Below are 57,365 nucleotides of genomic sequence, written 5' to 3'. Positions count from 1 at the left end.
GCATCGGGTCCTCGTTTATCGTAGAAAGTTTCTTCCCAAGAGTGAAACGTTCATTTACGAGCAATTGCTTGGACATCAAGTGGTCAAACCCGTGGTGTTGACCCGACAGCGAGCCTTTAACCGCAAACAATTTCCTTATTCGCCGGTCTATGTGCGCAAGCATATGGCCGGCCTCTCCGCTTGGCTGCGACGAAAAAAAATTAAATGCCTGCATGCCCGTTTTGGCCCTGCTGGATTAGAATTGCTTCCTTATGCACAAAAAAGCAAGCTCCCCCTGATCACTTCCTTTCACGGTTTTGATGCCACCAAGCGCGTCAAAGAAAATCCATTATACAGACGGTCCCTTGCGCGTCTTTTTCGAAAGGGCCATGCGTTTACAGTCGTGAGCAATCACATGAGAAAGCGATTGATTCATCTCGGCTGTCCCCCATCCAAAATTACCCTTATACGCTCAGGAATTGATTTGCGCAAATTCCCCATGCTGCCGCCACCACCTGTGGAAAATGGGGAGTATCGATTGCTAAGCGTAGGGAGACTGACTGAAAAAAAGGGGATGGATACGTTAATCAAGGCGTTTACCCACGTGCATAAAAAACATCCCAAGGCGAAGCTAATCATCGTCGGTGATGGAGAAGAAAAAAAGAAGCTCAAACGACTGATCAAGAAAAACAGGTTAGGCACACAAGTCGTGCTCAAAGGAGCTCTGCCACATCGTGAAGTCCAGCGTGAACTGGCCAAATGCCATTTGTTCATTATCGCATGCAAGACAGCGAGAAATGGCAACCAAGAGGGGATTCCCAATGTCATCATGGAAGCAATGGCTAGCGGACGCCCTGTCATTTCCACCTATCATGCGGGGATTCCGGAGCTGGTCGAAAACAAAGTGACCGGATATCTGGTGCCGGAAAAATCACCGACTGCACTCGGGAAAATGATAAATCGTGTACTAACAGATAGTCACGAGTGGGCACAGATCACGACGGAGGCTCGACTGAAAGTAGAAAAAAACCACGATATCCATAAGCAACGGATGAGGCTAGAAGAGCTCTATTTGCGTGTGTCGAAAAAATGATGAGGTGAAGGAATGAAAGTTGCCGTTATTGGGACCGGCTACGTAGGTTTGACGACTGCTGTCTCCCTTGCTATGAACGGTCATCAGGTGATCGGTATTGACCTCGTAGCGTCCAAGGTAGAAAAGTTGCGCCAAGGGATCTCGCCGATTTACGAGCCGGGCTTAGAAGAGGCATTAAAAAAAGTATTGGATGATGACGCGCTTGCTTTTTATACGGATCTGACAGAGACGAAGGACGCAGAGATTTTTTTCATTTGTGTGGGGACACCTGAAGCAGCAGACGGCACAGCCGATTTAACGTATTTACTCGGGGCTGTTTCTGACATGGAAAAGGTCCATTCGCTCGCACCGCAAGAACGCATCGTGGTAATCAAAAGTACCGTACCAGTCGGAACTGGCGAAAAAGTAGCGGGGATGCTGGCTGGCTGCCAAGGAGTATCGGTTGCATCCAACCCGGAGTTTTTACGGGAAGGGAGTGCATTATTGGACGCATTGGAGCCTTCGCGTATCGTCATTGGCGTAGATAATCCTCAAGCAGCTGCTCGCATGGAGGAGCTGTACAATGGCGTGAAGGCACCGCGAGTAATCACCACCAGAGCAAACGCAGAGTTGATCAAATACGCTTCGAATGCATTTTTGGCAACGCGAATCTCCTTCATGAATGAGCTAGCCCGGTTAAGTACCGCCCTCGGGACGGATATTGTGACGATCGCACGAGGAATGGGATTGGACAGCCGAATTGGTCCGCAATTTTTACGGGCAGGAGTAGGCTATGGCGGCTCCTGTTTTCCGAAGGATACGATTGCGTTATTGCAGCTCGCAGCAGAGCACAATGTTCACTTAAGCATTTTGGATAAAGTGCGAGAGGTGAATGCTACGCAGCCTGGATGGTTTTTGGAGCAGTTGTGCTTGCAACTCCCTGATCTGAAAGGCAAACAAATTGCCGTGTTGGGATTGACGTTTAAACCGGATACGGATGACATCCGCGAAGCGCCTTCGCTCAAATTGATAGGAGCACTCCTGCAAAAAGGGGCATCCGTGAAGGCGTTCGATCCGATTGGAGCACCTGGTGTCAGCAAGCAGTTTCCACAGATCACGTACACACAATCCGCGACTGAAGCATTCGAGGGAGCACACGCCGCATTATTGGTCACAGAATGGGAACAATGTGTCCAACTGGATTGGAAACAGGTTCATCAAAGCATGGCGCAGCCACTCTTGGTAGACGGACGAAATGCCTGGCCGAACCAGGAAGTAAAGGAAGCAGGCTTTCACTATATTGGAGTAGGGAGAAGCTGACTTTTCCATTAGGGGAAAGCTCGGCTTTTTTTCTGTGGAAAACGTGAAAGCGTCTGATTGATTTGAACCTGTAGGCATAATACGATAGGATACACATATGGATGATTTGACCATTTCATCTTACATGAATAACGAGGGAGTGATCACGGTGAATAAAAGCAAAACACTGCCGAAACGCAGTGACGTCCCCGCTGAATACAAATGGCGTCTTGAGGACATGTATCCCACTGATAATGATTGGGAAGCGGACGTACAAAAAGTAAAACAGCTCACAGAAAAAATCGCAGCAATGAAAGGCTCTCTGGCTACTTCCGGTAAACAGTTGCTGGCCGTGTTGACTCTGCAAGATGAATTATTGAAGACGCTTGATCAAGTGTACGTCTATGCACGTATGCGTCGAGACGAAGACAATGCGAACAGCAAGTATCAAGGGCTGACTGACAGGGCGACCAGCCTCAGCACGCAAGTATACGGTTCCATTTCGTACATACAGCCAGAGATTTTGGCGATTCCCACGGAGGACTTACAAACGTGGATCAAAGAAGTAGAAGGTCTTGAGCACTATCGCATTTTGTTGGAAGAGATAACTCGCTTCAAGCCACATACGCTATCCGCCGAGGAAGAAGCATTGCTGGCAAATATGAGCGAGTTAGCGTCCTCTCCTTCCAAAATTTTTGGGATGCTCAACAACGCTGACATGAAATTTCCGATGATCACAGATGAAAACGGCGAAGAAGTCGAGTTGACCAAGGGACGCTATACGCAGTTCATGGAAAGCAAAGACCGACGCGTGCGCAAAGACGCATTCGAGACGTTGTACAGTACGTATGGCAAGTTCCGCAATACGATTGCAGCCTCGCTGACATCTGCCATTAAAGGGGATGTTTTCAACGCACGGACGAGAAAATATCCGTCTGCCCTGTACGCAGCCTTGTTTGCCGATAATGTGGAGCTTCCTGTTTACGATAACCTGATTGCAACGATCCATGAGCATCTTCCGCTCATGCACCGATACATTGCTTTGCGCAAAAAGTTATTGGGCGTAGATGAATTGCACATGTACGATTTGTACGTGCCGATCGTACCTGAGACGGACATGAAAATCCCGTATGATCAGGCTGTTTCAACAATTAAAGAAGCACTTCATCCTCTGGGTGAGGAGTATGGTCGCATCCTGGAAGAAGGCTTTTCCAACGGTTGGATCGATGTGCATGAAAATGAAGGGAAGACAAGCGGAGCCTATTCATGGGGCGCCTTTACGTCACATCCATTTGTGCTCATGAACTATCAGGACAATGTCAACAACATGTTTACGCTGGCGCATGAGATGGGTCATGCCTTGCATAGCTACTATTCCAATCACGCACAGCCTTACACGTATGCCGATTACAAGATTTTCGTAGCAGAAGTAGCTTCTACACTGAACGAAGCACTTCTGATGAATCATTTGCTCGAGACGACGACTGACAAGAAACAGCGCATGTACTTGATTAATCATTACCTAGAGCAGTTCCGTGGAACGGTATTCCGTCAAACTATGTTTGCTGAATTTGAGAAAGTTGTGCACGCAAAAGAAGAGCAGGGAGAGCCGCTGACAGCCGAATCTCTCAGTACCATTTACCGTGAGCTCAATGTTGCCTATCACGGCCCGGACATGGTCGTAGACAGCGAGGTTGATTTGGAATGGGCGCGGATTCCTCATTTCTATCGCGGCTTCTATGTGTATAAGTACGCAACTGGCTTCTCTGCCGCGACGTCTCTTTCCAAGCAGATATTGGAGGAAGGCCAGCCAGCCGTGGATCGTTATTTGCAGTTCCTCAAGGGCGGTAGCTCAGATTATCCGCTCAATCTGCTTAAGGGCGCAGGCGTAGACATGACGTCGCCCACACCGATTGCAGAAGCATTGAGTGTCTTCAAGGAATTGCTCGAAGAACTGGAACAACTAATCGAACAATAATCTGGATCATATCCAAAAGGCAGTTCAAGTCTTTGACTTGGCTGCTTTTTTTGTAAATTTTTCTTCAAGATTGTCCAATAAAGGGTAACTTTCCCAGTTATTTTGCGTATCTATTTATGCGCTGAAAGGTGCTGGTCTCCGTCTCGGGGCGGATATGAATTTCCACCCGCTGACTGTTTTACAGCAGAGGTAAAAACTGGCACAATTACGCCATGAGGAATGATTGTGAAAATTTGGAGGAATTCTTGTGAAAAAACGGGCATCGATTATTCTGGCTTCGATAATGCTGGTTGCAGCAGGTTGTTCAGCACCAGCACCAGAGGCACCGCAGCAGACAGAGGCAAAGGCGAAGGTAGTAGAGGTTGTAAAGGTACAAAAAGCAACAAAGCCAGTGATGCTCTCAGTCACAGGGATGGTGGAAGCCAAGCGTGACGCGGTACTGTCGTTTGGCACAGGCGGAACGATCTCGGCAATCTCCGCGAACAAAGGAGCAAAAATCGCGCAAGGTCAGTTATTGGCCACATTGGATACCCGTTACCAGCAAAAAGAAATTACAGCGGCACAGGGGCAGGTGGATGAAGCAGCAGCGCGTAAAATCAAGGCGTTAAAGGGAGCGACAGCAGAAGCACTCGAGCAGAAGCGCTTGCAGGTAAAAAGCGCGCAAGACAGTCTGGATAAAGCAAAGCAGGATCTCGCAACAAGTGAAAAGTTATTTGCTGGCGGAGCCATTTCGCAGAACGAAATAAATACGAGCAAACGGGCCGTTACGCAAGCAGAGATTACACTGCGTGACGCTCAGCTGTCTCTGAATGAACTGCAAAAAGGAGCAGAACCAGAAGATGTCATGGTTGCCAACGCATCGATTAAAGCTGCTGCCGGCGGTGTAGACCGTGCGAAGAAGAGCTTGGATGATTCGAAAATTCAGGCACCATTCGCAGGAACAGTCGTGGATGTGAAATGGCAAATTGGTGAGCAGGTGTCTCCTGGTCAGGAAATCATCCGCCTCGTTGACCTGTCTGAAATGAAGGTAACCTTGGATGTTTCCAATGACTTGATCGGTCAATTCCGAGAGAAAACGAAGGTGCAGGCTTTGTCGGACGATGGTAAGAAAAGTGAAGGAACCATTGCATTTATTTCTCCAGTTGTGAACAAGGATACAGGGAAGTACCGCATTGAGATCACGATACCAAATGCAGAGGGTTACTGGCGTGGAGGAATGGCCGCGACAGTTGAGGTGCCGCGCCAAGTTAATGGCTTCCTCGTGCCACTGGAAAGTGTGGGCGTGAGTCAAACTGACCATTACGTGATGGCAGTAGAAAATGGCCTGACTGTAAGAAAACCAGTGAAAACCGGTCAAATGGTCGGAGACTCCATCGAAATCGTTTCTGGCGTGAAAGAAGGAGACCAGCTGTTGCGCAGCGGAATTACATTCTACGTCGAAGGGCAAAAAGTAGAGGCGAAGGGAGAATAGTTGCATGAACAAGATGATTCTCTTTTTGCTAAAAAGACAGCTAATCGTCTACTTATTTACATTTTTGCTCGTCATTGCAGGTTTAGGGTCCTTATTTAGCTTTAATGTCGAACTTGTTCCAAAGACGAATTTCCCTGATATTAACGTAAGAATTTCCGGTGGTGCACTGCCACCAGAAGAGATGGAAGAAAAAGTAACGAAAAAAGTAGAACAAGAACTAAAATCGATTAGTGATATTAAAAAATATTCTTCTTCAACAAGTGCTGGTTCTGTCAGAATCAATGTTTCTGCAAATGAAGGTAAAGGCGAGCAGGTTAAGCAAGATGTACAAAATGCTGTTAACCGTCTCCGAAACGGTTTTCCGAAAGCCGTTAACTCCGTAGATATCTTCCAGAGCAATATGGGTAGCGATCAAATGATTGATTTTGCCGTCGTAGGAGCAGAGCCGAAGACCATGCTGAGTTTGGCAAAAACCTCGATCAAGGACCGCATTGAAGAAGTCGAGGGAGTCAAGGAAGTAATCGTAGAAGAGAAAAGCTTCGAGAATAAAATTACCATATCCTTTTTGCCACAGCGATTGAATGCCTATCAAACAACTCCAGCGGCTATCATTTCACAGCTTCAGGATACAAACTGGAAGCAAGGGATTGGTACACTGGAGAACACGGGATTTGATACGGTTGTCATGATTGACAATACTTATCAGACCCCACAGGAAATAGAGGCACTGCCAATTGATACACCGAGAGGAACCGTTTCTCTGAATCAACTGGCACAAATTGAAGATTTGCGTGGTAAAGTGAAAGACTTTGTCGCCCTAACAAACGGTTCCGTGTTTATTCAAATCAGTGTGACGCGGGCAGACGGCTATGACTTGATCACGACACAAAAGAATGTAGAAGAAGTCGTTCGCAAAATGAACACAGAAGCAAATGGCAAATACAACATCAAAGTCATGTTCGAAGGAGCCTCCTTTGTTGAGCATGCCGTGAGCAACCTCAGCCGGGATGTCATGATTGGTGGGGCGCTTGCGATTATCATCTTGTTCGTCTTCCTTCGCAACTGGAGGGTTACGCTCGTCATCGCTACGACGCTGCCGCTCTCTGCGTTCATGACGTTCATCGCGATGAAACTCGCAGGCTACAACATTGATATGATCAGCTTGCTGTCGCTTAGCTTGTCAGTCGGCTTGATCGTCGATGCAGCCATCGTCGTATTGGAAAGTATCTATCACTACCGAGAAAAGGGCGAAGAGCTGAAGCAGGCTATTATTAAAGGAACGAGAGAAGTTTTGACACCTGTGTTCACCTCACAGCTCACGATCATCATCGTCTTTTTGCCACTTGTCTTTGCGGATTTTGAAGATTGGCTGAAACCGGTTTTGGCTACAATCGCCTTTACGGTATCCGCTGCCATTATTGCATCGACGATCGCTGCTTTCTTCTTCGTTCCCGTGTTTTCCAATCGCTTCTTGCAGAAGGATAAGCATGTTTCGCTAGAAGGAGAAGGCAAGGAACACTTTATCATTCGTGTATTCAGCGGCATTTTACATGTAGCGATTAGACATCGGATAAAAACGGTTTTACTCGCAGTAGCATTGCTGGTTTGTTCCGCTTTCCTCACACCTTTTATGAAAATGGGTCAAGGAATTAACGCCAATGAAAATATCGTCTTTGTCAATATGAAAATGCCAATCGGTAGTACGTTGGAAAGAGCTCAAAAAGCAGCCGTCACCGCGGAAACATCGCTGCGGGAGATCCCGGAAATCAAGGATGTATTCTTCTTTACTTCCAAGGAAGAAGCAACATTGTTCATTTCCTTAATTCCGAAGGGGGAAAGAACACGTGATAAGGACGCTTTGAACGAGGATATTAACAAGCGTCTGAATGCGACCCCAGGAATCGACTCCGTCTCCATGTCATTCGGACAACAAGGCGGAAGCGGCCCGATCCAACTGGATGTTTACGGGGATGACATGGAAGTCATGCGGAAGATCGCAACCGATATGGAAGCGATGCTTGGAACAATCGACGGGCTCACCAACATTCGCAACGATTTTAAAGAAGGAAAAGAAAAAGTTACGTTGCTGCCAAAACAAGATGCGCTTACCAGACTGAATGTAGATCACCGTTCACTTTTGCAACAATTGAGCGTGTTAATCGGCAGTCAACAAATTGCGTCCATCACACAGGATGGAATCGAAGTAGACGTCGTTGCCAAAATGCCGGACAACTGGCTGAAGCATCCGGATCAGCTCAAAACGATTATGGTGACATCGAAAGACGGAGCAGCAGTGCCTTTGGCAGACCTGGTAGATATGGAGTACAGTAAGTCTCCGATCACGATTGAGCGAAAAGAAGGCGAACGCATCGTAACGATTTCTGCCGAGATGCTGGGAAGTGATTTAGGGCCAGTAGGCCGTGAGATTAATGAAAAATTGCCATCCGTACCTGTACCAGCAGGTTATAAAGTGGAAATCGCCGGTAAGCTGAAAGAGCAAAGCACGAACATAAGCCAAGGGATCTTCGTATTCTTAGGTGTTCTGGCTCTGATTTACGTCATCATGGTTGCCCAGTTCGGGCGGATGTCCCAACCGTTCATCATCATGCTGACGATTCCAATGGCCTTGGTCGGTGTCGTGTTAGGATTCGTCCTTACACAGCGGACATTCGGTGAAATGGCGATGATCGGGATTATCATGCTTGTCGGTATCGTCGTATCCAATGCGATCCTCTTGATCGACAGGATCAACCTGCTGCGCAAACGTGGAATGGAAACCGCAGAGGCGATTATCCAAGGAACGAAGGAACGTATTCGTCCCGTTATCATGACGAAGCTGACGGCGATTCTCGGGATGCTACCGATGGGTCTTGCAATGGCAGAAGGCTCTGATTTGGAAGCGCCACTCGCAACTGCCGTTATCTCCGGCTTGATTTTCCACACGATCGTGACATTGGTGCTCGTTCCAGTTCTGTACTCCCTGTTTGAGGGGGCGAAGGCAAGAAGACTGGAGCGCAAAGCGGCTCGCCAGGCGAAACGAGAAGCAAAACAAAACAAAGATAAGAACGTACCTCCGACAGAGGTATAGTAATTCGCAAGAGAAGGGGAGCATGTGCTGTACCCCTTCTCTTTTGCTTTTCCTTCGTCAGAAAGTTCTGTAGAATAAAGAGATCAAGATACATCCATGAGTGAACTATGAAAGGAGCATGCATATGGATCTATTTTTGCAAGGAAAAACGGCTCTGATACTCGCCTCATCAAAAGGATTGGGGAAGGCAACAGCGCAGTGCCTCGCCCAAGAAGGAGCGAATGTTACGATATGCGGTAGAGATGAGGCTGCTCTGGAAATCGTTCGTGCTGATATCGAACAAGCTACTGGAAAATCACCTCTTGTCGTAACAGTGGATGTCACGAAAGAAGAAGACATAAAGCGAGTTGTCGAAGAAACGGTCAAGCATTTTGGCAGCGTCGATATTTTAATCAACAATTCTGGTGGACCTGCAATAGGCAGATTCGATCAGCTCACCGACGAACAGTGGATGCAAGCCTTCCAGCTAAATTTGCTCAGCTATGTACGTGCCATTCGTGCTGTATTGCCGCATATGCGAGCGAACCAATTTGGAAGAATCATCAACTTCGCTTCCTCGTCCTTTAAACAGCCAATTGAGAATTTGCTTCTGTCCAATACGTTTCGTACGGGGGTATTGGGCCTCTCCAAGACGCTTTCTTCAGAACTCGGACCAGATGGGATTTTGATTAACACCATCGGGCCTGGCAGAATTGCGACGGATCGGGTGGCACAATTGGATGGGCTTACCGCTGAGGCGAAGAGCATCAGTGCAGATGAAGTAAGAGAAAATTGGGAGAAGCAAATCCCATTGGGCAGATATGGTCAGCCTGACGAGTTTGCTCGCATGGTGACGTTCTTGGCTTCGCCAGCAAACAGCTACGTGACAGGTCAATCCTTCCTGATCGATGGTGGCTTGATCCGTGCGATCTAATAATAGAAAGGAGAATTCCTTTGAGTAAAGAGAGTTCATTTGATATCGTGTCCAAAGTAGAGTTATCCGAAGTGAACAATGCGATTCAGACCGCATTAAAAGAAATAGAAAATCGCTTTGACTTCAAAGGGAGCAAGAGCAGCATCTCCTTGGAAAAGGAAGAGCTCGTTCTCGTCTCCGATGACGACTTTAAGCTCAGTCAGGTAAAAGACATTTTACTTGGGAAGCTTGTCAAACGGGATGTCCCGATCAAAAACCTCGACTACGGCAAAGTTGAACCGGCAGCGGGCGGTACTGTCCGTCAGCGTGTCAAGCTAGTGCAGGGGATCGACAAAGACAATGCGAAAAAGATCAACAGCATCATTAAAGATACAGGGGTCAAAGTAAAAACACAGATTCAAGACGATCAAATTCGCGTGACGGGAAAAAGCAAAGATGAATTACAGCAAATCATCAACGCGATTCGCAAGGCTGATCTGCCATTGGAAGTACAATTTATTAACTATCGTTAACTACGGGGTGTTCAAAAAGTCGGCTTTTGATCACGAAGTAGTTCAGGAAGCGAATTCGACATCGAATATGGCGTTTACCTCCGAAGTCCGGTGCTCATGTAGATTGCCTACACTCCGCTCCTCCTTCGTTGGGTTCTCGCCATCTTCCCGGCGCTGAAAAGCCAACTGTTTGAACTGGTATTACTAGAAAAGTTTTTGCTTCTAACTCTCTTCACTCTCGCATATGCATGTACAAATAAGTGACAAGCACTTGCGAAAGGGAGAGTAGAGACATGAAGGTCTTTATTATCAGTATGCGCAATCTCATTTTGGGCGGAATCGTTTTTCTTGTAGTACTGGTGGCGGGAATCGTACTTCTGGTCAAAGACCCTTTGAGCGTCTCAGACTCTTATCGACCGTCAGATCCAACCGCTTCTGTTACAACGACGGCATCCATGAACCAGCCAGCTGGGTCAGAAAAGCCAGCGCTGAATATGGAGGTCAAGTTGGATGGGACGACGGCAGAAGTATCCTTGCTTACAGAGCACTTCACGTTTGTTCAGGAAAATGGAGAATTGGCAGATGCCCCAGTCTTTGGTGAGGGACACGCACATTTATACCTGAATGGCGAACCAAAAGGGATGATTTATCAACCAGAATTTTTACTGAAAAAGTTGCCCAAGGGAGAGCATGAAATTCGGGTCGAGCTCAACTACAGCAACCACCTGCCATACAAGGTAGAGGCTACGAAAAAAATCGTCGTGAAGTAAAGTAGATGGCGTTCCACAACAGGGACGCTTTCTTTTTTCGTCAAAAGAAAGGGGCGTTCATGTATGTCAAAATCGTCATCGACGAAGGAAGAATTATTAGCGGGCGGAAACGTAACGAATGTATACCGTTCTGGCAATACCGTTAGAAGGGAAGTAAAGCCAGGAAGCAAGCACATCCATGCATTATTGAAGCACTTGGAAGGAATATATGCATGCAAACGAAGCGTTACAAGAAATTGCGAAAATGCTTCGGCTTTATCATGATTCAGTGAGTGATTTTCCTTTCGATGATCAGTGGCATTTGTTGGATCACACTCCTGGCCCGCGTGAGGTCATCTGTCATAACGATTTTGCTATGTATAATATCATTTTCCATCAACGAGTACCGATTGGCATTATCGATTTTGATTTAGCGGCTCCGGGACCAAGACTTTGGGATATTGCCTATACGCTCTATACCTGCGTGCCTTTGAGTAGATTTTCTTTAACGGAATCCGGAGAAAAAATCCATTACCAACCACTGCTGCATGCCAATCAGCGAAAACAGCGAGTGGCCATGTTTTTTGAATCGTACGGGTTGGAAATAAAGGAAGGTACGCTAGAAATGGTCTTGCTTCGTTTAGAAGGACTATGCAAAACCATTGCGAGAAAAGCCAGTGAAGGCGATGCTGCTTTTCAAAAGATGGTCGAAGAAGGTCATATTCTTCACTATCAAGAAGACATCGCATTTATCAAGGAACACAAGAACGAATGGATATAGGACGATAATGGAAAAAGAAGGATTGTGGCGTAAAAGGAAGAATCCTACAGAATAGTCTGAATGTTTTGGGGGTGCTTGTATGATTCATATGACCACAATCGGCAACATGTTAGACGACACAACCAGTAAGTATCAGGAAAAGGAAGCGCTGGTTTATCACGAACGAGGGCTACGTTATACGTTTGGTGAATTTCAAGCGATATGCAATCAGGCCGCGCGGGGATTTATGTCTCTTGGCATTCAAAAAGGGGACAATATCGCGATTTGGGCAACCAATCTGCCAGAATGGGTGATTTCCCAATTTTCCACGGCGAAAATGGGTGGTGTACTGGTAACGGTCAATACGAGCTACCGGGTACATGAGCTGGAATATTTGTTGCGTCAATCCGAGTCGACGACACTTCTCTTAATGGATTCTTATCGCGATGCGAATTATCTCGCCATGATTCAAGAGATTTGCCCAGAGCTACAGACATGTGAACCTGGAGAGCTACAATCCAAAAGGCTTCCGCATTTAAAAAATGTGATCTATCTAGGGGATGAGCGACAACCCGGAATGTTTTTGTGGGGTGATTTGCTCGAACGTGCTGCATTGGTCACGGAAGAAGAGCGGATCGCGCGTCAGGCGACGCTCTTACCTGATGATGTCATCAATATGCAGTACACATCCGGGACGACTGGTTTTCCAAAGGGAGTCATGCTGTCACATGTCAATATCGTCAACAATGCCGTCAAAGTAGCGGAATGTCAGCGGCTCGGGTTAGCGGATAAGGTGTGCATTCCTGTTCCGTTTTTCCACTGCTTTGGCTGTGTGATGGGGACCTTGGCATGTGTGGCAACCGGTGCGACGATGGTTCCTGTTATTGCCTTTGATCCCGGGGTGGTACTTGCGGTTGTGGAGGCTGAACGCTGCACAGCTCTGTACGGTGTACCTACCATGTTTATTGCCGAGCTGAACCATTCGACGTTTGCCGAGCGCGACCTGAGCTCGCTGCGAACAGGCATCATGGCTGGTTCTTTATGCCCGATTGAGGTTATGAAGAAGGTCGTCGATCAAATGGGAATCCGTGATATTACGATTGCGTACGGACAAACCGAAGCTTCTCCCGTCATCACACAGACCGTGCCAGAGGATTCCCTCGAGCGAAAGGTATCCACTGTCGGTCGCCTGCATGCAGAAGTAGAAGCGAAAATCATCGATCCGGCGACAGGTGACATTTTGCAGCCAGGTGTTCAAGGTGAGCTGTGCACCCGAGGATATTTGGTCATGAAAGGCTATTACAACATGCCAGAGGAGACAGTGAAAGCGATCGATCATGATGGCTGGCTACATACCGGAGACTTAGCAACCGTCGATGAAGAAGGCTACTATCGGATTACTGGCAGGCTTAAAGACATGATCATTCGCGGAGGGGAAAATATTTATCCTCGTGAAGTGGAAGAATTCCTCTATACACATCCAAAAGTGTTGGACGTCCAGATTGTAGGTGTACCTGATGCTAAGTACGGCGAGCAGGTATTGGCGTGCATTCGGGTAAAGCCTCGCGAAACGCTAACGGAGGATGAGATACGGGCCTATTGCGAAGGGAAGATCGCTCATTACAAAATCCCTCGCTACATACAGTTTGTAGACGAATATCCGATGACCGCATCTGGTAAAATTCAAAAGTTCAAGCTGCGGGAGCAAGCACTGGAGCTGTTTGGGCAAAGCAACCCCAATCAGACGGGAACTGCATAGGAAGAGGTTCATAGGCCAGGGAGATGCTCCTGGCTATTTTTTTTAGATCGTTCTTTACTTTCTAGCAACTCTTGACTAAGATAAGTGGAAATTAAAAATGGGAGAGGTGCAGCTTAGAATGGAAGTTCGCTTTCTGGGACCAGGCGATGTAGATGAGCTTATTAAAATTAGACTGGAAGGGCTGCAAACTGATCCAGATGCATTCGGCTCTACCTATGAAGAGGAAATCCAAATGCCTGGGGAAGAGTGGCTCAGAAGACTTTCGCAAGGAGAGGCGGGGGATAGCGGCTATTTTGGAGCTTTTGTGGAAGGGCATCTGGCTGGCATCATCGGTTTTTTCCGCCACAGAGGGATGAAAGCAAGACACAAAGCTTCTATCGTCTCCATGTACGTGCGTGAAGCGTATCGCGGGACGGGTGTCGCACAAGCGCTCATGCAGACTGAGCTCGCGTATTTGAAGAAGCGGGGAGATATTGATACGGTACAGCTCGCTGTCGTCACGACCAATCCGACTGCCATTCGTCTCTATGAAAAAATGGGCTTTCTCCCATACGGTTTAGAGAAGCGGGCACTGAAAATCGGCGATCAATACTTTGATGAGAGTCACATGTATATCCTTCTTTAGGACAAATAGGGAAAAAGCGAAGGGACACAATAGTGGATGCCTTCGCTTTTTCTATGCGCTACGCTATGGATCTATGGATGGAAAATTAACGACTTGCTTCGTATGCAGTGATCTTATCTTCATACTGCAACGTAATTCCAATATCGTCGAGGCCATTTAGCAGGCAGTAACGACGATAGGAGTCTACCTCGAACGGGTAGGAGAGACCTTCACTATCCCGAACGACTTGTTCTTGCAGATCGATGGTCAGCTGGTAGTTCGGCTTGTTTTGAGCACGATTGAACAGCTCATCGACTTGTTCTTCACTCAACTTGATCGGCAGGATGCCGTTTTTGAAGCAGTTGTTGTAAAAAATGTCCGCAAAGGATGGAGCAATCACACAGCGGAAGCCATAATCAAGGAGAGCCCATGGCGCATGCTCACGAGAGGAGCCGCAGCCAAAATTGTTGCGGGCAAGAAGGACAGTAGACTCCTTGTACGCAGGCGTATTCAGAATGAACGTATCGATTGGTGCACCATCTACAGTAAAGCGCCATTCGTAGAACAGGAATTGACCAAAACCGCTGCGCTCAATGCGCTTCAAGAACTGCTTAGGGATAATTGCGTCCGTATCTACGTTTACACGATCGAGTGGGGCTACCGCTCCAGTGTGGATGACAAATGGATTCATTGGAATACCTCCTTACTAGCGTTCTCGTTTTTCCATTCACGTACGTCGACGAAGTGACCTGCGATAGCTGCTGCTGCTGCCATTTCTGGGCTAACCAGATGCGTCCTTCCGCCGCGTCCTTGACGTCCTTCGAAGTTCCGGTTGGAGGTAGAAGCACAACGCTCACCCTCGGAAAGGATATCTGGATTCATAGCCAGACACATAGAGCAACCAGATTCGCGCCAGTCAAAGCCAGCTTCTTGGAAAATGAGGTGCAAGCCTTCTTGCTCAGCGAGCTGCTTAACTGCCTGAGAGCCAGGAACGACCATCGCGTGAACGGAAGGGGAGACCGTGCGTCCTTTTGCCACTTCGGCTGCTTTGCGCAAGTCCTCGATCCGACCGTTTGTACAGGAGCCGATAAACACGCGATCGATTTTGATTTCGCTCATAGGAGTGCCAGGTGCAAGGTCCATGTACGCCAGAGCATCTTGTGCCGCTTTGCGCTGTGCGACTGTCTCGAATGACTCAGGGTTTGGAACGGTGCTCGTAATGTTCGTACCCATACCAGGGCTCGTTCCCCAGGTAACTTGTGGTGCGATCTCGGCTGCCTCGATTTCTACACAGGCATCAAATGAAGCGCCTTCGTCCGTGCACAGCTCTTTCCAAGCCGTGACAGCTGATAGGAAGTCTTCCCCTTGTGGAACGTAGCGCTTGCCTTTCAAGTACTCAAAAGTAGTCTCGTCAGGAGCGATTAAGCCAGCACGAGCGCCACCCTCAATCGTCATGTTGCACACCGTCATGCGTTCTTCCATGGTCAGGTTGCGGATCGCAGCGCCTGTGTATTCTACGACGTAGCCAGTTGCAAAATCAGTTCCGTATTTTGCGATAATCGCCAAAATTAAATCTTTTGCACTGACACCGAATGGCAGGTCGCCATTTACGCGTACTTCCATCGTTTTCGGTTTGGATTGCTGCAAGCATTGCGTTGCGAGTACATGCTCCACTTCACTGGTACCAATACCGAAGGCGAGGGCACCGAATGCTCCATGAGTGGAGGTGTGGCTGTCACCGCAGACGATTGTTTTGCCTGGATGCGTGAGCCCGAGCTCAGGACCAATGACGTGGACGATCCCTTGATCTGGGCTGTTCAGATCAGCGAGTGTAATCCCGAACTCCTCACAGTTTGTCGTCAAGGTTTCCATTTGTTGACGAGAAATCGGATCTTTGACATTAAAACGGTCAGCAGTCGGTACGTTGTGGTCCATGGTTGCGAAGGTAAGCTCTGGACGGCGTACTTTGCGGCCAGCCAAGCGGAGTCCTTCAAAAGCTTGCGGTGAAGTCACCTCGTGAACTAGGTGCAAGTCGATATACAAAAGGCTCGGCTTGCCTGCCTCTTCGTGAATAACGTGATTGTCCCAAATCTTTTCAAACATCGTACGGGCTGTCATTATGTTTCCTCCTTCGATCAAAATCTCTTAACAAGGTTGTAACATGGCAAAGAGAATAGTTCAAAGATATAATAATTATAAGAAGGATAGTTTTTACCTATCGGGAGGTTTATATGGAGTTACGACAAATTCGTTATGTACTTGCTGTTGCGGAAGAACGGAGTTTCTCTCGGGCAGCCAATCGATTGCATTTGGCCCAACCTTCGTTGAGCCAGCAAATTGCGAAGCTGGAGAAAATACTCGGTGTCAGCTTGTTCCATCGCTTGCCTCAGCACGTAGAACTGACTGATGCGGGCCAGCGCTTCATACAGGTGGCACAAACGCTCGTCGACATGTCAGAGGGGCTAGAGAGGGAAATGCGAGCTTATGCCGTAGGAGAAAGCGGCAAATTGCTAGTAGGAAGTCTACCGATTACAGGGGCGTATGTACTGCCAAGGGTATTGCCTACGTTTACAAAGAATTTTCCTGGTGTCGAGCTGCAATTAATGGAGGAAACGTCGAGTCATTTGGAGCAGCTACTTGTGCGGGGGAAAATTGATGTAAGCCTTTTGACAATGCCCATCAGTGATCCGTCTCTGGAAATCATCCCCGCGATCAACGAAGAGATCTTTTTAGCGGTACCAGCCAATCATCCGCTCGCGAAACGAAAAGAAGTCGATCTCGCAGAGGTAGCCGATCAGCCTTTTATCCTGTTAAAAGAAGGACAAGGTTTCCGCACGATTTCGCTCCGGCTCTGTGAGCAGGCGGGATTCCGACCGCGAATCGTGTTTGAGAGCTCGAACATCCAGACGGCTCAATCACTTGTTGCAGCAGGCATGGGGCTGTCGTTTGCGCCGAAAATGATTACGCTCGCACCTGGAACAATTGAACCGCCAACTTATGTGCGCATAAAAACCAAGCCATCACGGACTCTTGTGGTGGCATATCGAAAAGACAAGCCTTTGTCTCGTCCGGCAGAGGCATTTGTTCAATGTCTTATCGAGCAGGGTGGGAAAATATAAAGGCAAACAAGAAACCCAGTCGCCGCAATCATTTGCGAACACTGGGTTTTTCATCTTGCGGCTTTGTATCTTGAACAAGTTCGGAAAAGACGACGAGCCTTCGAGCATGCTCCTGTGTTTTCTTGTTAAATTTGCCGGAGCAGGTAATCAAATTCAGATGTGAGCCCTCTGCATTCCCAAAAATCTGATCGATGGGGGCTTCGGCTGTCTGGAAGCTTTCTACTCTGCGAACCTGGAAGGTTAACGTCCTTCCTTTTGTTTCACGCACCATGATTTTGTCGCCGGGCTTTAGTTTTTTCAGATGGTAAAAAACAGCTGGACCCGTATAATGATCAAAATGACCGGCGATCACTGCATTCCCTTTCATCCCGGGCTTCGTCCATGGAGCCAAAATACCCACGCGATCAAAAGCCTTTGGGACGTCCATTTGCCCATTCGGTAAAACGCCGACCGGTTCTACACGAGCTTGTAGGTTCAGTTTTGGAATATGTAGAAGTGCCGGCATGATTCCGTTTGGAAGCGGAGGGGCAGGAAGGAACGTTGGTTGGGGTGGCAGTGAAGGACCATAAACGGTAACCGTTTGTTTGATAAGGATGGGTCCTGCTGGTTTTTGCATAGTATTTACGATTTTGGGCGCCTCGACAGGTTGTTTAGCTGTATGGCCACAACCGATTGTAACCAAACTAATGAATAGAAGGGACCCGAGCAGTTTTTTCATAAGTCGCAAAGAAAAGGGGGAAGATCCCCCTTTAATTGCTTGCCCCACCCATACCGGTTTTCGGCATAGCCTTGATATGTGCTTTGCCTTTATGTGCTTTGGTTTTCATATGGTGAGCTTTGGTCTTCATATGATGCGCTTTTGTTTGTACCTTGTGGTGTTTTTTGTGACCGTCATGTGTTGCAGCGGATACAGGAATTGCAGTAGTTACCAAGCATGCAACCATCAACAGAGCAGCGAATTTCTTCATGAGTAGCACCTACCTTAAAGTTTTTGGGGTACAACAGATAGGATTTCCGATTGTTGCTTTGTTAGTGATGGCAATTGTTTCTCCTAAACGTCCCAAACAGCCCGTGCCTGTGGTACACTATTTCCAAATCATTCTGGGAGGAAGATAACATGAGAGAAATTAAGACAGAAGCTGAGTTCGAGCAAGTAATCACAGCAACCAAGCCAGTCATTGTCAAGTTCTTCACGGATTGGTGCCCAGATTGCCATCGCATTGATCCATTTATGCCTGCCGTGGAAGAAAAATACAAAGAACAGCTGGACATGATTGAAGTCAACCGTGACACGCTCCCGGACTTGTCCCAAAAGTACGATGTCTTCGGAATTCCGAGCTTTATTGCGTTCCATAATGGAAAAGAACTGGTTCGCTTTGTTAGCAAGCTTGGAAAAAATCGTGAGGAGATCGAGCATTTTCTGGATCGTGCTATTCAAGTCAGTAAAGGAACCGAGCAAGCGTAATTGCATGAACATAGAACAGGGAGATAGACAGAAATGTTATTCATGAAAAAAGAAGGGGAATGGCTCGTTGCTTATTTACGAGACAAAGACGATGCTATCCCGATTGGGAACCTGCTGCGCGAAGAGTGGAAGCTGCCTCGCAAGCAGGTCCATCTTTTATTCCAATACAAAGAAGTCCTACTGGATGGCGCACCTGTTGCTCAGCATGTTGCAGGACAAGCAGGGCAGGAAATTCGCCTGCGGATGTGCAAGGCTGAGCCATTGGGGCTTGATCCGGCTAGTGAAGTTCCCGAGATCTTGTACGAGGATGATCATTTGCTCATCGTGAACAAGCCAGTTGGCCTTCTGCTACATCCGACCGAACGATATCATCATGTGACGTTGGATCATCTCGTGTCGGGGCACTTTTTCCGTACAGGTTTGGAAGCAAAAGTCCGTCATGTCCATCGGCTGGATCAGGATACGTCAGGCGTCGTTCTATACGCGAAGCATGCGTGGGCTTCTGCACTGTTAGATGAAATGCTGCGTGAGCGCACAATCAAGCGTACCTATGTCGCGTATGTTTCGGGACAAATGCCCAAAGAGCGCGGGAAAATCAATGAGCCTATTGGTAAAGACCGGAATCATGGAACGCGCAGAAGGGTCACACCTAACGGAGATTCGGCGATTACCCATTATCAGGTGAAGGAACGTTTTCAAACCGCTACGAAAGTAGAATGTCAATTGGAGACGGGGAGAACCCATCAAATTCGCGTTCACTTCAGTCATATTGGGCACCCGCTTTTAGGTGATGAACTGTATGGTGGCAAGCGCGAACTCATTAAGCGACAAGCGCTGCACGCAGCAGTGCTCAAATTTGTGCATCCATTCGGGGGAGAAGTCATCGAAGTCACGGCTCCGTTGCCCCTCGATCTGTTTCACTTGGAAAAGAAGCTGAGATAATCGCCATTTGACTACGGGATGAATAAACTGCCAAGGAGGAAACGAGAGAGGGTGGTCTTTTGAAACGACCCATAATCGGTATCTTGACTTGGCGGGAAGGCAAACGCTTTGCAGAGCCAACCTATTTTCGGCGACTACTCAAGGCTGGACAAGAACTAGGCTGTACCGTTTTCTTGTTTTCACCAAACGATGTGCTTGGAGCCGGCAAGCAGGTGAGAGGGTATGTCCCGGGGAGCAATGGCGGTTGGCAAGCGAGGATTTTTGACCGTCCAGACGCTGTTTTCGACCGGTACCGCTATACACCGTCACAAGCGTTTAAGAACTATGTGGCTTTTCGGCGAACGAGTAATTTTTTATACGCAAACAATCGCTTGGCAAACAAATGGCGTGTACATGAGGTGCTGCATCGGGACCCCAGAATGCATCGCTGGCTTCCGGAGACCCAGCTCTACAACCGACAAAGCCTAGTTAACATGCTAGGCAAGCATCCATTGCTTTACGTAAAGCCGCTTAATGGAACAGGGGGACGAAACATCTTGTCCATTGAAAAACGTGGCAACGAACTTCGACTGCTCGGACGGAACAAGCAAAGGGCGAAAGTATCCACAGTAGTAAGCGACAAAGCTGCTGCCCAGAGATGGGTAGATCGTTGGACGAGACAGGAGAAATACATCGTTCAGCAAGGACTTCGTTTGCAGCTGGTTCCTTCACGTGCAGTAGACATGCGCCTCTTGATTCAAAAGAATGGGCAGGGTGAATGGAGCATTACAGGTCATGGAATTCGCGTGGGACCAGAACGCAGTGCCACCTCTAATCTGCATGGTGGCGGAAAAGCTATTCCAGTTTCGGTATTTCTCCGACCGAAGTTTGGGGAGGAACGCACTTCGCAGATCGTGCGTGATTGCGAACAGCTTGCTTTTCAAACAGCGGAAACACTCGAGGATCATTTTGGACGGATGGTTGAATTTGGACTGGATATTGGCATCGATGTCGATGGTCGTGCTTGGCTGATCGAAGTAAATCCCAAACCAGCTCGGGAAATTTTCCGGGAGATGGGGGCAATGGGACAGTACAAGAATGCTATTACTCGTCCGCTCGAATACGCCATCTACCTTGCGAAAACACAAGGACGCGAAGGTCGCGAGCCACTTTTGAAGAGAAAGGTCGCTAGAGGATAGCGTGAAAGCAGAACAGCGGCAGTCAAGGACAATGTCTGAAGTCCTTGTCTACCGCTGTATTTGCTAGGTGGAGATAGAAAGCGGTAATTGCAATTTGCTTGGGATGTCAGGGGCGTAATCGGGTGTATGGATAACAGAAAAAGAGAATCCTTCCCGGACGAACGTAAGCTCATGAGCATCCGAATGGAAGAGGACATTACTTTTTTCAAAGCGTCTCCGCACTTTTTGCAGGAACGCTTGGTCAGGTGTTCCAAAAGTAACGTGCATTTTTGGTGGCAACGCTTTCATGGCAATGGGAATCCAAGGTCTATTTTTCCATGTGGCTACAATATGTGCCGTACCCCCGATGACGAAGTTAAAAATTTCGCCATCCTCATATGTTTTCATGCTTATATTCGATTTTAGCCATTGCGTAAAAACAGGCACACTATCGACAGGACAGCCCACTTCTCGTAAATACAGAATGTGCAGGGGAGTGGATGGCAGGAAGACCTCTTCTGACACATACTCGTGGGCAATAATCTCAAGAAGATTCCCGTCTCCATCGCGGAAATACAGGTTCATCCGTCCTTTTTCCTGATCAATGTCATGCCCATCCTCCCAGCGAACAAGCAAAAGACCAGATTCTTTGATCTTTTTCGCTGATTCATGAAATAGGGAGTAAGGCACTTGAAAAGCGATATGGGCTGGGGAAATCGGCTCATACACTTCTTCAAAGGTTAAATGAAAATCAGGTGTGACTTGAAACGTAATCTGTTTGTCTGATTGAGTTGAGATCGGAAAGCCGAGACGGTCTGCGTAAACCTGGTGTACCCCTTGGATGGACACAGTTTGTAAGGTTAATTTAGAAAAATGCGTGATCACCTGGCATCACCTTCTCCTATAAAAAGATAAGGTACAAAAAGATAACATAATATAAATTATGTATACTCATTCGATTCACACTGTTTCTAGACAATCTTCTCAAATATCTTGAGAGAGGCGAATCATATCTACCACTTGAATCCCGTTTTCGTAAATCTCTTCCTCATAATGCCGCAAGAAAAAGTCCCGATCGATCCAATTCATCCGAAATCCACACTTTTGATAAAGGGCGAGCTGACCCACGCTAGAATTCCCTGTTCCGACCTCGATCGTCTTATAACCGAGAGATTTGGCCACTTCAATGGAATGAAGAACGAGTTTTTTGCCAATGCCCTGGCCTTGCTGGGCCTCATCAACGGCGACATTCACGAGTTCAATCGTATCCGGTCTGGTTGGAATCAAGACGTAGACACCTACGATGCTATCCTCCAGAACAGCGACATAGCATTGACCTCTTTGTACATAATCTTTCACCAATCTGACAGAAGGGTCAGCCAATAAGAGTAAATCCATTGGTGGTTGTTCCTGTGCGGCAAGCTTGCGAATTTCCATCCGTGTTTCTCCTCCGATTTAAGTTGTTACCGGCTTTGGCAATGGAGCTGATTCATAGTTGACAACCTGGTTATTTTCGTACGTAAAGAAATGCTGACAAGGGTCAGTTTCTTCCAACATGTATGGTAAAAACATGGGAAGGTTTTCTGGGACGCCAGCATTGTCGGGGTCCAAGATCCACGCTAGCTCTTTCCAGTCAAGTATGCCTTCTTCCACTACCTGTGGGGTTTGAGAGCGCTCGTAGTCTTCTGGAAGATGAGCGAGAAATGCATACATACCGCCCGTTTCCATTCCATCGACTAGCCAAGAGACAATTCCTTTGTAACAAGCGGTTTCTAGCAAAATGCCCGTCTCTTCCCGAACCTCGCGAAGAACACTGTCCAATGGAGTCTCTCCGTGCTCTAGCTTACCGCCTACGCCATTCCATAGCCCCATCAACGGTGATTTGTTGCGATTCAGCATGAGTATTCCATTTCTATGTTTGAGAAAGCATATGGTATAGCGATACATGTTATCACTTTCCTTTTAGTTACAGTCGACTTCTTTAACGACCATTGTATCAAATGAGTGGATTCATCAGTAATTTTTATTTAGTTTTCCAAAAGAAGTTTCGTAATATTTCGTTATAATAACAAAGAAGAGTGGAAGGAAGAATAGGGGGCTCGTTCAAGATGGTGAACAATGAAAAGGTGGAAGGGCTAACAATGGAGGAGTGGAAAACGAAATATCCGCTCCTTCCTAACATGATGGAGACGGATCAAGTTTTCTGGACGAACCCTAGCTATAATGAGATCGCAAAAGCAACTCTCTCCGTTACACCAGAGGAAGTCCAGGATGCAGAAGAGCGCTTGCGGCGCTTTGGCGCGTTCATTCAAGTGGCTTTTCCCGAGACGAGAGAAGCTGGTGGACTGATCGAGTCTCCACTCGTTCCGATAAAAGAGATGCAAAAGCACCTAGAGTCTCGCTTTGCGTCGGATATACAGGGGAATCTCTGGTTAAAATGCGACAGCCATTTGCCTATTGCTGGTTCCATTAAGGCGCGTGGTGGCATCTACGAGGTGCTGGCACATGCAGAAGAATTGGCTCAAAAGCATCAGATGCTGCAACCGGACAATGATTATGCTATTTTGGCTTCGGATGCGTTCCGGGAATTGTTTTCCCGTTATTCCATTGCGGTAGGCTCGACAGGAAATCTCGGTTTGAGCATCGGGATTATCAGCGCGAAGCTCGGTTTTCAAGTCACCGTACATATGTCAGCGGACGCCAAAGCATGGAAAAAGGAATTGCTGCGGGTAAAAGGAGTCCAGGTTGTGGAGTACGCATCGGATTATGGAAAAGCGGTGGAAGAGGGCAGGAAGCAGGCTGAAGCCGATCCGAACTGCTATTTCATCGATGATGAGAACTCCAAGCGATTATTCCTTGGCTATGCAGTAGCAGCAAAACGATTGAAAAGGCAGCTAGAGGAACAACAAATAAAAGTAGATCGTGATCACCCCCTGTTCGTCTACCTTCCGTGTGGAGTTGGTGGTGGCCCTGGTGGTGTAGCGTACGGGTTAAAGTTGGTTTATGGTGATCATGTTCATTGCTTTTTTGCGGAACCAACTCATTCTCCCTGCATGCTGCTAGGGTTAATGACAGGCTTGCATGACAAAGTTTCCGTTCAAGATTTCGGGATAGACAACAAGACAGAGGCGGATGGTCTGGCAGTTGGTCGACCTTCCCGTTTTGTAGGAAAAATGATGGGGGGCCTACTGAGTGGCGTGTTTACAGTGGACGACGAGGAGCTATACGACTTGTTGCGTGCCTTGCGCGATCACGAATCCATTCGATTGGAGCCGTCTGCATTGGCTGGTATGCCTGGACCTGCAAGAATGTTTCAGCAGGAGACAGGGCGTCACTATTTGACGAAGCAAGGTCTAACAGAAAAAATGAAAAAGGCGACCCATATCGTGTGGGCGACGGGTGGGAGTATGGTGCCGGAGAATATCCAGGACGAGTACTATGCGAAAGGTCTAGAAGAAAATGGAATCGGATAAGAAAACCAGAATGTTTATGCTACAAGCCCGGATTACTCTCCGGGCTTTTGTTCATTCATTTCAAAGTCTTTTGTGTTTTGAAAATAATAAACGTCGGTCTTCTTACTTCGGAAATCTGATGCGGCTGTAAGCGGAGTCCTTCTGGCGTGCAGGTTGGCTCGATGATCTCTTGCAGGGTAAGCCCCGCTTGGATTAACGTATTGACAGCAGTGGACATGGAGCGGTGGTAAAAAAGGGCCTTTCTGCCGTTCATCATGTGCATTTCACGTTCTCCATCTTCCAGGTAGTTGTCCAAAGGCCAAAAATGCTTCTGTCCTTCTTCGTTGCGCACCCAGCCCTCGACTTTTTTGCGAGCGGTAATATGCGGATGGAGTGTAGAGTAAACGAAATGTCCTCCATTGCACAAGGCGCGGCTTACTTTGTTGATCACGTGCTCATAGTCACGAACATAGTCCATGACGAGAGAGCTCGTAATGAGATCGTAGTCATGATCGGCAAGCTCAATGTCCTCTAGGGAGCCATGTAGATATTGAATGTTCTCGTGACTGTTATTCGTCCGGGCATACTTCAGCATGTTGTGAGAGAGATCAACACCGATTACTTCACTTGCTCCTTGCTCCACACAGTACTTGGCAAACTGTCCGCCCCCACATCCGAGGTCGAGTACACGCAATCCTTTGAGGGAGGGGAGGCAACTACGAAAAGCAGGCTGTTCGATCATATCATTCTCCGATTCACCGGATAGACGGAGTTTTTGATAGTCCTGATAAAAATCCTGTTGATCATACAGATTTTGTTTCATCCCATATCACCCGTTTCCATTTTTTCTCGGATTCCTATTATGGATAAAAAATGAATAGGATGTCAATTATTCGTTTAAAACGATTGAAAATGAGAGCAGGAGTTTGCTTTTTTTACGAGAATTAGTGAGAGACAACCCATTTTTGCGATTCCGTCCGCTTTGCTGAGACGGTTTTTTTCTGTAAGAAGATTTGGTTTCGATATTTTTTGGCGAGACTGAAATCGAAGGAGGGATAAACGTGGACCAAATACTTCAATTGATCAAAGATTACTGGCCGATTGCGCTAGGTATCATAATCATCATCATGGCTGCCCAATGGGTGGTACGAAGTATCATTCGAATTATTTCGCTCGCTGCTATTATTGGTGTTGTGCTCGTGTTGTTTTTCCAATTCAGTCCTGAAGAAGTGATCCAAATGGGACGTCAAGCAGCTGTAGCTACACAAGAAGTCGTCGATAAGACGATTACACCCGTCTTGGACAAAGAGCTTAAGGATGCCGATATTTCCTTCAAGGAAGATGGCACTTATGAAGTGAAGACAACGAGTATTCGTATCGTAGGTAAAAAAGGCGAATCCAAAGCGACTGTTTATTACAAGGATGAGGAATGGGAAGTAAATATCGGTCAATTGAGCAAGCTGTTCCAGGATCGACTTGGTAAGGCAGAGCAAGAAAGCAAGACGATGTAGAAAGCAAAAAACGCATGGGCCCAAAAAGGTCTCATGCGTTTTTTGCTGGTTAAGCGAGTAATTCCTTTACACAGTCGTCATATTCGGAGCAACACGCAGTCGAGTTGCTTGTTCATAAGCGTAGGCCAGGCGAAGGAGAGTAGGCTCCTGAAATGCCAATCCGGTCAGCGTGATGCCAAATGGCTTGCCCGCAGAAGTATAGCCAGCTGGAATCGTAATCGAAGGGTAACCAGCTTTGGCAGGGATTGCATAACCCGTACTGCCGGGGTATAAGAGGGCATCGAGTTCGTGCTCCTTCATAACAGCATCAAGGCCTTGTTTCTGTGACATTTCCAAATCAAACAGGCGATTGGCCAGATACTCTGGCTCTGTCAGTGTACCACTTGTTTGCTCGGATTCTTCCAGCAGCTCTTGCCCGTATAGCAGGGCTTGTTCCTCATGTGCCCGATTAAAAGCAATGACATCCTGTAAGGAGCGGATCGGGTAGGATGCTGGTAACGTTTTTAAGTACGCATTTACACCAACCTTGAATTCATGCACGAGAACATGTATGTCCCATGCGGCATTTTCTGTCGGAATGGTGACCGCATCTATGACCGTTGCGCCAGCCTCCTTGAGCTTTTCAATAGTTGCTTCATACAAGGCGATTTCTTCGGCTTCACACTCAGCCAAAAATCTGGATCGTACAACACCGATGCGTGCACCTCGCAATCCATCTGCATCGAGGAAGGGGAGGTAATCGTTATACACGAGACCCTCGCTTTTCCCAGTCACTGGATCATTTTCATCTATACCCGTTAAGGCACTTAGCAAAATAGCTGCATCTGTCACGGTTCTCGCCAACGGTCCGGCTGTGTCTTGGCTATGGGAAATCGGAATGATACCCGAACGGCTGATTAAGCCAACGGTAGGTTTGATTCCCACGAGCGAATTTTGTTCTGCTGGGTGGAGAATCGACCCAGAAGTCTCCGTACCGACCGCCACAACGGCAAAACCTGCGGCAATCGCAGCAGCCGAACCCGAGCTAGACCCGCCGACATCAAGTACACCAGGTCCGTATGGGTTCAATACTTGTCCACCGCGCGAGCTATAGCCATCTGGCATGTCATTGGAGACAAAGTTAGCCCATTCCGTCAGATTGGTTTTCCCTAAAAGGACAGCCCCCGCCTCGCGGAGCCTAGTTACAACAAATGAGTCCGCAGAGGCAAACGAATCAGCTAAAGCTAGAGCTCCAGCCGTCGTGTGCATCTTGTCAGCTGTCGCAATGTTATCCTTGATCAGTACAGGGATTCCGTGAAGTGGCCCACGACTTCCTGACACCGCTCGTTCCCGATCCAGTGACTCTGCGATCGCCAGTGCATCTGGGTTTAGCTCACAAATGGCATTGATTCGGATGCCTTGTTTGTTGTAGGTGGCAATCCTCTGTAAAAAGGTGAGGGTCAGTTCCCGCGAAGTCGTGGTTCCAGCTGTCATTGCAGCTTGCCATTCAAGAATGCTTGTTTCATGAATCAATGACATGATTGATCTCCTTTTACGAATGATTTGATTTTTATTATAGTACCAAATTCAGGCAATAGGGAGAAGGGTGAGCCTTTTGCCGATAAAAAAACAAGCTGACTCTACGTAAGAATCAGCTTGTTCGGTCGTGTATGTTGTTTAAGCGTTTGATCCAGCAGCTTCTAGCTTGGCTTTTTCTTCCGCTTCTACATAACGGTTGCGAGGATGCTCGCGGCATTCGTCGGAGCAAGAACGCTTGAATTTTGTCTCACATTCTGGGCAGCAGAAGTGCTGCTTGTTGCAGAATGGGTTGGCGCAGTTGAGATAGCGGTCTTCCACAGTACCGCAGTAATGGCAACGACCAATTACGACGTCTTCTTCTGTATGATTGATCGGTACAGAGATGCGCTCGTCAAACACGTAGCATTTTCCATCCCACAGACGTCCTTGGACTTCCGGATCTTTACCATACGTGACAATTCCGCCCTCAAGGTGGTAAACATTTTTAAAACCTTGTTGCAGGAATACACCTGTCAGCTTTTCGCAACGAATACCGCCAGTGCAATAGGTGAGGACTTTTTTATCCTTGAACTGGCTCATGTTTTCACGAATCCACTCAGGGAACTCTCGGGATGAATCCACTTCAGGGCGAATCGCACCACGGAAATGACCCAAATCGTATTCGTAATAGTTGCGACCGTCAAGGATCACGACGTCTTCTTCCTGCATCATTTCGTGCCATTCTTTTGGGTTCAGATAGGTGCCGACTAGTTCATTCGGATTAACATCTTCCTCCAAACGCCAGGTTACGAGTTCCTGTTTCGGACGCACAAACATTTTTTTGAATGCATGCTCTTCCGACTCATCTATTTTAAACCACATATCACTAAAACGTGGATCTTTTCGCACATATTCCATGTAGGCGTCGGTTTGTTCAATCGTGCCGGATACAGTTCCATTAATGCCCTCCGGAGCTACGATAATCCGCCCTTTCAGCCCATTATCCTTGCAAAATTGCAAGTGCTCGGCTGCGTACTCCTCATAATTTTCGATAGGAGTATACTTGTAATACAACAAAATGCGATATGGTTTTTGTACTTGCAAGGTACAATTCCACCTTTCTTTTCAATTGTGATTTTAGATGCAACGGTGATTATATCACATTCCATTGTTAAAAGTGCTGAAAAAGAAAGGGATTTGTGAGGTTTTTATGAAAATCGGTGCTTCTTGCTGGAAGTGGACGCATCCTGTACACTATGAATGGTAATCAGCTGAAAGGCTATAGAGGAGAGACAGTACATGAACATGACAAATGAGCGCCTGGCTACACAGGTGAAAATTAAAAAGCTCCACCAAGACGCCGTGATTCCAGCGTACGCGAGAGCAATGGACGCGGGCTTTGATCTGGTCGCGGTAGAGGATACATTGATTGCCCCTGGCCAATCTGCAAAAGTTCCAACTGGCTTGGCGTTCGCGCTTCCAGAAGGGTTTGAATTGCAAGTGCGCCCTCGCTCCGGGATCAGTGCAAAGACAAAGCTGCGCTTGTCCAATGCACCAGGGACTGTTGATGCCGGCTATCGCGGTGAAGTATGCGTCCTGATCGATAACATTCGGATTGCATCCGGAAAAAGTGGCAAGGTATGCCTTGGCGCAGGCGAAAACGAAGTAACCGTTGAACAAGAAGTAGATGCACATACCTACTTGATCAAAAAAGGGGACCGGATTGCACAGGGTGTGATTGCAATCGTTCCAGTCGCGCAGTTCGAGGTAGTTGATGAGCTGGATGAGACAGAAAGAGGAGCAGGCGGCTTCGGTAGCAGCGGCATCAAGAGCTAGTTCAATCGAGTAAAAAACAAGACCCCTGATCATCAGCCGTGTAAATGGACTTGAGCTGATACGTCAGGGGTCATTGTTTTGATCAAATCCTCATCCTTTGGCGGATAAAAACTGGTCAATTCTTGAAAGATCGTCCGCAGTCAGCGAACGTCCATCTGCTTTGACGAATACGCAAGGTCCATAGACCCAATCTAAAAAACCATCTGATGTGATGGGGAAATTGTTTGCTTGCACCCCGCGGGCATCTTCATTCACAACGAGGGAGATTCCCTCCAGATGGTCATCTTCCACTACCTCATATTCACCAGCCACCAGATCCTGTAGTTCATCCGTCCCAGCGATTTCTCGAACAACTGCATTTTCATGCGGAAGCTTTACGTATACCGTAGTCAAGCGCACTCACTCCTTCTGACATCCATCATAACGTATCACCAATGAATTGTGCGATAGGGGAGCGGATGCTGGTTGGCGTGTTGGTTATCCTATGGTTGAGAATTGAAGTAACGTCCGTAGTGATACTTTCAGCCTGAGGGGACATGCTGATGATATTCGTGACCGGAAAACTGTATTGGCCAGAAACATTGGCAGCGCCACTCCTATATCCCGCTCTGACCCAGGACGTGAAGTGTGATGTTCTGATCATAGGTGGCGGTGAGGCAGGAGCACTCGTTTCCTATTATTTGAAGCAGCATGATGTGGATGTCATCCTCGTGGATAAACGGCGGGTGAGTGGGGGCAGCAGCAGCGCTAACACCGGCTTGTTGCAAATATGCAACGATAAAACGTTGACAGCCTGTATCCATTCGTTCGGAGAGCAAAAAGGAGTTCGTTTTTACGAGCTGACGCGGCAGGCTGTTGATGAATTGGAAAAAATCTCTGGGCAGCTAGACCAATCTCCAGATTACATAAGGCGTGACAGCCTGTACTATGCCAGTGAACCAGCTGATGTTGAGAGCTTGCGGACAGAGTACCAGTTACTGAAAAAGCATGGCTTTCCAGTCACATATTTGGAGCGACCAGATATAGAGAAGCGATTCTCCTTTTCGAAGGCAGGGGCTATTTATTCCAAGGGAGATGCGGAGCTCAATCCGTACAAATTTGCCAACGGTGTGATTGCCCACTCTGTGAAAAAAGGGATGCGTGTATACGAAAACACGGAAGTCGTGCATCAAAAAGTGCAGGACGGAGGTCTTTTGGTCTATACCAAAAGTGGGCACACAATCAAGTGCAGGCGTGCCGTGTTTGCCACTGGTTACGAAGCACAATCCATGAAGCGCAATGCCAACGCTGTGATTTCCAGCTCGTTTTCCATCGTGACCAATCAAGTCGAAGTGTTTACGGGCTGGCCGCAAGCATGTTTAATCTGGGAAACAGCTCGTCCATACTTGTATATCCGTACTTGTCCGGAAGGGAGAATCATCGTCGGAGGACTCGATGAGCCGTTGAACGACTTACAAAAGAAGGATGCTTCCAGTCTGAAGAAGCGTGATCATTTGCTCGCAAAGATTCAAGAGTTATTTCCCAAGATCCCCATGCGAGCCGAATATTATTGGGGAGCGACTTTTGTCGATACCCATGACGGACTCCCGCTGTTTGGGGAGCAGGAAGGCTATCCGCACTGCTTGTTCACATTAGGCTACGGAGGGAACGGAACTGTCTATTCGACCATCGGCGCGCAAATCATCAGTGATCTGATTACAAAAGGAAGTCATTCGGCCGCCGATCTTTTTGCTTTGACCGGATGAAATATGCCAGTGTCACAGTCTGATCGAAAAAGCTTTCCCATTCAACGGGAAGGCTTTATTTTTTTGAAAATGTCAGAACGGGCGGGCCCAAATTTGCTGGATAGGCAAGTAACATTTGAACGTGGCCTACCTGCCTAGCATAGGGTAGATGGAAATATCGTTGACAGGAACAAAAAGGCAGGTATAATTTTCGATAACAGAGTATTCCGAGTAAAATACTATAGATTAAAAGAGGAGTGAAAGTGAGCTGTATGAAAACCACGAAAGGCAAGGTCCAGACGATCCTGCAACGCGTAGGAATCGTTGCTATGGCGGTTGCTATGGCAGGCTGCTCGGCTGCTACACCAGCAGAAACAGGGAATGGAGCGGCGGGCAGCAACTCTACGGTAGAGCTGCTCAATGTTTCCTACGATCCGACGCGAGAGTTTTACCAAGATATCAACAAGGAGTTTGCCTCAGAGTGGCATCAAAAGACAGGTCAAACCGTAACGATCAAGCAATCACATGGCGGTTCAGGCAAGCAATCCCGCTCTGTCATCGATGGCTTGGAAGCAGATGTAGTCACCCTAGCCCTCGCTTATGATATGGACGCAATTGCCGAACGCGGTCTGATTCCTGCCGATTGGCAAAAGAAGCTCTCAGACAACAGCTCGCCTTATACCTCCACGATTGTGTTTCTTGTACGCAAAGGCAATCCGAAGCAAATCAAAGATTGGGATGATTTGATCAAGCCTGGTATCTCCGTGATTACACCGAACCCGAAAACATCTGGGGGAGCCAGATGGAATTACTTGGCTGCCTGGGGTTATGCCTTGAAGACAAATGGCGGGGATGAAGCGAAGGCACAAGAATTCGTTGGACAATTGTTTAAAAATGTACCCGTCCTCGATTCTGGGGCACGTGGTTCGACCACTACGTTTGTTGAGCGTGGCATTGGGGATGTGCTGATTGCATGGGAAAACGAAGCGTATCTCGCTGTCAATGAACTAGGGAAAGACAAGTTTGAGATTGTGAATCCGTCCTTGAGCATTTTGGCTGAACCGCCTGTTACCATCGTTGACAAATACGCTAACAAGCACAAAACAAAAGAAGTAGCAGAAGCATACCTCCAATTCCTGTATACCAAAAAAGGCCAAGAGCTCGCAGCCAAGCATTACTACCGCCCTCGTTCGCAGGAAGTGCTCCAAGCACATACACCGGCATTCCCAGACATCCAATTGTTTACCATCGATGAGTTGTTTGGTGGTTGGACGAAAGCACAAAAGACTCATTTTGCAGATCAAGGTGTCTTCGATCAACTTTATAAACCATAGACTTCCACTTTCCTCAGAGGAGTTACCTTCATGAGAAAATCATTCCGCAACAGAGGGTTTTTGCCAGGCTTTGGCATGACCATGGGCTATACAATCATCTACCTGAGTCTTCTGGTGCTGATCCCTCTGTCTGTCTTATTTTTAAAAGCTTCTACGATGAGTTGGGAGCAATTCATAGGGACGATTATGGATACGAGGGTCCTTGCCTCCATTCATGTGAGTATTATGACTTCTTTTTTCGCGGCTTGTCTCAATGCGGTGTTCGGTGTCTTGGTAGCATGGGTGTTGGTACGTTATCAATTTGCGGGGAAGCGGATCATTGACGGTATAGTTGATCTGCCCTTTGCTTTACCTACCGCTGTAGGCGGGATTGCCCTGACTTCTATTTACGCTGAAAATGGCTGGATCGGGCAGTACCTGGCAGAGTGGGGGATCAAGGTAGCGTACACTCCCATCGGTATATGGGTTGCACTAACATTCATCGGTCTTCCTTTTGTCGTCAGAACCGTCCAGCCTGTGTTGCAAGATTGGGATTTGCAAATGGAGGAAGCGGCGGCTACGTTGGGCGCTACACGATGGAATACATTTTGGCGGGTGGTTTTGCCGCATTTGTTACCGGCGATCATTACGGGTTTTGCGCTCGCCTTTGCTAGAGCACTGGGTGAGTATGGCTCCGTCGTGTTCATCTCCGGGAACATGCCATTGAAAACAGAGATTGTGCCCCTCTTGATTATGACCAAGCTGGAACAGTTTGACTATGCGGGCGCTACGGCAATTGCAACGGTCATGCTAGTGATTTCCTTTATCATGCTGTTGGTCATCAACTACTTGCAATGGAAAATCAATAAATTCGATGCGGCCCGTTAGGAGGTATCACGTATGAAGCATTTGACGGAGCCGGCCTATATCCGATGGACACTGATTATCGTGGCCTTGCTCTTCCTCGGCTTGTTTTTGATCCTACCGCTAGTAGCTGTTTTTACAGAAGCGTTTCGGCAAGGGGCGGAGGTGTTCGTTGCGGCTATTACAGAGGAGGAAACGTTATCCGCTGTCAAGCTCACCTTGCTTGTCGCAGCCATTAGCGTACCGCTGAATGTGACGTTCGGGATCGCTGCGGCATGGGCAATAGCCAAGTTTTCGTTCCCGGGTAAAAATGTGTTGCTTACTTTGATAGACTTGCCATTTGCGGTGTCTCCAGTAATTGCGGGCCTTATCTTTGTCCTCTTGTTTGGGAGTCAAGGTGTGGCGGCGCCCTTGCTTGCGGCGTGGGATCTCAAAATTATATTTGCGGTTCCCGGTATCGCGCTTGCGACGACCTTTGTTACCTTCCCGTTCGTCGCTCGTGAACTGATTCCGGTCATGGAAGCACAGGGAAGAGACGAGGAGGAAGCAGCAGTCTCACTCGGAGCAAGCGGCTGGAAAACATTTTTGCGCGTCACGCTGCCAAACGTAAAATGGGGACTCCTGTACGGGGTCATTCTGTGTAATGCCCGCGCCATGGGTGAATTCGGGGCAGTATCCGTCGTTTCCGGTCATATCCGCGGCATGACCAATACGCTCCCGTTGCATGTGGAGATTCTCTACAACGAATATCAATTCGCTGCTGCCTTTGCGGTAGCCACCTTGCTTGCTGCCTTAGCCTTGGTGACGCTTATTCTGAAAAGCTTGATCGAGTGGAAAACCGAGCGGCAGGCAAAGCTGGATGAGGAACAACACTACGACGTGACAGGAGAGAGAGCCGGATGAGTATCGAGGTAGTGAACATTACGAAGTCATATAAAAGCTTTACGGCGTTGAAAAATGTGAATCTTCAAATCCCGGAAGGCGAACTCGTAGCGCTTCTTGGGCCTTCCGGATCGGGAAAGACGACGCTTTTGCGTCTCATCGCTGGACTGGAACAACCGCAGGAGGGGAGCATTCTCTTTCACGGTGAGGATAATACGAATCGCGACGTGCGCGAGCGGCAGGTTGGATTTGTATTTCAGCATTACGCCTTGTTTCGGCATATGAACATTTTTGACAACATTGCGTTTGGTTTGTCAGTTCGCTCCCGCAAAACACGACCTAACAAGGAGGAAATCAGTAAAAAGGTTCATTCACTGTTAAAGCTCGTTCAGCTAGAAGGTCTCGCACATCGCTATCCCTCACAGCTATCCGGTGGTCAGCGCCAACGTGTCGCATTGGCGAGGGCGTTGGCAGTGGAACCAAAATTTTTGCTGCTGGATGAACCGTTTGGCGCTTTGGATACGAAAGTGAGACAGGAGCTGCGTCGCTGGCTCCGTCATCTGCACGGGAAGCTCGGGCTGACGATTCTGTTCGTCACACACGATCAGGAGGAAGCGATGGAATTGGCGGATCAGGTAGTTGTGATGAATGAAGGGCGAGTGGAGCAGGTAGGGTCGCCCGAAGAAATTTATCACCATCCGGCGAATCCATTCGTGTACAGCTTTTTGGGGCGGGTCAATTTGTTTCACGGACGAATCCAAAATGGCAAAATCAAGCTCGGCGAAGCAGAGTTCGAGACAGATTGGAAGGATAAAGCGGTAGAGGCTCCCGCTGTCGGATACATGCGTCCACATGATGTAGAGATATCGTTGCGACCGCCAGAGGGGAAGTCTGCCAGATCTGTTCAGGCCGAGATTAACCATATTTCACTCTTGGGTCCGATTGTTCGCTTGGACCTGAAACGTTTGGATACGGATGAGGTGTTTGAGGCAGAAATGAGCAGGCAGCGCTTTATGGAGTTGAACGTAGAAGAGGAGAGCATTGTGTATGTGACGTTGCACAATATATCGATCTATGTGGATGCACAACCTGTACAGACACATCGTCCTTCTCTCATTCCGTTGCAGGCCAGTGTTTGATCCGATTGATTGCAAATAAACCGGTCTGCATTTGCCGCAGGCCGGTTTTTGATGGAGGCACTCTCTATTCGCCATGTTGCTTGGAGCGTGTCTGTTCTTTACTAATTGTGTTCGATCTCCGGGTTTGTGAAGGGTTTTCTTTCTTTCCCATCTCATTTTTGACACCATTTTGCTTGGACATTTCTTTGCCTCCTTCCCATTGGATTGCCATGGTAGTTTTCCCTGTAAAAATGATTTTCATGAATCAAGTGTTTTTTGCTGTGCGCGAAATCGTTTACCTTTTGCAAAATGAGGTCATCTCTGGTAAGATAAGTGTTTGAACGATTCAAAAAAGGCAGGTATTGCGACGATGATAAGCACTCAGAACGTGACGCTGCGCTACGGTAAGCGCGCACTGTTTGAAGATGTATCCATTAAGTTTACCCCAGGTAACTGTTACGGCCTCATCGGTGCGAACGGTGCAGGGAAGTCTACCTTCGTGAAGATCCTCTCCGGAGAGATCGATCCGACGAGTGGTCACGTTTCGGTGACACCGGGCGAGCGTATCGCTGTATTAAAGCAGAACCACTTTGAATTCGACGAATTCGAAGTGCTGAAAACGGTCATTGTGGGTCATAAGCGCCTGTTTGAGATCATGGAAGAGAAAACAGCTCTCTACATGAAAGAAGACTTCTCCGAGGAAGATGGCAATCGTGCATCTCAACTCGAAGGCGAATTCGAAGAACTGAACGGGTGGATGGCAGAAGCAGATGCGGCTAGCTTGCTGATCGGTTTGGGTATCCCGACTGACTTGCACGACAAGCAGATGAAGGACCTCTCTGGTACGGAGAAGGTACGTGTTCTGTTGGCACAAGCGCTGTTTGGTAATCCACACATCCTGCTGCTAGATGAGCCTACGAACCACTTGGACATCGAGTCGATTCGTTGGTTGGAAAACTTCCTGGCAGATTATGAAAACACAGTTATCGTTGTATCCCATGACCGTCACTTCCTGAACAAGGTGTGTACGCACATCGCGGATATCGACTTCGGTAAGATTCAAATGTACGTGGGTAACTACGACTTCTGGTACGAATCCAGCCAATTGGCACTGAAAATGGTTCGTGATCAGAATAAGAAGAAAGAAGAAAAAATGAAGGAACTGCAAGAGTTTATTGCACGTTTCTCTGCCAATGCTTCCAAGTCGAAGCAGGCGACTTCGCGTAAAAAGCTGTTGGAGAAAATTACGTTGGATGATATTCGTCCTTCCAGCCGTAAGTATCCTTTCATCAACTTCAAGCCAGAGCGTGAAGCGGGTAAAAACCTCGTAGCAATCGAAGGCTTGAGCAAGACGGTTGAAGGCGAAAAACTGTTTGAAAACCTTCACCTCACCATTAACAAAGGGGATAAAATTGCGTTTGTCGGACCGAATGAGCTGGCGAAAACGACTTTCTTCCAAATTTTGATGGGCGAAGTTCAAGCAGACAGCGGTTCTTTCGAATGGGGCGTTACGACTTCCCAAGCGTACTTCCCAAAAGATAACGCTGAGTACTTCAATTCTGACTTGAGCCTGGTTGATTGGCTGCGTCAGTACTCCAAAGATCAAGACGAGACATTCATTCGTGGATTCCTCGGTCGCATGCTGTTCTCTGGAGATGAAGCACTGAAAAAGGCGAACGTATTGTCCGGGGGAGAAAAAGTTCGTTGCATGCTGTCCAAGATGATGCTGGCAAGTGCCAACGTATTGATCATGGACGAACCGACGAACCACTTGGATCTAGAATCCATTACTGCCTTGAACAACGGCATGATCGAATTCGACGGTACGCTTCTATTCGTATCTCATGACCACCAGTTCGTACAAACGATTGCGAACCGGATCATTGAGTTCACGCCGAAGGGTGTCATTGATAAGATGATCACATATGATGAGTACCTCGAGAGCGATGAAATCAAGCGCCTGCATGAAGAACATTACGCGTAAGCTTGATCCACATAGAAAAGCCCTTGGCTTCGCACAAACCGTGCTGAAGTTCAAGGGCTTTTTCTCATGATGGTGAAGAAGCGGTGTCCTCCACAAACTCTACTTTGCTGAGGAACGCTTCCTTGCTGGAAAAAATAACGCGCTCTTTTCGCGGGGAAGTAAAGAACACGACGATATACTGGTCATCGATGTATTCTACCGTGCCTCGTTTTTTCGGTCTTTGTATAGTTTTCACGGGTTTATTCAACCACTCGTTCATCTTCTATTCCTCCTACCTAGCTTTCCCATTCATTATACCAAGATTAAAGGCGATACCCAATGACATGTGCAGTTATAGCGATGCGCAACAGCATCTGATCGTGCCCGTTTTCCGCATTCAATCCGGTCCACTCTCGGATGAGCTGGATGCGGTATTTGATTGTATTTTTATGGACATACAAACGACGCGCGGCTTCCGCGTAATTACCATCCGCTTGCAAAAACACTTGCAAGGTTTGGAGGAGCTGTCCGTTCTTTTCTCGATCATAGCTGTGAATTTTACCCAGACATTCTTCTGCAAACGCTTGGGCTTCTGTCGCGGGATCGTCTGCGTACATGATTCGCTCGAGTCCTAAGTCGTGGTAGCTTTTGACGCGAAGAGAAGAGGCGTTGGCTGGATTTGCTGAATGGAGAGCGGTTCGCAAGCTGATCAGCGCTTCCCGATAACTACGAACGATGCCTTCTCGCTCAGAATGATATCGCCCAATTCCTGCAAAGACGGGCTGATCCAATTGTTTGGTGACCGTCTTCAAGCATTGCTCTTGCAGCCACTGCGAGAGTGATTCAGTGGAGGCATGCATAGACATAGGCACGAGCAAGAGGACACGATTTTCCTGATCCAATCCATACAGAATCGCTTCATTGGAAGAAAAAAAACGATGCAACGCGTTCAGAAGATGATGGTTTTCTTGCCAAAGTTCCATGCCGGTTTTGTCATGCGGGGAGGTGCTTAGGATCATCGCGATATACTGATCGGACAACTCCCAGCCCACTTCATCCGCCTTTCGCATGAGCATTTCATGTGAGACAATCTGGCCACTGACGAATTGTTGCAAAAAATCATTGCGAAAACGCTGGAATGTTTCCTGGATGGCTCGTTGTCGCTGCATTTCAAGTGACAGGAGGGCAGCACTTTGTTCGATGGCGACTTTTTCCCACGCGTATAGATCACGCTCCCGCTGTTCAATGACGATGGTTCCCAGCACGATTTGGTCGTGGAGAAGCCACCGGATATGGATGCCTTCTTTTTGTTTGCTAAGAGGCGCTTGCGTTAGTCGAATCGGGGCGCGTTGTCCATATAGCTTGTCCAATGAATCATCGCGGGGGAGCGAAACAAGCGAGGAATCCCATTTCCATTTATGCTGGGGGACATGGATGGAGACAGGAGCATCAAGGATATCGGACAGTAAATCTGTCAATGTAGAAATCGGAGCTCCTCCCGTTAAATAGTGATGAAACCGTTCATAAATGGCATGGGTTCTGTCCAGCTCGATGCGCTGTTTGTCATTGATGTATTGAACGACTGGAACGATGACATCCGACCAAGCTTTATTCATTGGAAAGGACAGGATGGGAAATGCCTTTTTCGTAGCGTGGGAGAGAACGGCGTCAGGTAGGTCCTCGATGTATCGACCTAATTTGATGGCAAGCCCAGGGGTGCCGATGGCGACTAGCTCATTGATGAGTGTTATCAGCCGTTTCGTACATGTTTTTTGCTGAGAGAGAAATGGAAAGCCTGTCGTCAGAACGAATTCACCAGCACGCAGCCACCTGTGGCCATCGGGAGAATCAAATGAGGTGACTCCCAGCAGTTCATTTTCTAAAGAGTCCGCACCTGCAAGCACTGACGATTCATCAAAGCCACCAACTTGTATGAGCTCACGGACAGTAATCATTACGCTCACCATGCCTTCATCATTTTTTAGCTACTCGCACAAAACCCCGTTCCGTTTTCTAGCCATCTGAACAAAGGAAATATTTGAATTTTTAGATAATACTAATGTACATGTCCAGGATGTGTACAGGCAATGGGACAAATCGAGCAAACTGGGGGGAGTCGTATGAAAGCGAGAGATTGGCTAGGGGTACTGCCGTTCATTGGGATGCTGGGAGGAATTCCGTTTGTGAATCGGGTGGAGCCTTACGTATTAGGCATGCCGTTTGTCCTATTTTGGATCGTTCTCTGGGTTGTCTTAACTTCTGTGATTATGGCATTCCTCAACAAAATCGACCCTGCTACGAAGGAGGACGGCCAATGAATATTGCCTTGATTATTATTTTTGCCTTTTTATTGCTGTCCTTCTATTCAGGTATTCGTGCGCAACGAGGGAAAGACATGAATATGGAACAATGGACCGTTGGCGGTAGAGGATTCGGTTCGATTTTTATTTTCTTGCTGGTAGCAGGCGAGATTTATACGACCTTCACCTTTTTGGGGGGCAGCGGTTGGGCGTACTCCAAAGGGGCACCTTCTTATTACGTTCTCTCTTACATCTCCCTCGCCTATGTCATTTCCTACTGGCTCTTGCCGCCCATTTGGCGTTATGCCAAAGAGCACAAGCTCGTCTCCCAATCCGATTTTTTTGTAAGCAAATACAAGAGTCCGATACTCGGCATTTTGGTCGCAGCGGTCGGAGTCATTGCGATTATTCCGTATCTCGTCCTCCAATTCAAAGGCTTGGGGATCATCGTATCGGAAGCATCCTATGGCTCGATTTCGCCTGCTGCTGCGATATGGATCGGAGTCATTGCTGTGACCATTTACGTCATGATCTCAGGGATTCACGGTTCGGCTTGGACGGCTGCGATCAAGGACATCATGATTTTCTTTGTCGTCGTTTTCCTCGGGATTTACCTTCCGTTTCATTATTACGGGGGCATCCAGCCGATGTTTGAAGCAGTACAAGCCTCCAATCCTGGTTTCTTGACGTTCCCTGAAGAGGGATTAAGCATTTCCTGGTACATTTCAACGGTGCTGGTCACGGTGTTCGGATTTTACATGTGGCCGCATACGTTCGGCTCTGTGTTTTCAGCGAAAAATGCAAATGTGTTCCGCAAAAATACGATCATGCTTCCGCTCTATACCTTGATGCTACTGTTTGTGTTCTTTGTCGGCTTTACGGCGATTCTGCAAGTACCCGGGTTAAAAGGGGCGGACGGCGATTTGTCCTTGCTCCGTTTGTCGTTGCAAACATTCGATCCGTGGGTAGTCGGGATCATTGGAGCAGCAGGCTTGCTCACTGCGCTCGTACCAGGCTCGATGCTATTGATGACAGGGGCGACGCTCTTGGCGAAAAATGTGTACAAAGTCATGGCTCCGCACACATCTGACGCACAAATCGCCCGGATTGCCAAATGGTTAGTGCCTGTCATCTCGTTGGTCTCGCTGTATTTTGCAATGAGTGGGGGAGATACGCTCGTTACGCTGTTATTAATGGGCTACAGCTTGGTCACACAGTTATTCCCGGCATTGCTTTTTAGTCTTCCTGACAAGCCCTGGGTGAATAAATATGGTGCGTTTGCCGGGATTTTATGTGGGGTGTCAACTGTTGCGTATGTGACGATTTGCCAAGTGACGATTGCGACCATGTTCCCGAATTGGCCAGCTGTTGTCAAAGACTTGAACATTGGTGTCGTGGCATTGCTAGTCAATCTCGTCGTGATGTTTACTGTGACGTTTGTGACGAAGAATCTTTTTGCACTCAATCGTCATGCGGCAAACACAGAAGGGACACCAACTCTTTAATACTCGTTTCCTAAAGGAGGCAGTTAGATGGCAGATACGGTTTTTCTCAATGGACAGGTGATCACGGTAGATCATGAGAATCGGGTGGCAGAGGCAGTGGCAGTCAGAGGGAATCGCATTGTTGCTGTCGGGTCTAGTGAAGATGTGAAACAGTTGATTCAATCACATACAAACGTCATTGATTTGCAAGGGAAGAGTCTATTGCCCGGCTTCATCGATGCCCATCTGCATATTACGATTTACGGTACGAACAAGCTGGGAGTCGATTGCAAAGCGAGAGGGATCAGGTCGATTGATGATCTGCTCACCGCACTGAAAGAACAAGCGGCAAAAACACCAGCAGGGGAATGGGTGAGGGCATGTGGTTTCGATGAAAATCTCATGATCGAACAACGCTATCCGACAATCGCCGAACTGGATGAAGTGACGACAGCGCATCCTGTTTTTGTCATGAGGACGTGCGCTCATCACTCTGTCGTAAACAGCAGAGCGCTTGCGATAGCGGGTTACGATAGAAACACAGCCGACCCCCAAGGTGGACGTATTGATCGTGATGCAGATGGTGAGCTAACGGGGTTCCTCATCGAAACGGCACATATGAACCTGTTTGATAAAGCTGCTTTTACAGAAGCAGAGTATATCGAAGGTCTGCGATTGGCTTCGAAGGACTTTGTTGCTGCGGGCATTACGAGTGTCCACGATGCGGGAGGATACGGTCCAGAAAACTATCGAGCGATGCAAAAAGCGGTACAGAAAGGTGACGTGAAAGTTCGCATCTACGCGATGGTTTGTGCGCTGAATCAATCTGATGATTTTGTCCGAAAGATGATCGAAGCCGGGATGGTAACGGGTACGGGGAATGCTCGCTTCCGTATCGGACCTGCGAAAGTTTTTACCGATGGGGCAAGCATTGCGCCCACGATGGCCATGCGTGAACCGTTCACCAGCCGACCAGATGATTACGGAATTCTCTACTATGAACAGGACGAGTTGAATACCATTTTGGGAGAGGCACATGCACGAGGTTTTCAAATTACCGCTCATGCCCAGGGAGATCGAGCGATTGACATGCTGCTGACATGCTTTGAAACGGCAATAGAAGCACATCCGCGTGAGAATCACCGACATCGAATTGAACATGCTGGTGTATCTGCGCCTGATCTACTGGCGAGAATGGCTCGGCTAGGTGTCGTACCCATTCCAAATCCTGCTTTTATCTACGATTACGGCGATTCGTATGTGACCAACATCGGAGAGCGTGTCGGACATATGTTTCCGGCGAGGGATCAGCTCGACGCGGGGATCATTGCGGCAGGAGCGTCAGATAGTCCCGTGACTGATTTCAACCCGCTGATTGGGATTCATGCTGCCGTTAGTCGGGTGAGTAAAACAGGTCAGGATGTGGGGATCAATCAAAGGGTCAGCATCATGGAGGCGATTCGCATGTTTACTTGGAACGGAGCGTACGCCAGTTTTGAGGAGGGGATCAAAGGGAGTATTGAAGTCGGGAAGCTCGCTGATCTCGTGGTGCTGGACGGCGATATTTTGGCAACGCGGGCAGATCGTATCAAAGATCTGCGCGTTGACAAAACGATGATCGATGGGGAGTTCGTCTATCAACGCCAAGATGAGGAGGTTCTACAAGATGAACGCAAAAGCGAAAAAGCTTGCGATCAATGAAGAACGACTGCAAAAACGAATCGAGCAATTGGCGCAAATCGGGAAAATAGGAGAAACGGGTGTATGCCGACTCGCTTTGACTGCTGAAGACCGGGCAGGCGTAGAGCTGGTGCGTAGCTGGATGGAAGAAGCCGGTCTTCAGACGCGGATTGATGACTTCGGCAATTTGATTGGTCGGATGATGGGGAAGGATGATCAAGCTCCGATCTTGATGATTGGCTCACATATCGATTCGCAGCCGTACGGCGGTCAGTACGATGGTGTGATCGGGGTATTGGGAGGACTAGAAGTCGTACAAACGTTGAATGAACAAGGGCTCATGCCTGCACAGCCTATTGAAGTCGTTGCGTTTTGTGACGAAGAAGGATGCCGGTTTCAAAAAGGACTGTTTGGTTCGAAAGGCATTCTCGGTATGCTGGACCAGACGGACTTGGAGCGGACGGATAAAAACGGGATCACACGCAGGCAAGCTCTGATTGATTTTGGATGCGACCCTGAACGTCTGGAAGCGTCTATTTATCCAAAGGGCAGCATCGGTGCTTATCTGGAGCTGCATATTGAGCAGGGGCCAATTCTCGATGATGCGAAAGAAGCGATTGGAATCGTGTCTGCGATATCAGGGCCATTGTGGTGGACGGTCGAGCTGACTGGCTTTGCTGGGCACGCTGGTTCTGTACCGATGCTGATGAGAAAGGATGCACTCGTCGGAGCGGCAAAAGTAATTTTGGCAGTGAACGAGCTGGCAAAGCTTGATCCACAAGCGCCAACAGTCGGTACAGTCGGTCACTTGGAGGTTTTCCCGGATTCGCGCAACATCATTGCAGAGCGGGTGCGTTTTTCGATTGATTTGCGGGATATCGATTTGAAGCGTCGCGATGAGCGCGAACAAGCGTTGCGCGAGGCAATTGAGCTAGCCGCTGTAGAAGGTGGATTACAATATACCATTACGGAAGATACGAATAGTGACCCGCGTTACTGTGCCGACTGGATTAAGGCAATCATGCATGAGGAGAGCAGCAAGCTCGGTGCCTCTGTGCGCGAGCTGATGAGTGGTCCTTTCCATGACGCTTTGGCACTCTCCTACGTTTGTGATTACGGGATGATTTTTGTCCGATGCAAGGACGGTATCAGTCATAATCCGCAAGAATATGCAGTCTATGAAGACGTGGCACTGGGAACAGAGCTACTCTACAAAACCGTATTGCGGATGAGCACCAACCAATAATAGAGAGAGTCGCCCGTCTAAGTGGATAGGCGACTTTTTTCATACAGCCAATGACGAGACTTTACAGACTGTTTTTGATATATTTTATTCTTAGAGATTCTTATCACGTTTTAGGAAGGAAGAATGGCATGAAAATGCGTGTTTCCGCTGTGCAGTATCATCTGCATACCATACATAGCTTTGAAGATTTCGCCAATCAAGTTGAGCACTACGTGAAAAACGCGCAAGAGTACGACACAGAATTCCTCCTTTTCCCGGAGCTGTTTACGACTCAACTCATGTCGATCGGAGACGAACAGGGCAATGCACTGCCGATTACGGCATTGCCATCATTTACGGACCGATACGTCGAGCTGTTTCGTTCCCTCGCTGCCAAATACGAGATGTATCTGATTGGTGGAACGCACATCATCGAGGAAAACGGCAAGCTTTATAATACGGCTTTTCTGTTTTACCCGGATGGACGTGTAGGTCAGCAGAAAAAAATCCATATCACGCCATGGGAAGTAAAAGGCTGGAACATGGGGGCTGGCGACTCGTTGCAAATCTTTGAGACCGACAAAGGGAAGGTCGCGATGATTATTTGCTACGACATCGAGTTCCCTGAGTGGGTGCGTATCGCCAAAGCACGGGGCGCAGACGTCATTTTCTGCCCATCCTGCACGGATGATCGCCACGCTTTCCACCGCGTACGTTATACCAGTCATGCTCGGACGATTGAAAACCAGGTGTATGTCGTGCTGACTGGAACCGTAGGCTCGCTGCCAACAGTTGATTTCATGCGAGCGAACTTTGGACAAGCGGCGATCTTGACGCCAAACGATGTTCCGTTCCCTCCGCGAGGCATTCTTGCTGAAGGGGAAATCAACCACGACATGATGGTAACCGCTGACCTGGATATCCAATTGCTATACGATGTGCGGGAAAAAGGCTCCGTCACAACGTGGCGCGACCGCCGCACCGATTTGTATACAGACTGGAAGTAAAGCATTCCATCGTGATCAGGACAGCAGGAGGATGAATATGTACAGAAAAGAGCTGTATGTATTTGAAGGGAACAAGCCACGTAAAGCCATCATACGCAACTACAATCGATCAGACTTCTTCGAATTGATCCAAATACAGGCGGAGAGCTTTCCGCCGCCGTTCCCGTCTGAGCTATGGTGGAACCAGGAGCAGCTGACGAACCATATTACGCTGTTCCCAGAAGGTGCCATTTGTGTCGAAGTGGACGGCGTTTTGGCAGGCTCGATGACAGGGTTGCTCGTGAAGTTTGATCCGGCACATCCCGAACATAAGTGGGAGGATGTCACGGATAGCGGTTATATCCGTAATCACGATCCGCAGGGGGACACGCTGTACATCGTAGATATTTGCATTCGTCCGAGCTTCCGCAAGCTGGGGTTGGGTCAACAGATGATGCAGGCGATGTATGAGCTGGTGGTACAAAAAGGACTGCGCAGATTGCTCGGCGGAGGTCGCATGCCAGGATATGGACGCTATGCTGACCAATGGACACCTGAGCAGTATTTGGACCGTGTCCTGACAGGGGAAGTAAGAGACCCGGTGATTACATTTCTCATGCGCTGCGGTCGCACGCCTGTTCAGGTCGTGGCGAATTATTTGGAAGATGAGGAATCTCGCAACTACGCGACACTCATGGAATGGAAAAATCCATTTCAGCAGCATCTGTAGGGCGTTTTTCAGACATAATCGATCGAGAGGGGATTTGACTGATGGAATTCGTACGCATTCAACATATTGATAACCCGCTTTTCGCGAAAATGCACCGTTTGATGCAAGAGGTTTTCCCGCCTGAGGAAGTATTGGAGTACGATCTGTGGAAAGAACCGCTGGAAGATCCGGGCATTCGTGTATTTGTAGCTGTACACGAAGGAGAAGTTGTGGGCGCTACCGAATACCGTTATTACACAGACATGAACGTAGCCATGACAGACTTCACGATCATTGGTCGAGAAGGCCTCGGAGTGGGACGCTTCCTCGCTAGACAGCGGCAAAAGGACCTGCTCGCTCTGGCTGCTGAAAACGGCAAGGAGCTGTACGGGATGTTTGCAGAAATCTACGACCCGTACCGTGTAGAAGAACACAGCTTTGGCGGCATCAAGCCAATGGACCCATTTGTACGCCGTGAAGTGCTCTCACATCTGGGATACAAACGTACGAACTTTACCTATGTACATCCGTCCTGGCAAAATGACGGCGAAGCGGTATCCGGACTCGATCTGGGCTTCATGCCGACCAACGAAGAGCAAACAATCCTCGAAGCGGATCTGATCGTTACGTTCTTGAAGCGTTATTACGCCGTGCTTCCACAAAAGCCACAAGCATGGCTCGACATGGTGAAAGGCTTGGAGAGCAAAGAAACGGTGGAACTGCTTCCTATCTAATCGCAAGACAACAAGAACCAACTCTCCTGTGGAGCTATGTTCACGGCTCCATGGGAGTTTTTCGTAGTAGCCTAGTCAGATTATTACGAAAAAGATAAGCCAGATGAAGAGGGATTCAAAAAAATGAAAATCATCACCCTATGCGGGTCTACAAAATTCAAAAAAGAATTTGAACAGGCGAATACGTATTTGACGCTCCAAGGAAACATCGTGATGAGTGTTGCCTTTTTCGAACAGAGCGAGGGCTTTGAGATATCACAGGAGCAAGCAGATCTACTCACTGTCATTCATTTTCGAAAAATAGATTTGTCCGACGAGATTTTTGTCATCGATGTAGAGGGCTATATCGGAAGCAGTACAAGCAAGGAAATTGCATATGCAAAAGAACAAGGAAAGCCGGTTCATTATTACTCCAAGAGTGGGATCAACGATAAAGTGATTGCCGCATTCTTTCACTAACGAGAAAAGACAGAGGTGAAACAGGTGAATGCTCAAAATCTAGCATCGATCTTCCTTTACATAGCCGTCATCTTTCACTTGCTGGGCATGAGTGGCTGGACTTCTGCCAAGCTGGCACAACCAATCCAGCTCGCCATCCTCGCGCTGATGCTCTTGTCCATTTTCATTTTACGGAAAAAGAAACGAAAAAAGCGTCGGGCAAGAAGGCCAGCACCAGAAGTAGCAGTCATGCTTGAGAATGCCGAGGAAGGAGAGCCAAGCAAATGATCCATGACATCCACATGCAGGCGATTCTGGACGCTTCTCATGACGGCATCATCGCGGTCGATCGGGAATCCATTATTATCGGGGTCAATAAAAACGCGATGGAAATACTCGGTCTGCCAGGCAATATTGTGGGACAAAAAATTACCCGTTATATTCCCAATTCAGATATGTTGAGAATTTTGGCAACGGGAAAAAAAGAGATAGGGGATATCGCGACGATCCTGAATCGGCAAATTATCATCAACCGTTTGCCGATTGTCGTAAAGGGTGAAATTGTGGGAGCGGTGTCCACTTTTAAAGAGATCACCGACATTCAAAAAATGGAGATGCGCATTCGCAAGCAGAGCATGGAGAGTGGCTTAGAAGCTAAATTCCGCCTGGAGGATATCGTGGGAGAATCATCTGCGATCCGCGAAGCGAAGGTATGGGCGGAAACATTTGCAAGGACAGATGCGACTGTTCTCATTCAGGGGGAGACTGGAACTGGCAAGGAGTTGTTTGCCCAAGGAATTCATTTGAGCAGCCAGCGTGCAACCGGGCCCTTCATTCCGGTTAACTGTGCGGCGCTCCCCGGCAATTTATTGGAGAGTGAGTTGTTCGGATACGAGGAGGGCGCTTTTACTGGCGCAAGAAAAGGCGGAAAGCCCGGCCTGTTTGAATTGGCTCACGGTGGCACGCTGTTTCTCGACGAAATTGGAGAGATGTCGATCCCGATCCAAGCGTTGCTCTTGCGTATCTTGCAGGAGAAAAAAGTGCGCAGAATCAGCGGGGAACGCATCGTCCCTGTCGATGTGAGAATTATCGCGGCAACGAATCGGGATTTGGAACGACTGGTAGAGGAAAAGCAGTTTCGCTCAGACCTCTACTTCCGATTGAATGTGTTGACGCTTGATTTGCCTGCTTTGCGAGAGCGAATTGAAGATATTCCGCTATTAGTGGCATCGATCATTGGAGAAATCAAGGAACGGGAAAATAAAAGGCATCTGAAAGTAGAAGAGGCCGTTTTCCGCGTTCTCAAACAATACGACTGGCCAGGTAACGTACGGGAGCTGCGCAACGTGGTGGAAAGAATGATCTTGCTTTGTAAGAATGACGCGCTTGGCAAGGAGGACACGGCTTTTTTTGCCAAGAAGCTGTATCAACGACAATCTTACCGAGATCAAGAAGAGAGAGAAGCAGAAGTCATCCGAAAGGTTTTGGCGGAGACGAAGGGAAACAAGGGAGAGGCGGCGAAAATTTTGGGAATGGATCGGTCTACGCTGTGGAGAAAAATGAAGCGCTACGAAAGATTCTAGAAATTGATGCAATTGCAACATCAGCGATGCATGTTTGCAACAGAGTGGCTCCATTAATTGTTTAATTTACAGAAAATTAAAAACATATTCATTTGGCATGGTAGTTGCTTATTTATGGAGGACACAACACATACGACTTTTACGAAGAGGCGAGGGGAGAGCATGACACCACAACCGATTATTCGTGTAGAAAATGTCTCGTTTGCCTATCAGGTTAACCAAGATCAACAAATTCCTGTTCTGCAAAATGTCTCCCTAGAAGTGTTTCCAGGAGAGTATGTCGTCATCATCGGTCATAATGGGTCCGGTAAGTCAACGTTGTCTAAGCATCTCAATGGAATTTTGACTCCAATGGAAGGCGATGTCATCGTTAACGGAATCAACACGCGTGAAAAACAGCGAATTCATGAAGTGAGGAGCCGTGTCGGGATGGTTTTTCAGCATCCGGACAATCAGATTGTCGCGACGATTGTAGAGGATGATGTGGCCTTCGGATTGGAGAATATCGGGACATCTGCAGAAGAAATGAAAACACGAGTTGATTTTGCCTTAGAGGCAGTAGGGATGACTGCATTTCGCCATAGACCGCCTCATCATTTGTCTGGCGGACAAAAGCAGCGGATCGCCATTGCGGGGATCTTGGCGATGAAGCCACAATGCCTCGTTATGGACGAAGCGACGAGTATGCTGGACAGCTACGGTAGACAGGATATACTAGCAGTCGTTCGCAAGCTGCATCGCGAAGGAATAACGATCGTCACAGTGACCCATCACATGTCAGAGGTAGCAGAAGCAGATCGCGTCATCGTAATGGAGGGCGGCAAGATCGTATTGGAGGGTACTCCGCGTGAAGTATTTTCCCATCAGGAAAGACTTCGCGAGCTTCATCTGGATGTACCAGACGCGAGCCGCATTGCTCATCTCGTTCACTCCGAATATAGCGAATTTACACCTGATCTCATCCACAATGAGGAGGTTGTCGCGGAGGTTAATCGTCTATACGTCAGACAAGCGGAGGCGAGTGGTTCATGACGCAACCGATCGTAAACGTGGAAAATTTATCTCATGTCTATATGCAGGGAACGCCTCTCGAACATCGGGCTCTCGACCAGGTAAGCATCCAGGTGGCGGAGGGTGAGTGCTTGGCAATTATCGGTCATACTGGATCGGGAAAATCGACGTTGATCCAGCATTTTAACGGACTGATTCGCCCGCAATCCGGTACGGTCATCATCAATGGAATGGACGTATCTTCACCCAAGATCGATATTCGTACGTTGCGTAGACAAGTAGGACTGGTTTTTCAAAACCCGGAGGATCAATTGTTCGAAAAACTGGTCGGTGATGACGTAGCCTACGGTCCTTTTCGGATGGGGCTGCCACTAGAGGAAGTGAGGCGACGTGTACAGTGGGCGATGGACTTAGTTGGTCTCTCGTTTCAGGAGATGAAAGACCGTCCGACTTTTGCCTTAAGTGGCGGACAGAAGCGCAAAGTGGCATTGGCTGGCGTCCTTTCCTTGCAACCCAAGGTTCTCGTGCTTGACGAGCCAACAGCAGGGCTGGACCCACGCTCTCGTCTTGAGCTATTGGAACGCATCCGCCGTCTCAATCGTGAAGAAAAGCTAACGGTTATTTTCGTCTCACACAATATGGAAGAGGTCGCCAAGCTTGCTAATCGTGTCTACGTCATGGCAAACGGCAAATCAGTCTGTGAAGGGACACCACGACAAATTTTTGGCAATCAGGAATTGCTGCAGCAGCATCACATCGGCACACCGGAATCGGTTGATATTTTATACAGACTCCGTGAGCAGGGCTACAGCATCGACCCTAGCGCTTTTTTACCCGAAGAGACAGCGATGGAAATTTTGAAACTGATGAACCGCTAAGGAGGGGGTCCACATGTCAGCAGAATTTGAATTGACGCGCAATATTACCATCGGTCAATATTTACCCACTGCTTCGGTCGTTCATCGTCTTGATCCTCGTTTCAAGCTTGGTGCTTTCGTCATCCTGATCTTAGCGATTGCCATCTGCGATACATACGTGGGTAACCTGTTTGCTTTAGCCATTTGTATCTGGATGTTTCAAATCTCGAAAATCCCCCTGCATTACGGCATATCCGGGATCAAGCCCGCTATCCCCTTTATCATTATTTTGGCGATCATGCAGTTGCTTTTTTACGGGGAGGTTGTCAATGGCGGAACGGTTTATTTGAAATACGGCTTCATCACGATCACGAGTGAGAGTGTACGCCTCGTCATCGTGTCTGCTATGCGCTTCGTAGAAGTAATCTTCTTATCGAGTGTCCTCACGCTCAGCACTTCTACGACGGAACTCACGCACGGAATGGAGCGACTGCTGGGGCCGTTGGAAAAAGCAAAGTTTCCGGTTCATGCCTTTGCATTGATCATCACGATTGCTGTGCGCTTTGTACCTACCTTCGCAATGGAAATGGAAAAAATGATGAAAGCACAAGCATCCCGAGGTGCAGATTTCGGTACAGGAGAATGGTGGCGGATCATCCAGAGAACAAAAGACATGTTTCCCATCATCATCCCGCTGTTTAATGTGGCGCTCTCCAGAGCAGAAGATTTGATTTTGGCAATGGAAGCCAGATGCTACACACCAGGTGCTGCACGGACCAGATACACCCAATACAAGGCAGTAGGCAAAGATTACGTCGCGCTGATCGTAAGTATTGTCATTTCAGCCGTCATGCTCGCCATACCTTGGTAAGGGAGACTAGCGGGAATTCGCCCGAATAGGGCATTCCACATAAAACTCGTAAAAGGAGGAGTATGCATGGAAAAAGGCTTGACCGTTCGCAAGATTGTCATTGCAGGCGTTTTAGGCGCGATAGCGATTTTGCTCGGGGTGACACGTCTGGGCTACATTCCGGTTCCGACAGCAGCGGGTAATGCCACTATTATGCACATCCCGGCTGTTATCGGGGGCATAATGGAGGGCTGGGGCGTTGGTATGATCATTGGCCTTATATTTGGAGTCTCTTCTTTCTTAAATGCCACCGTTCCGCTTTTTAAAGACCCTCTTATAGCCATCCTGCCACGTTTGTTCATCGGTGTGACTGCTTATTTGACCTATGTCGGTTTGAAAAACGTCAATCAGTACTTGGCGATTGGTGCCGCTGGCTTTATTGGCGCGATGACAAACACGATCCTTGTACTGGGCATGGCCGTAATTCGAGGATACATGACGCTCGGTGTAGCGACCGCAGTTGCTATTACGAACGGCTTGCCAGAAGCAATTGTTTCTGTCATTGTTACGCTGGCTGTCGTTGCAGCTTGGAAGAAATTGGGCTCAGCGGGCAGGCAAAAATCAAAAATTTCAGGAGACTTATAATGACCGGAACGATTGTTGACGTACCCGGCATTCTCGTCGGGCATGCACAGAACGAAGAAACATTAACGGGATGCAGTGTGATTATGCTGGAAAAGCCGTCTGTTTGCGGCGTGGATGTCCGGGGTTCTGCCCCGGGCACCCGCGAGACGGACCTCCTGGACCCTGTCAATCTGGTGAGTGTCGTCCATGCGATTTGCCTTTCGGGTGGCAGTGCATACGGTTTGGATGCTGCTACAGGTGTCATGCAGTATTTGGAGGAACAAGGCATCGGACTGGATGTTGGTTATGGCGTCGTTCCTATCGTTCCAGCAGCAGTCTTGTTCGACCTGGCTGTAGGAGATTATCGGGTTCGTCCGGATCGTCAAATGGGCTATGAGGCAGCACAGGCAGCAAGCCGTGAGTCAGGAGTATCAGGAGTACAAGGAAACGTCGGTGCGGGTACAGGTGCGTCAGTAGGCAAGCTGAATGGATTTGGGAATGCGATGAAGAGCGGGTTAGGCACAGCTTCCGTGACTCTACCCAATGGACTCGTCATAGGCGCAATCGTCGCGGTAAATGCGGTCGGTCATGTCGTAGATCCGCAGGCAGGGACGATCATAGCCGGGCCGAGAGATGAAAAGGGAACCATTCGGGATAGCATGGAGATACTGCGCCGGCAAGCTTTTGCTCCGATCCCTCCAGGTACGAACACGACGATTGCCGTAGTCGCGAGCAATGCCCACTTGTCTAAAACAGAAGCAAACAAAGTAGCGCAAATGGCTCATGACGGGCTTGCCCGTACAATCCGTCCGATTCACACCATGTACGATGGCGATACGATCTTTGCTATAGCAACAGGCGAAGTAGAGGTGAGTGTAGACTTGGTGGGCGCGTTGTCCGCAGATGTGCTGGCAGAAGCCGTCATCCAAGCGGTTAAGCACGCAGAGGAAGCAGGGGGACTGCCAGCTTATCACAGTTACTTCCAGGAATAGGTGTAACATATTTGGATGCAGAGGAGAGGATTGGCGGATGAATCAGGTGATATCCTTTGTTGACGAGCAGGAAGTTGTACGCCTAACGCAGGAGCTAGTTAGAATTCCAAGTGTGTTTCGTCCCGATCAGGCAGGAGCGAACGAAGAGCGGGTAGCGCTATTTGTCGCCGATTATCTTCGTAATATGGGTTTGCAGGTCTTCTATGAAGAGGTTGTTCCAGGCAGACCGAATGTCATCGCTTTTTACGATTCTGGCAAGCCTGGCAAAACGCTTTTGTTCGAAGCCCATACAGATGTCGTAACAGAAGGGGATCGGGATGCTTGGAGCTACGACCCTTTTGGCGGGACAATTTCTGGTGGGCGTATCTACGGGCGTGGCTCCTGTGACACAAAAGGAAATCTGGCTGCCGCGATATGTGCCGTCAAAGCTATCCAACGATCCAAACAGTCTTTTACAGGCAAAATCCTTCTGTGCATCCCTTGCGATGAGGAGAGCATGATGATCGGGATCAAAGATTTCATTCGTCGCGGTTGGGCCAACAACGTCGATGCAGCGATTATCTGCGAACCGGAAGAAAATCAGCTCTGCATCACGCAAAAAGGAGCCATGCGAGCCATTCTTCGTACGTTTGGCAAAATGGCGCATGGAGCTATGCCACTGACGGGAATCAATCCGAACACAAGGATGGCACGCGCCATCGTGGCGTTAGAGGAGCTGGAACGTAAGGAAATGGCTCGTCTGGGAGAGCATCCGATGTTAGGGTGGCCGAGTATCACTCCGACGATTTTGCAGGCACCGGTCAGAGGAGACGCCCAAATCAACGTCGTACCCGATCAATGCATGACAACACTTGATATTCGCACGGTTCCCGGGCAGGACCACCAAGAGCTGTATAAAGAGATCAGTGCCATATTAGAAGAACTAGGCAAAGAGGATGACAAGTTCAAGGCTACTCTGGAAGTAATCGAAGAACGCCCTTGGACGTTGACTGGCATGAATGAAGAAGTTGTGACTTCCGTCGCGAACGCGTATCGGGAAATCACCAAAAAAGAGCCCGTATATAATGGCGTCCCAGGTGCGACAGACGGAACCTTTCTCCACAAGGCTGGCATTCCGATTTTGACGACAGGCGCAGGCGATCGCCACATTCCTCATCACGCAGATGAGTACATAGCTATTGACCAATTGGTGGAATCCACCCAGCTTTTTGCCTTGTCTGCGTTAACGTTTTTGACGCAGCCAGTACGAGCTTGATCACTACAAAAGAACTCTGCTTACGCTCGCGGCAGAGTCTTTTTATTCTCGCAAAAGAAGTTTTCTTAGTAAAAACTTGCAGAATCCATCTAAAATTTTTTACAATAGGCTTGTTACATAAGCGAAAAGGAGGCGTGTGCCTATGAATATGCGCTGGAATTTGGACGTCTTGTATTCCTCGTTTGATGCACCAGAATGGAAACAAGATTGGGAGAAGTTCGTACGTGAAACAGAAGAGATCAAAAGCTGGGCAACGCAAAACTTGCAATCTTCAGAAGATGCAGTAGCAAAGATGGAGACATACATAACGATGATGACTTCCGTCCTGCAAACGCAATTCCGCTTGTACGCGCACGGAGAGCTGACTGCCAGCGTGGATGCCAAGAATGAAGTAGCACTGCTCGCGATTGAAAAAGTACAGAATCAGGCAGTAGAATTGGTTGAACCAGGCGTACAATTCCAAAAATGGCTAGGATCGTTGAGCAACCTGGATGAAATGATTAGCCAATCAGAGCTGTTAGAGACACATCGCTTTATGTTGACAGAAATGTCAGATAAGAGCAAATACATGCTGAGCGAAAAAGAAGAAATCGTTCTGGCAAAAATGAAAAATACAGGGTCAAATGCATGGACAAAGCTCCATGAAATGTTGACTTCCACTTTACTGGTAGACATTACAGTCGATGGGGAGCACAAACAGCTTCCATTGCCAGTGGTGCGGAACATGGCGAACGAAAAAGATCCGCAGCTTCGCAAAACAGCATACGAGGCGGAACTTGCCGCTTACAAAAAAATCGATGGAGCTGCTGCTGCCAGCTTGAATGGAATTAAAGGCGAGGTTATTACGGTTGCGAAGCTAAGAGGCTATGAATCGCCGCTGGATAAGACGTTGCAAGACTCCCGTATGGACCGCGAGACGCTCGAAGCGATGCTTCAGGCGATGCGTGAGAGCCTGCCATCCTTCCACCAATACTTCCGTACAAAGGCGAAGCTACTTGGTCATGAGAGCGCTCAGTTGCCGTTCTATGATCTGTTTGCGCCAGTGGGCGAGGCAGACATGCGGTTCTCGTATGAGGAATCTCGCGACTTCATTGTGAAGCACTTTGGTAGCTTTAGCGAAAAACTCGCCAACTATGCAGCACGAGCTTATGACGATCAGTGGATTGATGCTGAGATTCGTGAAGGCAAGCGTGGAGGGGCATTCTGCTACAACCTGCACATTGTAGGGGAGAGCAGAATTATGTCCAACTACACCGGCAGCTACAGCGATGTGAGCACAATGGCACATGAATTGGGACATGGCTATCACGGAGAATGTCTTGTAAACGAAGCATTCTTGAATAGCGAATACCCAATGCCAATCGCCGAAACCGCGTCCATTTTGTGCGAAACCATCATTGCCAATGCAGCGCTTGAACAGGCGACATCTGAAGAAGCATTTGCGATTTTGGAAAATGATATCAGCGGAGCGAGTCAGGTGATCGTCGATATTTATAGTCGCTACTTGTTCGAGACTGCTGTATTTGAGCGCAGAACAGAAGGTGCTTTGTCTGTTTCCACTCTGAACGAACTGATGCTGCAAGCACAAAAGGACGCTTACGGAGATGGTTTGGATCCGGCAGCTCTACACCCGTACATGTGGGTATGTAAACCGCACTATTATAGCGCGGATTACAATTTCTACAACTTCCCGTATGCTTTTGGGCTTCTGTTCGCGAAAGGCTTGTACGCAGAGTATCTCAAGCGCGGGGAAGCTTTTGTTGAGCAGTACGACAAGCTCTTATCTGTAACGGGCAAAATGAGCGTTGCAGATGTAGCAGCTATCATGGATGTTGATGTACGCTCCGTCGATTTCTGGCGGAATTCACTCTCTTTGGTTGCAAAAGATATCGACAAATTTGTTGAGCTCGCGTCTGCACGCCTGAACTAAATAGGAAGAACGTCCGCTATGTCATTAGCGGGCGTTTTTTATTCATCATGCAAAGCGTTTTTGTGCGCATAGGGAACAGAGGGGAAGGAGAAAGTAAGAAAAAACAGATGAGGTGATTACGTGGTAAATGGATTGCAGTTACTCGACCTATTGCGGGAAACGGAGAACAAGATGCTGCATTTACATAGAGCCATCGACAGAGTAAGCAGCGAGCCGGATTTCAAGGAGTCTGTCAGTGTTCTTACCGTAGTCGTTCGTGATTATCAACTTCAGCTCGACAAAATGAAGCAAGCATTGGGCAAAGTCGAAATCGGAGGACAGCAACAACAACATCAGCAGGGCCATAATACCGAAATACATTAAGCGCAGAAAGACAAACAGCCCTCAAACTGCTGCAAAGGCAGATAGGGCTGTTTGTTTGCTTTTACGTGTAGGAAAGCTTACTGGAAGTTAGCGTAACGCTTCACTCCGTAAAACGGGTAGAGTTTATGCATGTATTCGACTTTGCCATAGCGAACATCTTCGCCATTCGCATGCACAATTGCTCCATTACCCAAATAGATCGCTACGTGGGACACGCGTCCCTTTCCAAGCGAATCGTAGAACAAGAGGTCACCAGGCTGTGCTTGATCCAGTGATACTTCTTGACCGCCACGGAATTGATCTTCAGAAGTGCGCGGAAGTGTAACCCCAAGCTGCTCAAAAACGTATGAAGTAAAGCCACTACAATCAAAGCCATTCGGAGTAGTTCCGCCTAAGACGTATGGTGTATTGAGTAATGGCTCAAAAATTTCCTTCATTCGACCCAGATCTTCTGCATTTACCTCGGCAGGCAGCGAAACGGTAGAAGTGAGGTTTGGACTAAGGAACTCTGTAGCAACGTATGCTTCACGATCTTCGAATTCGATTTTCGTCCATTCACTACCCGTTTCTACGACTTCTACAATGGAACCGAATTGTAGCTTGCCTAACACTTTTGCATCAGTCGAAGGCTTTTTACGCACATTCAGCACGTCACCAGTGACACGGGCTTTTTCACCAGCGGTTAGTTCTTTAGACTCAGTGGTAGCGTTATCATTCTGATTGACAGCTACATCGGAAGGAATGTCGGTCGCAATGGAGCCAGAAGTGTTTGCACCATGAATTGACAGAGTTTGTCCAATTGACAATCTATCATCACTCAGTTGGTTCCATTGAATGAGTTGATCCACCGTTACTTGATGCTCACGAGCGACCTTGCTCAGCGTATCACCTGCTGATACCACATATGCCGATGAGGAAGCATGGGCAGCAGTAGGCAGCAGAGTGAAGAGGGCGAGGAAGGTGAGTAGCCTTGAAGTCTTTTTCATGTCATCGTCTCCACCAATCTACTAAAATCTGCATATCTATCTAAAATTCTATCGGATATTGGTTGGTAAATCTATGAAAAAATTAATCTTTCGTTATTTTTTTAAAAACTATTGCATCTGGAGATAGAATCGTGCTATATTACAGAAGTCGCCGCAAGATGGAGACAAAAACCATATGGAGCTGTGGTGAAGTTGGAGTTCACGCCGGTCTGTCACACCGGAGGTCGCGGGTTCGAGTCCCGTCAGCTCCGCCATTCTATTTCTAGAATGTGCGAATTACATAGTTTCTCGTAATGTGCCGGTATAGCTCAATTGGTAGAGCACCTGACTTGTAATCAGGGGGTTGTGGGTT

General features: G+C 48.0%; 55 protein-coding genes, 1 tRNA gene and 1 pseudogene (1 of these 57 running past the window's edge). 43 read left to right on the top strand and 14 right to left on the bottom strand.

What is annotated here, in order from left to right; all coding sequences use genetic code 11:
* The 11 genes and pseudogenes from ACQ5DJ_RS01450 to ACQ5DJ_RS01400 form a co-directional block, all read left to right on the top strand.
* Positions 1–1,072, top strand: the 3' portion of a protein-coding gene (locus tag ACQ5DJ_RS01450; RefSeq protein ID WP_429840884.1) for a glycosyltransferase. The gene continues 2 nt to the left of window position 1, outside the view; 1,072 of the gene's 1,074 nt are visible here — the last part of the coding sequence; the start codon is cut by the window's left edge — 1 of its three bases falls inside, at position 1; its stop codon occupies positions 1,070–1,072.
* A 12-nt stretch (positions 1,073–1,084) separates the two neighbouring features.
* Entirely contained in the window at positions 1,085–2,371 is a 1,287-nt protein-coding gene (locus tag ACQ5DJ_RS01445) for a UDP-glucose dehydrogenase family protein (RefSeq protein ID WP_429840883.1), read from the top strand.
* Between the two features lie 97 nt (positions 2,372–2,468).
* The gene (pepF, locus tag ACQ5DJ_RS01440; protein WP_429840882.1) at positions 2,469–4,328 is read left to right on the top strand and encodes an oligoendopeptidase F; all 1,860 of its coding nucleotides are present in this window, start codon (positions 2,469–2,471) and stop codon (positions 4,326–4,328) included.
* Positions 4,329–4,575: 247 nt separating this feature from the next.
* Positions 4,576–5,799: an efflux RND transporter periplasmic adaptor subunit gene (locus ACQ5DJ_RS01435; protein WP_429840881.1), complete on the top strand. Its 1,224-nt coding sequence runs from the start codon at positions 4,576–4,578 to the stop codon at positions 5,797–5,799.
* A 4-nt stretch (positions 5,800–5,803) separates the two neighbouring features.
* Entirely contained in the window at positions 5,804–8,887 is a 3,084-nt protein-coding gene (locus tag ACQ5DJ_RS01430; RefSeq protein ID WP_429840880.1) for an efflux RND transporter permease subunit, read from the top strand.
* Positions 8,888–9,011: 124 nt separating this feature from the next.
* Positions 9,012–9,800: an SDR family oxidoreductase gene (locus ACQ5DJ_RS01425; protein ID WP_429840879.1), complete on the top strand. Its 789-nt coding sequence runs from the start codon at positions 9,012–9,014 to the stop codon at positions 9,798–9,800.
* 20 nt (positions 9,801–9,820) lie between these two features.
* Positions 9,821–10,312, top strand: coding sequence for a YajQ family cyclic di-GMP-binding protein (locus ACQ5DJ_RS01420; protein WP_144615996.1), 492 nt, complete (start codon positions 9,821–9,823; stop codon positions 10,310–10,312).
* 272 nt (positions 10,313–10,584) lie between these two features.
* The gene (locus ACQ5DJ_RS01415) at positions 10,585–11,061 is read left to right on the top strand and encodes a hypothetical protein (RefSeq protein ID WP_429840878.1); all 477 of its coding nucleotides are present in this window, start codon (positions 10,585–10,587) and stop codon (positions 11,059–11,061) included.
* A gap of 63 nt (positions 11,062–11,124) precedes the next feature.
* Positions 11,125–11,821 (top strand): annotated as a pseudogene (locus ACQ5DJ_RS01410) (phosphotransferase family protein).
* Between the two features lie 79 nt (positions 11,822–11,900).
* The gene (locus ACQ5DJ_RS01405) at positions 11,901–13,559 is read left to right on the top strand and encodes an AMP-binding protein (RefSeq protein WP_429840877.1); all 1,659 of its coding nucleotides are present in this window, start codon (positions 11,901–11,903) and stop codon (positions 13,557–13,559) included.
* A 118-nt stretch (positions 13,560–13,677) separates the two neighbouring features.
* Positions 13,678–14,184 (top strand): N-acetyltransferase family protein, encoded by a 507-nt coding sequence (locus ACQ5DJ_RS01400; protein ID WP_429840876.1) that lies wholly within the window; start codon positions 13,678–13,680, stop codon positions 14,182–14,184.
* Positions 14,185–14,269: 85 nt separating this feature from the next.
* Here the strand turns inward: ACQ5DJ_RS01400 and leuD are convergent, their stop codons facing one another.
* Both leuD and leuC read right to left on the bottom strand, forming a co-directional pair.
* Complete coding sequence (gene leuD, locus ACQ5DJ_RS01395; protein WP_017248173.1) at positions 14,270–14,854, bottom strand: 3-isopropylmalate dehydratase small subunit; 585 nt, start codon at positions 14,852–14,854, stop codon at positions 14,270–14,272.
* Positions 14,851–16,281: a 3-isopropylmalate dehydratase large subunit gene (leuC, locus tag ACQ5DJ_RS01390; protein ID WP_429840875.1), complete on the bottom strand. Its 1,431-nt coding sequence runs from the start codon at positions 16,279–16,281 to the stop codon at positions 14,851–14,853. Before leuC ends, leuD begins: the two co-directional genes overlap by 4 nt.
* Before the next feature lie 113 nt (positions 16,282–16,394).
* Here leuC and ACQ5DJ_RS01385 point away from each other — a divergent pair, with 113 nt between their 5' ends.
* Positions 16,395–17,282 (top strand): LysR family transcriptional regulator, encoded by an 888-nt coding sequence (locus ACQ5DJ_RS01385; RefSeq protein ID WP_429840874.1) that lies wholly within the window; start codon positions 16,395–16,397, stop codon positions 17,280–17,282.
* 28 nt (positions 17,283–17,310) lie between these two features.
* Here the strand turns inward: ACQ5DJ_RS01385 and ACQ5DJ_RS01380 are convergent, their stop codons facing one another.
* The gene (locus ACQ5DJ_RS01380) at positions 17,311–17,898 is read right to left on the bottom strand and encodes a class F sortase (protein ID WP_429840873.1); all 588 of its coding nucleotides are present in this window, start codon (positions 17,896–17,898) and stop codon (positions 17,311–17,313) included.
* Positions 17,899–18,031: 133 nt separating this feature from the next.
* On the bottom strand, positions 18,032–18,250 hold the full coding sequence (locus ACQ5DJ_RS01375) for a hypothetical protein (RefSeq protein WP_137029273.1): 219 nt from the start codon (positions 18,248–18,250) through the stop codon (positions 18,032–18,034).
* A gap of 149 nt (positions 18,251–18,399) precedes the next feature.
* Between ACQ5DJ_RS01375 and ACQ5DJ_RS01370 the strand changes: the two genes are divergently transcribed.
* The 3 genes from ACQ5DJ_RS01370 to ACQ5DJ_RS01360 are packed head-to-tail and all read left to right on the top strand — an operon-like array spanning position 18,400 to position 20,867.
* On the top strand, positions 18,400–18,747 hold the full coding sequence (locus ACQ5DJ_RS01370) for a thioredoxin family protein (RefSeq protein WP_429840872.1): 348 nt from the start codon (positions 18,400–18,402) through the stop codon (positions 18,745–18,747).
* Positions 18,748–18,780: 33 nt separating this feature from the next.
* Positions 18,781–19,689 carry an RluA family pseudouridine synthase gene (locus ACQ5DJ_RS01365; RefSeq protein WP_429840871.1) on the top strand — a complete coding sequence of 303 codons (909 nt, stop codon included), beginning with the start codon at positions 18,781–18,783 and terminating at the stop codon, positions 19,687–19,689.
* Positions 19,690–19,748: 59 nt separating this feature from the next.
* Entirely contained in the window at positions 19,749–20,867 is a 1,119-nt protein-coding gene (locus ACQ5DJ_RS01360; RefSeq protein ID WP_429840870.1) for a YheC/YheD family protein, read from the top strand.
* A 63-nt stretch (positions 20,868–20,930) separates the two neighbouring features.
* Here ACQ5DJ_RS01360 and ACQ5DJ_RS01355 read toward each other — a convergent pair whose 3' ends face one another.
* The 3 genes from ACQ5DJ_RS01355 to ACQ5DJ_RS01345 all read right to left on the bottom strand — a co-directional run bounded on the left by ACQ5DJ_RS01355 (position 20,931) and on the right by ACQ5DJ_RS01345 (position 22,793).
* A complete protein-coding gene (locus ACQ5DJ_RS01355; RefSeq protein WP_429840869.1) occupies positions 20,931–21,731 on the bottom strand; it encodes a VOC family protein in 801 nt (266 codons plus the stop codon).
* A gap of 99 nt (positions 21,732–21,830) precedes the next feature.
* Positions 21,831–22,283, bottom strand: a complete 453-nt coding sequence (locus ACQ5DJ_RS01350) for a GNAT family N-acetyltransferase (RefSeq protein WP_429840868.1) — start codon at positions 22,281–22,283, stop codon at positions 21,831–21,833.
* An 18-nt stretch (positions 22,284–22,301) separates the two neighbouring features.
* Entirely contained in the window at positions 22,302–22,793 is a 492-nt protein-coding gene (locus ACQ5DJ_RS01345; protein ID WP_429840867.1) for an NUDIX hydrolase, read from the bottom strand.
* Between the two features lie 161 nt (positions 22,794–22,954).
* On the opposite strand from ACQ5DJ_RS01345, the gene ACQ5DJ_RS01340 reads away from it, so the two are divergent.
* Positions 22,955–24,319 carry a D-serine ammonia-lyase gene (locus ACQ5DJ_RS01340; RefSeq protein WP_429840866.1) on the top strand — a complete coding sequence of 455 codons (1,365 nt, stop codon included), beginning with the start codon at positions 22,955–22,957 and terminating at the stop codon, positions 24,317–24,319.
* Between the two features lie 55 nt (positions 24,320–24,374).
* Here ACQ5DJ_RS01340 and ACQ5DJ_RS01335 read toward each other — a convergent pair whose 3' ends face one another.
* Positions 24,375–25,121, bottom strand: a complete 747-nt coding sequence (locus tag ACQ5DJ_RS01335; protein ID WP_429840865.1) for a class I SAM-dependent methyltransferase — start codon at positions 25,119–25,121, stop codon at positions 24,375–24,377.
* Between the two features lie 238 nt (positions 25,122–25,359).
* On the opposite strand from ACQ5DJ_RS01335, the gene ACQ5DJ_RS01330 reads away from it, so the two are divergent.
* Complete coding sequence (locus tag ACQ5DJ_RS01330; protein WP_017248186.1) at positions 25,360–25,809, top strand: hypothetical protein; 450 nt, start codon at positions 25,360–25,362, stop codon at positions 25,807–25,809.
* Positions 25,810–25,875: 66 nt separating this feature from the next.
* Here the strand turns inward: ACQ5DJ_RS01330 and ACQ5DJ_RS01325 are convergent, their stop codons facing one another.
* Positions 25,876–27,327 carry an amidase family protein gene (locus tag ACQ5DJ_RS01325; RefSeq protein ID WP_429840864.1) on the bottom strand — a complete coding sequence of 484 codons (1,452 nt, stop codon included), beginning with the start codon at positions 27,325–27,327 and terminating at the stop codon, positions 25,876–25,878.
* Between the two features lie 138 nt (positions 27,328–27,465).
* Complete coding sequence (locus ACQ5DJ_RS01320; protein WP_429840863.1) at positions 27,466–28,410, bottom strand: rhodanese-related sulfurtransferase; 945 nt, start codon at positions 28,408–28,410, stop codon at positions 27,466–27,468.
* Between the two features lie 195 nt (positions 28,411–28,605).
* Between ACQ5DJ_RS01320 and dut the strand changes: the two genes are divergently transcribed.
* Positions 28,606–29,142, top strand: a complete 537-nt coding sequence (dut, locus tag ACQ5DJ_RS01315) for a dUTP diphosphatase (RefSeq protein ID WP_429840862.1) — start codon at positions 28,606–28,608, stop codon at positions 29,140–29,142.
* Positions 29,143–29,232: 90 nt separating this feature from the next.
* On the opposite strand, the gene ACQ5DJ_RS01310 is transcribed toward dut, so the two are convergent.
* Positions 29,233–29,535: a DUF3846 domain-containing protein gene (locus ACQ5DJ_RS01310; RefSeq protein WP_429840861.1), complete on the bottom strand. Its 303-nt coding sequence runs from the start codon at positions 29,533–29,535 to the stop codon at positions 29,233–29,235.
* A 149-nt stretch (positions 29,536–29,684) separates the two neighbouring features.
* On the opposite strand from ACQ5DJ_RS01310, the gene ACQ5DJ_RS01305 reads away from it, so the two are divergent.
* The 6 genes from ACQ5DJ_RS01305 to ACQ5DJ_RS01280 all read left to right on the top strand — a co-directional run bounded on the left by ACQ5DJ_RS01305 (position 29,685) and on the right by ACQ5DJ_RS01280 (position 37,027).
* A complete protein-coding gene (locus tag ACQ5DJ_RS01305; protein ID WP_429840860.1) occupies positions 29,685–30,887 on the top strand; it encodes an NAD(P)/FAD-dependent oxidoreductase in 1,203 nt (400 codons plus the stop codon).
* Between the two features lie 251 nt (positions 30,888–31,138).
* A complete protein-coding gene (locus tag ACQ5DJ_RS01300) occupies positions 31,139–32,200 on the top strand; it encodes a sulfate ABC transporter substrate-binding protein (protein ID WP_429840859.1) in 1,062 nt (353 codons plus the stop codon).
* A 30-nt stretch (positions 32,201–32,230) separates the two neighbouring features.
* On the top strand, positions 32,231–33,067 hold the full coding sequence (gene cysT / locus ACQ5DJ_RS01295; protein ID WP_429840858.1) for a sulfate ABC transporter permease subunit CysT: 837 nt from the start codon (positions 32,231–32,233) through the stop codon (positions 33,065–33,067).
* 12 nt (positions 33,068–33,079) lie between these two features.
* Positions 33,080–33,946 carry a sulfate ABC transporter permease subunit CysW gene (cysW, locus tag ACQ5DJ_RS01290; protein ID WP_429840857.1) on the top strand — a complete coding sequence of 289 codons (867 nt, stop codon included), beginning with the start codon at positions 33,080–33,082 and terminating at the stop codon, positions 33,944–33,946.
* Complete coding sequence (locus tag ACQ5DJ_RS01285; RefSeq protein ID WP_429840856.1) at positions 33,943–35,064, top strand: sulfate/molybdate ABC transporter ATP-binding protein; 1,122 nt, start codon at positions 33,943–33,945, stop codon at positions 35,062–35,064. The genes cysW and ACQ5DJ_RS01285 overlap by 4 nt, the downstream gene beginning before the upstream one ends.
* Positions 35,065–35,413: 349 nt before the next feature.
* Positions 35,414–37,027 carry an ABC-F family ATP-binding cassette domain-containing protein gene (locus tag ACQ5DJ_RS01280; protein WP_429840855.1) on the top strand — a complete coding sequence of 538 codons (1,614 nt, stop codon included), beginning with the start codon at positions 35,414–35,416 and terminating at the stop codon, positions 37,025–37,027.
* 64 nt (positions 37,028–37,091) lie between these two features.
* On the opposite strand, the gene ACQ5DJ_RS01275 is transcribed toward ACQ5DJ_RS01280, so the two are convergent.
* Together ACQ5DJ_RS01275 and ACQ5DJ_RS01270 are read right to left on the bottom strand one after the other, a co-directional pair.
* A complete protein-coding gene (locus ACQ5DJ_RS01275) occupies positions 37,092–37,286 on the bottom strand; it encodes a hypothetical protein (protein ID WP_144615974.1) in 195 nt (64 codons plus the stop codon).
* A gap of 43 nt (positions 37,287–37,329) precedes the next feature.
* Complete coding sequence (locus ACQ5DJ_RS01270) at positions 37,330–38,961, bottom strand: PucR family transcriptional regulator (RefSeq protein ID WP_429840854.1); 1,632 nt, start codon at positions 38,959–38,961, stop codon at positions 37,330–37,332.
* A gap of 165 nt (positions 38,962–39,126) precedes the next feature.
* Here ACQ5DJ_RS01270 and ACQ5DJ_RS01265 point away from each other — a divergent pair, with 165 nt between their 5' ends.
* The 18 genes from ACQ5DJ_RS01265 (at position 39,127) to ACQ5DJ_RS01180 (ending at position 56,027) form a co-directional block, all read left to right on the top strand.
* Entirely contained in the window at positions 39,127–39,324 is a 198-nt protein-coding gene (locus ACQ5DJ_RS01265; RefSeq protein ID WP_026043050.1) for a DUF3311 domain-containing protein, read from the top strand.
* Positions 39,321–40,811: a sodium:solute symporter family protein gene (locus ACQ5DJ_RS01260; RefSeq protein ID WP_429840853.1), complete on the top strand. Its 1,491-nt coding sequence runs from the start codon at positions 39,321–39,323 to the stop codon at positions 40,809–40,811. Before ACQ5DJ_RS01265 ends, ACQ5DJ_RS01260 begins: the two co-directional genes overlap by 4 nt.
* A gap of 27 nt (positions 40,812–40,838) precedes the next feature.
* Complete coding sequence (locus tag ACQ5DJ_RS01255; protein WP_429840852.1) at positions 40,839–42,491, top strand: amidohydrolase; 1,653 nt, start codon at positions 40,839–40,841, stop codon at positions 42,489–42,491.
* A complete protein-coding gene (locus ACQ5DJ_RS01250; protein WP_429840851.1) occupies positions 42,457–43,716 on the top strand; it encodes a M20 family metallo-hydrolase in 1,260 nt (419 codons plus the stop codon). Before ACQ5DJ_RS01255 ends, ACQ5DJ_RS01250 begins: the two co-directional genes overlap by 35 nt.
* 128 nt (positions 43,717–43,844) lie before the next feature.
* Positions 43,845–44,702, top strand: a complete 858-nt coding sequence (locus tag ACQ5DJ_RS01245) for a carbon-nitrogen hydrolase family protein (protein WP_017248204.1) — start codon at positions 43,845–43,847, stop codon at positions 44,700–44,702.
* Between the two features lie 37 nt (positions 44,703–44,739).
* Positions 44,740–45,411: a GNAT family N-acetyltransferase gene (locus ACQ5DJ_RS01240; protein ID WP_429840850.1), complete on the top strand. Its 672-nt coding sequence runs from the start codon at positions 44,740–44,742 to the stop codon at positions 45,409–45,411.
* A gap of 41 nt (positions 45,412–45,452) precedes the next feature.
* Entirely contained in the window at positions 45,453–46,124 is a 672-nt protein-coding gene (locus tag ACQ5DJ_RS01235) for a GNAT family N-acetyltransferase (RefSeq protein WP_429840849.1), read from the top strand.
* 123 nt (positions 46,125–46,247) lie between these two features.
* Positions 46,248–46,583: a DUF4406 domain-containing protein gene (locus tag ACQ5DJ_RS01230; RefSeq protein WP_429840848.1), complete on the top strand. Its 336-nt coding sequence runs from the start codon at positions 46,248–46,250 to the stop codon at positions 46,581–46,583.
* Positions 46,584–46,607: 24 nt separating this feature from the next.
* Complete coding sequence (locus ACQ5DJ_RS01225; protein WP_429840847.1) at positions 46,608–46,850, top strand: hypothetical protein; 243 nt, start codon at positions 46,608–46,610, stop codon at positions 46,848–46,850.
* Complete coding sequence (locus ACQ5DJ_RS01220) at positions 46,847–48,145, top strand: sigma-54 interaction domain-containing protein (protein WP_429840846.1); 1,299 nt, start codon at positions 46,847–46,849, stop codon at positions 48,143–48,145. Before ACQ5DJ_RS01225 ends, ACQ5DJ_RS01220 begins: the two co-directional genes overlap by 4 nt.
* Positions 48,146–48,307: 162 nt before the next feature.
* A complete protein-coding gene (locus tag ACQ5DJ_RS01215) occupies positions 48,308–49,177 on the top strand; it encodes an energy-coupling factor transporter ATPase (RefSeq protein WP_429840845.1) in 870 nt (289 codons plus the stop codon).
* Complete coding sequence (locus tag ACQ5DJ_RS01210) at positions 49,174–50,034, top strand: energy-coupling factor transporter ATPase (RefSeq protein ID WP_429840844.1); 861 nt, start codon at positions 49,174–49,176, stop codon at positions 50,032–50,034. Before ACQ5DJ_RS01215 ends, ACQ5DJ_RS01210 begins: the two co-directional genes overlap by 4 nt.
* A gap of 13 nt (positions 50,035–50,047) precedes the next feature.
* Positions 50,048–50,884 (top strand): energy-coupling factor transporter transmembrane component T family protein, encoded by an 837-nt coding sequence (locus tag ACQ5DJ_RS01205; protein WP_429840843.1) that lies wholly within the window; start codon positions 50,048–50,050, stop codon positions 50,882–50,884.
* Positions 50,885–50,950: 66 nt separating this feature from the next.
* Positions 50,951–51,508, top strand: coding sequence for an ECF transporter S component (locus ACQ5DJ_RS01200; protein ID WP_429840842.1), 558 nt, complete (start codon positions 50,951–50,953; stop codon positions 51,506–51,508).
* Positions 51,508–52,479 carry a P1 family peptidase gene (locus ACQ5DJ_RS01195; protein ID WP_429840841.1) on the top strand — a complete coding sequence of 324 codons (972 nt, stop codon included), beginning with the start codon at positions 51,508–51,510 and terminating at the stop codon, positions 52,477–52,479. Before ACQ5DJ_RS01200 ends, ACQ5DJ_RS01195 begins: the two co-directional genes overlap by 1 nt.
* Before the next feature lie 37 nt (positions 52,480–52,516).
* A complete protein-coding gene (locus ACQ5DJ_RS01190; RefSeq protein WP_429840840.1) occupies positions 52,517–53,734 on the top strand; it encodes a M20 family metallopeptidase in 1,218 nt (405 codons plus the stop codon).
* A 142-nt stretch (positions 53,735–53,876) separates the two neighbouring features.
* Positions 53,877–55,664: a M3 family oligoendopeptidase gene (locus ACQ5DJ_RS01185; RefSeq protein ID WP_429840839.1), complete on the top strand. Its 1,788-nt coding sequence runs from the start codon at positions 53,877–53,879 to the stop codon at positions 55,662–55,664.
* A 120-nt stretch (positions 55,665–55,784) separates the two neighbouring features.
* Positions 55,785–56,027 carry a hypothetical protein gene (locus ACQ5DJ_RS01180; RefSeq protein WP_429840838.1) on the top strand — a complete coding sequence of 81 codons (243 nt, stop codon included), beginning with the start codon at positions 55,785–55,787 and terminating at the stop codon, positions 56,025–56,027.
* Between the two features lie 77 nt (positions 56,028–56,104).
* On the opposite strand, the gene ACQ5DJ_RS01175 is transcribed toward ACQ5DJ_RS01180, so the two are convergent.
* A complete protein-coding gene (locus ACQ5DJ_RS01175; protein WP_429840837.1) occupies positions 56,105–57,013 on the bottom strand; it encodes an NlpC/P60 family protein in 909 nt (302 codons plus the stop codon).
* Between the two features lie 177 nt (positions 57,014–57,190).
* On the opposite strand from ACQ5DJ_RS01175, the gene ACQ5DJ_RS01170 reads away from it, so the two are divergent.
* A tRNA-Asp gene (locus ACQ5DJ_RS01170) sits at positions 57,191–57,267 on the top strand.
* The last annotated feature ends 98 nt before the right edge of the window (positions 57,268–57,365 follow it).

The sequence above is a fragment of the Brevibacillus sp. FIR094 genome, assembly GCF_050477165.1.
GTDB lineage: Bacteria > Bacillota > Bacilli > Brevibacillales > Brevibacillaceae > Brevibacillus.
The sequence above is the reverse complement of the archived record's forward strand: the minus strand, read 5'-3'. Positions and strand labels throughout refer to the sequence as shown.

What these genes read in the sequence shown, in the direction of transcription:
- ACQ5DJ_RS01200 (WP_429840842.1), top strand. Translation starts at nt 50,951, where the DNA reads ATGGAAAAAGGCTTGACCGTTCGCAAGATTGTCATTGCAGGCGTTTTA.
- ACQ5DJ_RS01400 (WP_429840876.1), top strand. Translation starts at nt 13,678, where the DNA reads ATGGAAGTTCGCTTTCTGGGACCAGGCGATGTAGATGAGCTTATTAAA.
- ACQ5DJ_RS01305 (WP_429840860.1), top strand. Translation starts at nt 29,685, where the DNA reads ATGATATTCGTGACCGGAAAACTGTATTGGCCAGAAACATTGGCAGCG.
- ACQ5DJ_RS01325 (WP_429840864.1), bottom strand. Translation starts at nt 27,327, where the DNA reads ATGTCATTGATTCATGAAACAAGCATTCTTGAATGGCAAGCTGCAATG.
- ACQ5DJ_RS01270 (WP_429840854.1), bottom strand. Translation starts at nt 38,961, where the DNA reads ATGATTACTGTCCGTGAGCTCATACAAGTTGGTGGCTTTGATGAATCG.
- ACQ5DJ_RS01405 (WP_429840877.1), top strand. Translation starts at nt 11,901, where the DNA reads ATGATTCATATGACCACAATCGGCAACATGTTAGACGACACAACCAGT.
- ACQ5DJ_RS01175 (WP_429840837.1), bottom strand. Translation starts at nt 57,013, where the DNA reads ATGAAAAAGACTTCAAGGCTACTCACCTTCCTCGCCCTCTTCACTCTG.
- leuC (WP_429840875.1), bottom strand. Translation starts at nt 16,281, where the DNA reads ATGACAGCCCGTACGATGTTTGAAAAGATTTGGGACAATCACGTTATT.
- cysW (WP_429840857.1), top strand. Translation starts at nt 33,080, where the DNA reads ATGAAGCATTTGACGGAGCCGGCCTATATCCGATGGACACTGATTATC.
- ACQ5DJ_RS01340 (WP_429840866.1), top strand. Translation starts at nt 22,955, where the DNA reads ATGGTGAACAATGAAAAGGTGGAAGGGCTAACAATGGAGGAGTGGAAA.
- ACQ5DJ_RS01385 (WP_429840874.1), top strand. Translation starts at nt 16,395, where the DNA reads ATGGAGTTACGACAAATTCGTTATGTACTTGCTGTTGCGGAAGAACGG.
- dut (WP_429840862.1), top strand. Translation starts at nt 28,606, where the DNA reads ATGAACATGACAAATGAGCGCCTGGCTACACAGGTGAAAATTAAAAAG.
- ACQ5DJ_RS01235 (WP_429840849.1), top strand. Translation starts at nt 45,453, where the DNA reads ATGGAATTCGTACGCATTCAACATATTGATAACCCGCTTTTCGCGAAA.
- ACQ5DJ_RS01430 (WP_429840880.1), top strand. Translation starts at nt 5,804, where the DNA reads ATGAACAAGATGATTCTCTTTTTGCTAAAAAGACAGCTAATCGTCTAC.
- ACQ5DJ_RS01370 (WP_429840872.1), top strand. Translation starts at nt 18,400, where the DNA reads ATGAGAGAAATTAAGACAGAAGCTGAGTTCGAGCAAGTAATCACAGCA.
- pepF (WP_429840882.1), top strand. Translation starts at nt 2,469, where the DNA reads ATGGATGATTTGACCATTTCATCTTACATGAATAACGAGGGAGTGATC.
- ACQ5DJ_RS01185 (WP_429840839.1), top strand. Translation starts at nt 53,877, where the DNA reads ATGAATATGCGCTGGAATTTGGACGTCTTGTATTCCTCGTTTGATGCA.
- ACQ5DJ_RS01285 (WP_429840856.1), top strand. Translation starts at nt 33,943, where the DNA reads ATGAGTATCGAGGTAGTGAACATTACGAAGTCATATAAAAGCTTTACG.
- ACQ5DJ_RS01275 (WP_144615974.1), bottom strand. Translation starts at nt 37,286, where the DNA reads ATGAACGAGTGGTTGAATAAACCCGTGAAAACTATACAAAGACCGAAA.
- ACQ5DJ_RS01240 (WP_429840850.1), top strand. Translation starts at nt 44,740, where the DNA reads ATGTACAGAAAAGAGCTGTATGTATTTGAAGGGAACAAGCCACGTAAA.
- ACQ5DJ_RS01425 (WP_429840879.1), top strand. Translation starts at nt 9,012, where the DNA reads ATGGATCTATTTTTGCAAGGAAAAACGGCTCTGATACTCGCCTCATCA.
- ACQ5DJ_RS01230 (WP_429840848.1), top strand. Translation starts at nt 46,248, where the DNA reads ATGAAAATCATCACCCTATGCGGGTCTACAAAATTCAAAAAAGAATTT.
- ACQ5DJ_RS01335 (WP_429840865.1), bottom strand. Translation starts at nt 25,121, where the DNA reads ATGAAACAAAATCTGTATGATCAACAGGATTTTTATCAGGACTATCAA.
- ACQ5DJ_RS01345 (WP_429840867.1), bottom strand. Translation starts at nt 22,793, where the DNA reads ATGTATCGCTATACCATATGCTTTCTCAAACATAGAAATGGAATACTC.
- cysT (WP_429840858.1), top strand. Translation starts at nt 32,231, where the DNA reads ATGAGAAAATCATTCCGCAACAGAGGGTTTTTGCCAGGCTTTGGCATG.
- ACQ5DJ_RS01255 (WP_429840852.1), top strand. Translation starts at nt 40,839, where the DNA reads ATGGCAGATACGGTTTTTCTCAATGGACAGGTGATCACGGTAGATCAT.
- ACQ5DJ_RS01260 (WP_429840853.1), top strand. Translation starts at nt 39,321, where the DNA reads ATGAATATTGCCTTGATTATTATTTTTGCCTTTTTATTGCTGTCCTTC.
- ACQ5DJ_RS01300 (WP_429840859.1), top strand. Translation starts at nt 31,139, where the DNA reads ATGAAAACCACGAAAGGCAAGGTCCAGACGATCCTGCAACGCGTAGGA.
- ACQ5DJ_RS01215 (WP_429840845.1), top strand. Translation starts at nt 48,308, where the DNA reads ATGACACCACAACCGATTATTCGTGTAGAAAATGTCTCGTTTGCCTAT.
- ACQ5DJ_RS01365 (WP_429840871.1), top strand. Translation starts at nt 18,781, where the DNA reads ATGTTATTCATGAAAAAAGAAGGGGAATGGCTCGTTGCTTATTTACGA.
- ACQ5DJ_RS01265 (WP_026043050.1), top strand. Translation starts at nt 39,127, where the DNA reads ATGAAAGCGAGAGATTGGCTAGGGGTACTGCCGTTCATTGGGATGCTG.
- ACQ5DJ_RS01350 (WP_429840868.1), bottom strand. Translation starts at nt 22,283, where the DNA reads ATGGAAATTCGCAAGCTTGCCGCACAGGAACAACCACCAATGGATTTA.
- ACQ5DJ_RS01380 (WP_429840873.1), bottom strand. Translation starts at nt 17,898, where the DNA reads ATGCAAAAACCAGCAGGACCCATCCTTATCAAACAAACGGTTACCGTT.
- ACQ5DJ_RS01205 (WP_429840843.1), top strand. Translation starts at nt 50,048, where the DNA reads ATGTCAGCAGAATTTGAATTGACGCGCAATATTACCATCGGTCAATAT.
- ACQ5DJ_RS01250 (WP_429840851.1), top strand. Translation starts at nt 42,457, where the DNA reads ATGAACGCAAAAGCGAAAAAGCTTGCGATCAATGAAGAACGACTGCAA.
- leuD (WP_017248173.1), bottom strand. Translation starts at nt 14,854, where the DNA reads ATGAATCCATTTGTCATCCACACTGGAGCGGTAGCCCCACTCGATCGT.
- ACQ5DJ_RS01220 (WP_429840846.1), top strand. Translation starts at nt 46,847, where the DNA reads ATGATCCATGACATCCACATGCAGGCGATTCTGGACGCTTCTCATGAC.
- ACQ5DJ_RS01415 (WP_429840878.1), top strand. Translation starts at nt 10,585, where the DNA reads ATGAAGGTCTTTATTATCAGTATGCGCAATCTCATTTTGGGCGGAATC.
- ACQ5DJ_RS01190 (WP_429840840.1), top strand. Translation starts at nt 52,517, where the DNA reads ATGAATCAGGTGATATCCTTTGTTGACGAGCAGGAAGTTGTACGCCTA.
- ACQ5DJ_RS01280 (WP_429840855.1), top strand. Translation starts at nt 35,414, where the DNA reads ATGATAAGCACTCAGAACGTGACGCTGCGCTACGGTAAGCGCGCACTG.
- ACQ5DJ_RS01375 (WP_137029273.1), bottom strand. Translation starts at nt 18,250, where the DNA reads ATGAAGAAATTCGCTGCTCTGTTGATGGTTGCATGCTTGGTAACTACT.
- ACQ5DJ_RS01245 (WP_017248204.1), top strand. Translation starts at nt 43,845, where the DNA reads ATGAAAATGCGTGTTTCCGCTGTGCAGTATCATCTGCATACCATACAT.
- ACQ5DJ_RS01210 (WP_429840844.1), top strand. Translation starts at nt 49,174, where the DNA reads ATGACGCAACCGATCGTAAACGTGGAAAATTTATCTCATGTCTATATG.
- ACQ5DJ_RS01445 (WP_429840883.1), top strand. Translation starts at nt 1,085, where the DNA reads ATGAAAGTTGCCGTTATTGGGACCGGCTACGTAGGTTTGACGACTGCT.
- ACQ5DJ_RS01195 (WP_429840841.1), top strand. Translation starts at nt 51,508, where the DNA reads ATGACCGGAACGATTGTTGACGTACCCGGCATTCTCGTCGGGCATGCA.